Origin of the sequence: Micromonospora sp. NPDC047620, from assembly GCF_043205005.1 — a bacterium.
GTDB lineage: Bacteria > Actinomycetota > Actinomycetes > Mycobacteriales > Micromonosporaceae > Micromonospora.
Map to the genome: position 1 here is coordinate 63,810 of NZ_JBIDDG010000021.1, position 57,409 is coordinate 121,218.

Annotated in this window: 35 protein-coding genes; 16 read left to right on the forward strand and 19 right to left on the reverse strand. The window is 75.5% G+C overall.

The window, feature by feature from the left end; all coding sequences use genetic code 11:
* Positions 1–171: 171 nt before the first annotated feature.
* Positions 172–1,176: a zinc-binding dehydrogenase gene (locus tag ACGF5C_RS23890; protein WP_393305017.1), complete on the reverse strand. Its 1,005-nt coding sequence runs from the start codon at positions 1,174–1,176 to the stop codon at positions 172–174.
* Between the two features lie 130 nt (positions 1,177–1,306).
* Between ACGF5C_RS23890 and ACGF5C_RS23895 the strand changes: the two genes are divergently transcribed.
* Together ACGF5C_RS23895 and ACGF5C_RS23900 are read left to right on the forward strand one after the other, a co-directional pair.
* On the forward strand, positions 1,307–2,020 hold the full coding sequence (locus tag ACGF5C_RS23895; protein WP_393304947.1) for a spermidine synthase: 714 nt from the start codon (positions 1,307–1,309) through the stop codon (positions 2,018–2,020).
* Between the two features lie 108 nt (positions 2,021–2,128).
* Positions 2,129–2,305: a hypothetical protein gene (locus ACGF5C_RS23900; RefSeq protein ID WP_393304949.1), complete on the forward strand. Its 177-nt coding sequence runs from the start codon at positions 2,129–2,131 to the stop codon at positions 2,303–2,305.
* Here ACGF5C_RS23900 and ACGF5C_RS23905 read toward each other — a convergent pair.
* Together ACGF5C_RS23905 and ACGF5C_RS23910 are read right to left on the reverse strand one after the other, a co-directional pair.
* Positions 2,262–3,893: a glycosyltransferase 87 family protein gene (locus ACGF5C_RS23905; RefSeq protein WP_393304951.1), complete on the reverse strand. Its 1,632-nt coding sequence runs from the start codon at positions 3,891–3,893 to the stop codon at positions 2,262–2,264. The genes ACGF5C_RS23900 and ACGF5C_RS23905 overlap by 44 nt on opposite strands.
* Positions 3,894–4,060: 167 nt before the next feature.
* Positions 4,061–4,978, reverse strand: coding sequence for an acyl-CoA dehydrogenase (locus tag ACGF5C_RS23910; RefSeq protein ID WP_393304953.1), 918 nt, complete (start codon positions 4,976–4,978; stop codon positions 4,061–4,063).
* A gap of 101 nt (positions 4,979–5,079) precedes the next feature.
* Between ACGF5C_RS23910 and ACGF5C_RS23915 the strand changes: the two genes are divergently transcribed.
* Positions 5,080–6,189 (forward strand): RNA-guided endonuclease InsQ/TnpB family protein, encoded by a 1,110-nt coding sequence (locus tag ACGF5C_RS23915; protein ID WP_393304955.1) that lies wholly within the window; start codon positions 5,080–5,082, stop codon positions 6,187–6,189.
* A 103-nt stretch (positions 6,190–6,292) separates the two neighbouring features.
* On the opposite strand, the gene ACGF5C_RS23920 is transcribed toward ACGF5C_RS23915, so the two are convergent.
* On the reverse strand, positions 6,293–7,213 hold the full coding sequence (locus tag ACGF5C_RS23920) for an acyl-CoA dehydrogenase family protein (protein WP_393304957.1): 921 nt from the start codon (positions 7,211–7,213) through the stop codon (positions 6,293–6,295).
* Positions 7,214–7,459: 246 nt separating this feature from the next.
* On the opposite strand from ACGF5C_RS23920, the gene ACGF5C_RS23925 reads away from it, so the two are divergent.
* A complete protein-coding gene (locus ACGF5C_RS23925; protein ID WP_393304959.1) occupies positions 7,460–8,197 on the forward strand; it encodes a hypothetical protein in 738 nt (245 codons plus the stop codon).
* 44 nt (positions 8,198–8,241) lie between these two features.
* A complete protein-coding gene (locus ACGF5C_RS23930; RefSeq protein ID WP_393304961.1) occupies positions 8,242–9,072 on the forward strand; it encodes a hypothetical protein in 831 nt (276 codons plus the stop codon).
* Between the two features lie 147 nt (positions 9,073–9,219).
* Here ACGF5C_RS23930 and ACGF5C_RS23935 read toward each other — a convergent pair whose 3' ends face one another.
* The 8 genes from ACGF5C_RS23935 to ACGF5C_RS23970 all read right to left on the reverse strand — a co-directional run bounded on the left by ACGF5C_RS23935 (position 9,220) and on the right by ACGF5C_RS23970 (position 31,131).
* On the reverse strand, positions 9,220–21,057 hold the full coding sequence (locus tag ACGF5C_RS23935; RefSeq protein WP_393304963.1) for an amino acid adenylation domain-containing protein: 11,838 nt from the start codon (positions 21,055–21,057) through the stop codon (positions 9,220–9,222).
* Positions 21,050–21,394, reverse strand: coding sequence for a phosphopantetheine-binding protein (locus tag ACGF5C_RS23940; RefSeq protein WP_393304965.1), 345 nt, complete (start codon positions 21,392–21,394; stop codon positions 21,050–21,052). Before ACGF5C_RS23940 ends, ACGF5C_RS23935 begins: the two co-directional genes overlap by 8 nt.
* A complete protein-coding gene (locus ACGF5C_RS23945; RefSeq protein WP_393304967.1) occupies positions 21,391–22,365 on the reverse strand; it encodes a thioesterase domain-containing protein in 975 nt (324 codons plus the stop codon). The genes ACGF5C_RS23940 and ACGF5C_RS23945 overlap by 4 nt, the downstream gene beginning before the upstream one ends.
* Positions 22,301–25,420, reverse strand: a complete 3,120-nt coding sequence (locus tag ACGF5C_RS23950; protein WP_393304969.1) for an AMP-binding protein — start codon at positions 25,418–25,420, stop codon at positions 22,301–22,303. The genes ACGF5C_RS23945 and ACGF5C_RS23950 overlap by 65 nt, the downstream gene beginning before the upstream one ends.
* Positions 25,417–27,189, reverse strand: coding sequence for a non-ribosomal peptide synthetase (locus ACGF5C_RS23955; protein ID WP_393304971.1), 1,773 nt, complete (start codon positions 27,187–27,189; stop codon positions 25,417–25,419). The genes ACGF5C_RS23950 and ACGF5C_RS23955 overlap by 4 nt, the downstream gene beginning before the upstream one ends.
* Before the next feature lie 262 nt (positions 27,190–27,451).
* Entirely contained in the window at positions 27,452–28,624 is a 1,173-nt protein-coding gene (locus ACGF5C_RS23960; RefSeq protein WP_393304973.1) for an alanine--tRNA ligase-related protein, read from the reverse strand.
* A 261-nt stretch (positions 28,625–28,885) separates the two neighbouring features.
* Positions 28,886–30,028: a fatty acid desaturase family protein gene (locus ACGF5C_RS23965; protein WP_393304975.1), complete on the reverse strand. Its 1,143-nt coding sequence runs from the start codon at positions 30,026–30,028 to the stop codon at positions 28,886–28,888.
* A 14-nt stretch (positions 30,029–30,042) separates the two neighbouring features.
* The gene (locus ACGF5C_RS23970) at positions 30,043–31,131 is read right to left on the reverse strand and encodes a ferredoxin reductase (RefSeq protein ID WP_393304977.1); all 1,089 of its coding nucleotides are present in this window, start codon (positions 31,129–31,131) and stop codon (positions 30,043–30,045) included.
* 84 nt (positions 31,132–31,215) lie between these two features.
* Here ACGF5C_RS23970 and ACGF5C_RS23975 point away from each other — a divergent pair, with 84 nt between their 5' ends.
* The 7 genes from ACGF5C_RS23975 (at position 31,216) to ACGF5C_RS24005 (ending at position 41,475) form a co-directional block, all read left to right on the forward strand.
* Positions 31,216–32,454: a PucR family transcriptional regulator gene (locus ACGF5C_RS23975; protein ID WP_393304979.1), complete on the forward strand. Its 1,239-nt coding sequence runs from the start codon at positions 31,216–31,218 to the stop codon at positions 32,452–32,454.
* Between the two features lie 288 nt (positions 32,455–32,742).
* On the forward strand, positions 32,743–34,131 hold the full coding sequence (locus ACGF5C_RS23980) for a hypothetical protein (protein ID WP_393304981.1): 1,389 nt from the start codon (positions 32,743–32,745) through the stop codon (positions 34,129–34,131).
* A complete protein-coding gene (locus ACGF5C_RS23985; protein ID WP_393304983.1) occupies positions 34,128–35,219 on the forward strand; it encodes a transporter substrate-binding domain-containing protein in 1,092 nt (363 codons plus the stop codon). Before ACGF5C_RS23980 ends, ACGF5C_RS23985 begins: the two co-directional genes overlap by 4 nt.
* A 13-nt stretch (positions 35,220–35,232) precedes the next feature.
* Positions 35,233–36,102: a hypothetical protein gene (locus ACGF5C_RS23990; RefSeq protein WP_393304985.1), complete on the forward strand. Its 870-nt coding sequence runs from the start codon at positions 35,233–35,235 to the stop codon at positions 36,100–36,102.
* Positions 36,099–38,261, forward strand: coding sequence for a tetratricopeptide repeat protein (locus ACGF5C_RS23995; RefSeq protein WP_393304987.1), 2,163 nt, complete (start codon positions 36,099–36,101; stop codon positions 38,259–38,261). Before ACGF5C_RS23990 ends, ACGF5C_RS23995 begins: the two co-directional genes overlap by 4 nt.
* Before the next feature lie 35 nt (positions 38,262–38,296).
* The gene (locus tag ACGF5C_RS24000) at positions 38,297–39,748 is read left to right on the forward strand and encodes a VWA domain-containing protein (protein WP_393304989.1); all 1,452 of its coding nucleotides are present in this window, start codon (positions 38,297–38,299) and stop codon (positions 39,746–39,748) included.
* A 5-nt stretch (positions 39,749–39,753) separates the two neighbouring features.
* The gene (locus ACGF5C_RS24005; RefSeq protein ID WP_393304991.1) at positions 39,754–41,475 is read left to right on the forward strand and encodes a hypothetical protein; all 1,722 of its coding nucleotides are present in this window, start codon (positions 39,754–39,756) and stop codon (positions 41,473–41,475) included.
* A gap of 127 nt (positions 41,476–41,602) precedes the next feature.
* On the opposite strand, the gene ACGF5C_RS24010 is transcribed toward ACGF5C_RS24005, so the two are convergent.
* The 5 genes from ACGF5C_RS24010 to ACGF5C_RS24030 form a co-directional block, all read right to left on the reverse strand.
* Positions 41,603–41,977, reverse strand: coding sequence for a VOC family protein (locus tag ACGF5C_RS24010; protein WP_393304993.1), 375 nt, complete (start codon positions 41,975–41,977; stop codon positions 41,603–41,605).
* A gap of 20 nt (positions 41,978–41,997) precedes the next feature.
* Positions 41,998–42,243, reverse strand: coding sequence for a DUF5988 family protein (locus ACGF5C_RS24015; protein WP_393304995.1), 246 nt, complete (start codon positions 42,241–42,243; stop codon positions 41,998–42,000).
* A 260-nt stretch (positions 42,244–42,503) separates the two neighbouring features.
* Positions 42,504–43,241, reverse strand: coding sequence for an ABC transporter permease (locus ACGF5C_RS24020; RefSeq protein WP_393304997.1), 738 nt, complete (start codon positions 43,239–43,241; stop codon positions 42,504–42,506).
* Positions 43,238–44,176, reverse strand: a complete 939-nt coding sequence (locus ACGF5C_RS24025; protein ID WP_393304999.1) for an ATP-binding cassette domain-containing protein — start codon at positions 44,174–44,176, stop codon at positions 43,238–43,240. Before ACGF5C_RS24025 ends, ACGF5C_RS24020 begins: the two co-directional genes overlap by 4 nt.
* Before the next feature lie 247 nt (positions 44,177–44,423).
* Positions 44,424–45,128 carry an HAD-IA family hydrolase gene (locus ACGF5C_RS24030; protein ID WP_393305001.1) on the reverse strand — a complete coding sequence of 235 codons (705 nt, stop codon included), beginning with the start codon at positions 45,126–45,128 and terminating at the stop codon, positions 44,424–44,426.
* A 231-nt stretch (positions 45,129–45,359) separates the two neighbouring features.
* Here ACGF5C_RS24030 and ACGF5C_RS24035 point away from each other — a divergent pair, with 231 nt between their 5' ends.
* Positions 45,360–46,769, forward strand: a complete 1,410-nt coding sequence (locus tag ACGF5C_RS24035; RefSeq protein WP_393305003.1) for an acyl-CoA synthetase — start codon at positions 45,360–45,362, stop codon at positions 46,767–46,769.
* Positions 46,770–46,802: 33 nt separating this feature from the next.
* Here the strand turns inward: ACGF5C_RS24035 and ACGF5C_RS24040 are convergent, their stop codons facing one another.
* Positions 46,803–47,462, reverse strand: a complete 660-nt coding sequence (locus ACGF5C_RS24040; protein ID WP_393305005.1) for a 4'-phosphopantetheinyl transferase — start codon at positions 47,460–47,462, stop codon at positions 46,803–46,805.
* A 168-nt stretch (positions 47,463–47,630) separates the two neighbouring features.
* Between ACGF5C_RS24040 and ACGF5C_RS24045 the strand changes: the two genes are divergently transcribed.
* A complete protein-coding gene (locus ACGF5C_RS24045) occupies positions 47,631–48,092 on the forward strand; it encodes a cold-shock protein (protein ID WP_393305007.1) in 462 nt (153 codons plus the stop codon).
* 126 nt (positions 48,093–48,218) lie between these two features.
* Here ACGF5C_RS24045 and ACGF5C_RS24050 read toward each other — a convergent pair whose 3' ends face one another.
* Positions 48,219–49,601 carry an AMP-binding protein gene (locus ACGF5C_RS24050; protein WP_393305009.1) on the reverse strand — a complete coding sequence of 461 codons (1,383 nt, stop codon included), beginning with the start codon at positions 49,599–49,601 and terminating at the stop codon, positions 48,219–48,221.
* Positions 49,602–51,005: 1,404 nt separating this feature from the next.
* Between ACGF5C_RS24050 and ACGF5C_RS24055 the strand changes: the two genes are divergently transcribed.
* Together ACGF5C_RS24055 and ACGF5C_RS24060 are read left to right on the forward strand one after the other, a co-directional pair.
* A complete protein-coding gene (locus tag ACGF5C_RS24055) occupies positions 51,006–53,891 on the forward strand; it encodes an AAA family ATPase (protein ID WP_393305011.1) in 2,886 nt (961 codons plus the stop codon).
* A gap of 550 nt (positions 53,892–54,441) precedes the next feature.
* Complete coding sequence (locus ACGF5C_RS24060; RefSeq protein WP_393305013.1) at positions 54,442–57,258, forward strand: AAA family ATPase; 2,817 nt, start codon at positions 54,442–54,444, stop codon at positions 57,256–57,258.
* Positions 57,259–57,409: the final 151 nt, after the last annotated feature.

A 57,409-nucleotide genomic window follows, 5' to 3' on the forward strand; every position in this document is an offset into this window, starting at 1 on the left:
CCCGGCGGACCCGACCGGCCCGGCGGACCCGACCGGCCCGGCGGACCCGACCGGCCCGGCGGACCCGACCGGCCCGGCGGACCCGACCGGCCCGGTCTGGGGGTGGCGCGCCCGTGACACCACCTGGGCCGGCGGGCGGAGTCGCGGGGCGACCCGGCGGGCCGGCGCCGCTCAGGGACGCAGGATCAGCCGGACGGGGTTTCCCTCCTTGGTGTGCACCCGCCGCACCGCCTCCTCCGCCTCGGCCAGCGGCAGCACGTCACTGATCGACGCGCTCAGGTCGAGCCGCTTCTGCCGGGCCAGGGACACCAGTTGCTCGACGTGCTCGGACTCCGAGCCGTAGTGGCCGAGCAGCGCCTGCTGGAAGTAGTTGAACGGGCTGTCCGAGGCGATCGTGACCGGCTTGTTGGCGATCCCGGCGAGCACCAGCCGACCCCGGCGGCCGAGCACGGTCAGCGCCTGCTCGCGGACCGGGGTCACCCCGGCGAAGTCGAACGCGACGTCGAGCCCCCGCCCGCCGGTCAACTCCAGCACGGCGTCGCGGAACCCGGGGTCAGCCGGGTCGAGCGCCGCGTCGGCGCCCAGCGCCGTCGCCCGGTCCCGCGCCGCCGCCAGCGGCTCCACCGCGATCACCGGGGCCGCGCCCACCAGGCGCAGCAGTTGGACGGCGTGCGCGCCCAGGCCGCCCACGCCCCACACCGCGACCGCCTCCCCGGGCCGGGTGCGCCCGGTGTCCCTCACCGCCGCCCAGGGGGTGGAGACCGCGTCCGGGATGATGCAGGCCTGCTCGAACGGCAGGTCGTCCGGGATCGGCACCACCGTGTCCTCGCGGGCCACGGCGTACTCGGCCCAGCCGCCGTCGTAGTCCACGCCCCGGGTGAACACGGTGCCGCGCCGGTCCCGCTCCCCCGCCTGGAGCAGCACCCGCTGGCCCGGCTCCCACCCCTCGACGTCGTCACCGAACGCGTCGACCACCCCGGCGACCTCGTGGCCCAGCGTCACCACGTCTCCGGGCAGGTAGAGCGGCGTGAGGGTGCCGTCGATCAGGTGCACGTCCGACAGGCAGACACCCGCCGCCTCGACCCTGATCCGCACCTGCCCGCGCTCCGGCTCCGGCACCGGCACCGACTCCATCCGCAGCACCCGGTCCGCCACGTGCAGCCGTCCGGCCAGCATGTCCGCCACAGTGTGCGCTCCCTGTCCGGCCCCCGGTCGGCGGCCCTCGACGAGCGCGCATACCCGGCCGGACGGAAGGAATGCGCGCCGGTGGCCGGCCCTCGGGGCGCCGCCCGGTAGCATCCGGCCCGTGGGCGTGCGATTCGAGGAACTGGCCTGGCGGGACACCCCGATCGGTCTCATCAGCCTGCGTCGGCGCCGCGACCCGTCGCTCGACGTCGAGGTGTACGAGGTCAAGCTCGACGACGAGTTCCTGATGTCCAGCCTCTTCCCCGTCGCGGAGATCGAGCTGGCCCGGCTGGGGCTGGCCCCGCTGGCCGGGCGCGACCTCGACGTGGTCGTCGGCGGCCTCGGCCTCGGCTACACCGCCCGCACGGCGCTCTCCGACGAGCGGGTCGGCTCGCTGCTGGTGGTGGAGGCGATCGAGGACGTCATCGACTGGCACCGCCGCGAGTTGCTGCCGTTCGCCGCCGGGCTGGCCGCCGACCCGCGTACCCGTTTCGCGCGGGCCGACTTCTTCGCCGCCGTCGCCGACGGCACCGGCTTCGACCCGCAGGCGCCGGGACGGCGGTTCCACGCCGTGCTCCTCGACGTCGACCACTCGCCGCGCAACGTGCTGCACCCCACCCACGCCGCCTTCTACACCCCGGACGGCCTGCGCCGGCTCGCCGCCCACCTGCACCCGGACGGGGTGTTCGCCCTCTGGTCGGACGACCCGCCCGACGCCGCGTTCGAGGAGGCGCTGGCCGCGGTGTTCCGTACCGCGCGGGCACACGTCGTCCCGTTCGCCAACCCGCTGACCGGCGGGGAGTCGACCAACACCGTATACGTCGCCCAGCTCTGACAGGCCACCTGACTAGGCGTTTTCGGGCGGTTCGCGCCGCATGGTGCGGGCCGAACCGGGAAGGCGGGCGGGGGCCGCGCGGCGCGGCCGGAGTCACGGGAGGTGGACATGCGGGCCATGCTCTGGGTCGTCGCCGTCATCGCCGGCGCGCTCGTCCTGCTCGGGCTGCTCCTCGAGGCGGTGCGCTGGCTGGTGGTCATCGGCGCGGTGGCGCTGCTCGCGGTCGTCGTGCTGGCGGTGGTCAAGGGGCGACAGGCGATGCACCACTCCGCCGGGCGCCGGTGACGTCGAGCGCAGCGGCCAACTCCTCGTCGTAGGTCGCGATCGGTCGCCCGTCGGCGGCGTAGGCGACAAGCCGGCCGTGGGCCATGGTCGCCGACCGGAACGAGAACGTCCGGGGCCCCGGATGGGCCGCCAGCAGCGGGATGACCCGGGGCGCGCCGCCGGGGGCGGAGTGGTATTCCAGCCGGGCCACCGCCGGCGACACCACCCCGTTGACCCGGACCTTGGTCTTTTCGCGCCGGGTGCCGAAGGTCACCGGGGCGTCGGTGCCGTACGCGGCGCACTGCACCGGGCCCCGGCAGACGAAGAAGTAGCGCGGATTGTCCACGTCGGACAGCGTGTACGCCTTGAACGTCGGGTCGGCGCCAGCCGGCAGCGGCTGCACGGCGAAGAACGCCACGGCCAGCGCGGCGGTGGTGCCCACCCGCAGCCAGCCACGGGCCGCCCGGGGCCGCCGGCCCGCGCCCGCCACGGCCAGTGCCGCCCCGCCGAACCCGGCCAGGCAGAGCACCCCGACGCCGAGCGCCCGGGCGTTCTCGAAGAGGAACTGGATCCCGGGGGTCGTCGAGACCGGGGCCAGCACCACCCCCAGCGAGACCACCATCGCCACCAGCAGCGCGCCGCCGGCCACCCGCCGGGCGATCCCCTCGGCGCCGATCAGCAGCATCGCCGCCAGCACCGGCCAGATCTGGTGGTGGGTCCAGGACACCGGGGACGCGGCGACGGTGGCGCACCCGACGAGCACGGCGGCGTGCCCGGGCCGCCCGTGCGCGGCGAGGTGCCGCGCCCGCAGCAGGGCCACCCCGCAGAGAACGGCCACCAGGGCCGCCCAGAGGAGCGGCAGGGACGCCTCGTCGAGCCCGATCCGCAGCAGCATGCCGTGCACCGACTGGTTGCCGAGCGAGGCGAGGTTGCCGATCCGCGCCGTGTCGCGCATCGCCTCGGTCCAGTACGTCCAGCTCGCCGCCGGCAGGACCGCCGCCCCCAGCGCGGCGCAGCCCAGGAAGGTGACCACGGCCCGCCCGGCGTCCCGGTAGCGTCCGGTGGCGAGGAAGTAGACGACGAACAGCAGCGGGGTCAGTTTGATCGCGGCGGCCACCCCGACGAGCACGCCCCGGAGTCGGGCCGGGACGACGCCCATGCCGTCCAGCAGCGCGAGCAGCACGATGAAGATGCTGACCTGGCCGAAGCGGAGGTTGCTCTGCACCGGCGCGGAGAGCATCAGGGCGCAGGCGACGGCCGGCACGACGAGGGCCCGCCGGGGCCCGGGGCCGGCGAGCAGGCGGCCCACCGGCACCGCGATGGCGACCACCGCGAGGCAGGTCAGCGCCAGCCAGACGCCCTGCGCGACCCCCTCGGGGACGGCGGCGACCGGCCAGAGCACGAGGGCCGCGAACGGCGGATAGGTGAAGGGCCCGCCGTTCTCGGCGGCGAAGTCGTAGAGCGGTCGGCCGGCGTGCAGGTGCAGCAGCGCGCCCCGGTAGATGTGCAGGTCGGAGAGGCGGTCCGGGCGGAGCGTCACGAGCGCGGACGACACCGCGGCGACGACGACGAAGACCGACCAGAGCGCCGCCACCCGCCCATCCCGCATCGTCGGAGCCTACGGCCGGCGCCCGTCCGCCGGGGACCCCGACGGACACCGACGCGACGGTGGGTCACGAGGCCCGCGACCGGCGGTTCGCCGACGGCTGAGACGGGCACGCCCCGGTCCGGCGGGCCACCCCGCACCGCCACGCGCGGGCCGGTTGCGGCGGGCGGTCAGAACCAGTCGTCGCGCATCTCCAGCGTGGTGCGGTCGAGGCTGTCCAACAGGTCGAACTGCGGCCCGGTGCGGGGCAGTTCGTAGCGGAAGAAGTACCGGGCGGCCTGCCGCTTGCCGGCGTGCAGGTCGGCGTCGGGCCCGTCGCCCGGGCCGCCGGCCGCCTCGACGACGAGCATCTGCTCCAGCCACATCCAGGCGATCACCACGTGGCCGACCGCCTCCAGGTAGACGGTCGCGTTGGCCAGCGCCGCCGCCGGGTCGCCGGTGCTCCATAGCCGCCGGGTGACCAGGGTGATCCGGTCCAGGGCCGCGCCGAGCGGGCCGGCCAGCTCGGCGGCCTCGCCCTCGGCCTTCCACGCCCGGGTGACCGTGGCGCGGACCGTCTCGACCAGCAGCGCGAGCCCGTCCCCGCCGCGCATGGTCACCTTGCGGCCCAGCAGGTCCAGCGCCTGGATGCCGTGGGTGCCCTCGTGGATCGGGTTGAGCCGGTTGTCGCGCCAGTGCTGCTCGACGTCGTAGTCGCGAGTGTAGCCGTAGCCCCCGTGCACCTGGATGGCCAGGTCGTTGGCGGCCAGGCACCAGTGCGACGGCCAGCTCTTCGCGATCGGGGTGAGCACGTCCAGCAGCAGGCGCGCGCGTTCCCGGTCCGCCGCCTCCGGCGCGGTCTTCTCCTCGTCGAGCAGCCGTCCGCAGTAGAGGACGAGCGCCAGCGCGCCCTCCACGTAGCTCTTCTGCGCCAGCAGCATCCGCCGCACGTCGGGGTGGGCGACGATCGGCACCTGCGGCGCGGTGGGGTCCTTGTCGGCGGCCGGGCGGCCCTGCGGCCGCTGGCGGGCGTACGCGAGCGACTTCAGGTAGCCGGTGTAGCCGAGGGCGGTGGCGCCCGCGCCCACCCCGATCCGGGCCTCGTTCATCAGAGTTGCGGCGTGGAAACCCGGCCGTTCAGGGCCGGGAGGAAACGCCGCTGCCTCCCCTCAATGATCGTGTAACACAATGGACCGTTAGAATGTGAAATGTGGGTGGGGTGGTGAAGCGGGCGTACAAGTACCGCTTCTATCCCACCGGTGAGCAGGCCGAACAACTCCACCGCACCTTCGGGTGCGTGCGTCTGGTCTACAACAAAGCCCTCGAGATGCGGGCCCACGTACACGCTACGGAACGCCGCTCGATCAGCTACGCCGCATCGTCGGCGGCCCTGACCGAATGGAAACGCACGGAGGAGTTGGCGTTCCTCAACGAGGTGTCCAGCGTTCCGCTGCAACAAGCGTTGCGGCATCTGCACGCCGCCTACGCGGCGTTCTTCGCCAAACGCGCCCGATACCCCCGTTTCAAGTCCAAGAGGAAGTCGCGGGCCAGCGCCGAGTACACCCGGTCGGCGTTCCGCTGGCGGGACGGGCAACTGACTCTGGCGAAGATGGACGCCCCGCTGGACATCGTGTGGTCGCGTCCGCTGCCCGACGGCGCCGTACCGTCCACCGTCACCGTGTCCCGGGACGCGGCCGGCCGCTGGTTCGTGTCTCTGCTCGTCGAGGACCTGACCGTCGAGGCGCTCCCGCTTCTCGACACGGCGGTCGGCGTCGACGCGGGCCTGACCAGCCTGGTGACCTTGTCCACCGGGGAGAAGGTCACCAACCCCCGTCACGAGCGGGCCGACCGGCGCAGGCTCGCCAAGGCACAGCGGGACCTGGCCCGCAAGGAGAAAGGCTCCCAGAACCGGGTCAAAGCTCGATTCAAGGTCGCCAAGGTTCACGCCCGGATCGCCGACCGGCGACGGGACCACCTGCACAAACTGTCGACTCGACTCGTCCGCGAGAACCAAACGGTCGTGATCGAAGACCTGACTGTGCGCAACCTGCTGCGCAACCACCGGCTGGCCCGCGCCATCTCCGACGCGGCCTGGTCGCAGTTGCGGGCCATGTTGGAGTACAAGGCCGCTTGGTACGGGCGCACCCTGGTGACGGTGGACCGCTGGTTCCCGTCGTCCAAGCTGTGCTCGGACTGCGGGCGGCTCACCGAATCCCTGCCGTTGAACATCCGTACGTGGCAATGCCCGTGCGGTGCGACGCATGACCGGGACATCAACGCAGCGAGAAACCTTCTGGCCGCCGGGCTGGCGGACAGGTAAAACGCCTGTGGAGCTGGTGTAAGACCTCAACGGAGTCCCTCCGGGCGGGCAGTCGGCCATGAAGCAGGAAACCCCCACGGGCGACCGGGGGAATCCCGGCCCTTCAGGGCCGGGAGGATGTCAACATGTGGAACATCTGCGGCAGGCGCTGGTGCGGCTCGCCGACCAGGTAGCCGACCGCGCCGGGACGCCCGCCCGGCCGATGCACGCCCTCGCCGAAGTTCAGCAGCGTGTTGGTGGTGCCCCGGTAGCCCATCTTGTGGTTGAGGCCGACCAGCACCACGTCGTTGCGCGCCTCGAGGGCGCCGTCGGCGTCGAGCAGCACCTTCGGCACGATGAACAGCGAGATGCCCTTCACCCCGGGCGGCCCGCCCGGGATCCGGGCGAGCACCAGGTGCACGATGTTCTCCGACAGCTCGTGGTCGCCGCCGGAGATCCACATCTTGGTGCCGTGCAGCCGGTACGTCCCGTCGTCCTGCGGCTCCGGGCGGGTGGTGATGTCGGCCAGCGAGCTGCCGGCCTGCGGCTCGGACAGGCACATGGTGCCGAAGAAGCGGCCCTGCACCATCGGCCGGACCCAGGTGTCGATCTGCTCCGCGCTGCCGTACGCCAGCAGCAGGTTGGCGTTGCCGAGGGTCAGGAACGGGTAGGCCGAGGTGCCGATGTTGGCGGCCTGGAACCAGGCGAAGCAGGCGACCTGCACGACGTGCGGCACCTGCATCCCACCCGATCGAGGCGTCCATGCCGGCGGCCAGCAGGCCGGTCTCGGCGAAGACGTCGAGGGCCTGCTTGACCTGCGGGATGATGTGCACCCGCCGGCCGTCGAAGGTGGCTCGCTGAGGTCGGCGGCCCGGTTGTGCGGGGCGAACCGCTCGGTGGCCACCCGCTCGGCGAGGTCCAAAACGGCGTCGAAGGTCTCCCGGGAGTGCTCCGCGTAGCGGGGCCGCTCGGTCAACCGGGTCGCCTCCAGCCAGTCGTGCAGCAGGAACCGCAGGTCGCGACGGGAGAGCAGAGTGGACGACACGGGTCTCCTTCCGTCGGCGGTCGCGCCGTCGGCCGCGGCTCGACCCGGCGGTGCCCTCGCCCAGGTCATCCTGACCGGTCCGGCCGGCCGGCGCACCACCCGGCGCTGTGCGCGTCGTACCGGCCCGACACCTCTCGCGGGTCCGGGCCGGGCGCCGCCAGATCGAGGCGGGCGTTGACGGCGGCGCCGCGGCTGGGCCTACTAGGGTGGGGCGGGTCAGACCGCGAGCCACCGGAGGACGCCTCGTTGCCCGACGCGCCAGACGCCCAGCCCTATCTCCCCAGCTATGACCCGATGATCGTGCCCTGGCACCTGACCTGGGCGGAGGTGGTCCCGTCCCGGCAGCCGTTCGATCCGGTCTCCGCCCCCGCCGTCGTCCGGTCGCTGCCGCCGGCCGCCGCTGTCCCCACCCGGCCACCCGGCCGGTCGGGCCGATCCGAGGTGCACGAATGGGGGCAGCGGCAGGGCACCCGGTGGGCCGACGAGATGAGCTTCGCGATCGTCGGTCAATACGGGCACTGGGCATCGGGCTGGCGGTGGGGTGTCGGCGAGGCGGACTTCGGCGGCGGCCCCGTCCACGCCTGGTGCTGCCCCGCCGACAGCATGGGTGACCCCGAGCAGACGCTCGGCGTGGTCACCGAGGCGCTGGTCGAGTGGCGGGGGTGGCTGGAGGAGCTGGCCGAGCGCTTCGACCGGTTCCTGCCGCTGATCGCCGCCGACGGCGCCGACCCGGCCGCCTGGGAACGGGCGGTGACGCACCTGGTCACCGTGGTAGTCGACCGGACCTGCGCCGACGGCGGCTGGGAGTGGCACTGCCGGCAGGTGCTCGGCTGGTTCCTCGGCTTGGCGGGCCTGCCGTCCGAGCGGCACAAGCCGCTGCTCGACCAGTCGATCGACGGTCGCTTCGACGACTTCCGCACCCCCTCGAACCTGCTGATCCAGGACGTCGCCGAACGATTCGGCCGCGCGGTAACCGGCCGGTGAGCGAGCCCACCGCCGCGCCTGGAAAATTTTCCGGAGGGGTGATCATGGGCGCGGACGCCGAGATCTTCGTGTTCGACTACGGACGCTACCGCAGCGACGTCGTGCCGGCGCTGCTGGAGCTGCTGCGCACCGGTGAGGTCGTGCCGTGGCTCGACGACGTGTTCCGGGCCGCGACACCGATGGACGGGCAGGGCTACGACGTGCTGTGGCCGCGGTTGGCCTCACAACTGCGGGAGCGACCCACGGATCTCGCGCGGTACTGCACATGGCTCGGCCCCGACCTGCGATACGTCGGGGAAGACCGGGTGAACCGCGCCACCCGCGAGCAGCTCACCTGTCCGTCGCTCACCTGCCCCGAGCGCGTGCGGTGTCCATTCCGCCAGGACGGTGACCGGCACGCCGTCGAGGAACTGAACACGCTGCACGAGGCGCTGGTCGCGGTGTGCTGCCTGGGGCCGTCCCAGTTCGTCGGCCGCACCGTAACCCCGGACTACTACCTGCCGGTGCTGGAACGTCAGGGCGTGCCCGCCGACGACCCACTGCGGGCGCTGCTCGCCGCACTCGCCAGGCGCGGTGCGGCGCTGGGCTACCAGTACGGCGTCACCGAGGGCATCCACGGCTGGCTGACGGTCGCGGAGACCGCCGAACTGGCAGCGCGTCTCGGCCACCTGGACCTGCCCCGGTACGAGCCCACGTTCGCCGCCATGGCGAACCTGTCGAAACGTGCCGGGCCGACGAGACGCGAGTGGCAGGACGTGAGCCTGTCGTTCGTGCGCACCGTGGCCACGATCGCTGCCGGCGCCGGGCGGTCAGTGCTGTGGGGCAACGACGTGATCCCGGATCTCTGGCGCCAGACACACGGCATCCAGGCTTGACATCCTCCCCGACCTGAAGGCCGGGGTATCCACGGAAGGAGCCTGATGACCTCAAGGTGATCCACACCGGACACCGGCGTCCGCGCCGTAGCGGGTGACGCGACGGCATCCGTGCAGCCGATACCAGTCTCGTCCCGGGCGGCTCCGTCAGCGGGCGCCGGTCAGCTCGGCCAGCCGCCGGTCGGCGAGTTCCTGGATGCGGTCCTTGTCGCTGACGATCACCGTGCCCGGGTCGGCGTCCGGCAGCTCGTCCTCCAGCCGCCGGATCGGCCGGTACGCCCACCCGGCGGCGGCGAGCGCCAGGGTGCACAGCCCGGCGACGACGGTGGTGAGCGCGATCCCCCGGCCGGGCCCGTGCCCGAGCACCGCGCCGAGTGCCGCAGCGACGTCGCCGGAGGCCATCAGCGGCTCGAAGACCCCCTCGGCGAGCGGGGCGGCGGTGAGGAACCCGGCGGGCACCATCAGCCAGGAGAGCATCAGCGTGGTGGAGAGCACCCGGCCCTGCAACTCCAGCCCCACCTTGGCCTGCACGATGGCCAGCCAGTGCGTGTTGACCAGCGCCGAGGCGAGCCCCAGCCCGAACAGGCCCACCGCCGGGAAGACCGGGTCCGGACGCAGCCCGACCATCAGCATCGCGACGCCGAGCAGCACCACGCCGGTCAGGATGCCGGTGGTCCGCCGCGCCGTGCCGCCCCACACGCCCATCAGGATGCTGCCGAGCAGCAACCCGGCGCCGCTGGCGGCGAGCACCACGCCGAGCACGGAGGGGTCGCCGAAGGAGAGGGTCAGCGGGGTGGCCAGCACCTCGACGACGGCGAAGAAGTAGTTGAGCAGCGCGGTCAGCACGATCATCGCGAGCAGGCCGTGCCGGCGGGCGATGAACCGCCAGCCCCCGAGGACCTCCTGCCCGAACGACTCCTCCCGCCGCTTGAACAGGGTGTCGGGGAAGCGTACGGCGAGGGTGATGCCGACCGCGACGGCGAAGCTGACCAGGTCGATCAGGACGATGCCGCGCAGGCCGATCGCGACCACGAGCGCGCCGCCGACCAGCGGGGCGAGCACGGTGCTGGTCGCGGTGCCCAGCGAGATGAGGCCGTTGGCCCGGCCGTAGTACCGCTTGGGCACGAGCTGGGTCACCGCCGCGAGGTACGCCGGTTGCTGGAACGCGGTGGCCAGCGCGCTGGCCGTGAGCGCCGCGAAGACGTGCCAGAGCTGCGCCCGGCCGGTCCAGAGCAGCACCGCCAGGACCACCGTGCCGCAGGCGGCGAATGAGTCGGCGCAGACCATGATCAGCCGGCGGTCCCAGCGGTCGGCCAGTGCGCCGGCGATCGGTGAGAGGACCACCGCCGGCAGCAGCGCCAGCACCGACGCCAGCGCGAACCAGGAGATCGAGCCGGTGCGTTGGTAGACCCACAGCGACAGGGCGAACCCCGTCAGCCCCGTGCCGACCAGCGACACGAGCTGCCCGAACGCGACCAGGAAGAACGTGGTCAGCCCGGAGCGGGCCGGCGGGACCGGCGGGGGAACGGCCGGCGCGGGGATGGCCGACGCGGGAACGACCTGGGTCGGGACGGCCTGGGTCGGGACGGCCTGGGTCGGGACGGCCTGGGTCGGGACGGCCTGGGTCGGGACGGCCTGGGTCGGGACGGCCTGCACGGTAGTGACCTGCGCGGGGACAGCCGGCGCGGGGACCGCCGCGTCCGGCGGGTCGGCCAGGATGATGTCCGCCAGCTCCGTGGCCTGGTGCTTCTGGAAGTAGTGCCCCGCGCCCTCGATGGTGCGCAGGCGGACCGAGTCGGAGAAGTAGCCCCACTCCAGGTAGCGCTCCTCGTACAGCTCGGTGGCGCGGTCGCCGGTGCCCACCACGCAGACGATCGGGGCGGCCAGCCGCCGGGGCAGCCCCTGGGCGTAGACGTCGGTGTAGTAGTCCTCGCCGACCCGGGTGTCGGCCAGGAAGACCCCCATCAGGAAGTCCTTCTCCCGTTCGTCGAGCACGTCGGTGAAGAAGCCCATGGCCCGCAGGAAGTCCAGCGCGTGCCGCTTCGAGGTCCAGCGCTCCATCGGGAAGGCGCGGCGGAACCAGCGGGCGAACCGGCCCGGCAGCCGGGGTGCCGGGAAGTGCCCGCCGACGACCACCCGGCGCACGTCGACTCCGGCCGCCTCCAGCCGCCGGCCCAGCTCGACGGCGGTGGCGCCGCCCATGCAGTGGCCGTAGACCAGGACCGGCCCGGAGATGCCGGCGGTCACCTCGGCCACGCACCGCTCGACCAGCTCGGCCATGCCCAGGGCCGGCTCGTCGGGGCGGTTGAGGTCGTGCCCGGGGCGTTGCAGGGCGTAGAGCGCGACGTGCGCGGGCATCGCGGCGGCCAGGGACTGGTAGGTCACCGCGCCGGCCCCGGCGAACGGTACGCAGAGCACCGTCACCGCCGGCGCGGCCGCCCGGGGCGGGGTCAGCTCGTGCAGCAGCCGGTCGGGCTCGCCCGCTGCGGCATCGGCGTGCCCGGTCAGGCCGCGGATCGTCGGGTGGCGGAACAGGTCCAGCACGCTGATCGGCGGCTCGATGCCGCTGAGCGCCCGGATCGCCGTGAAGGAGTCCCCGCCGAGGTCGAAGAAGTCGTCGTCGATGCCGACCCGGTCGTAGCCGAGCACCTGCGCCCAGCGCTCGGCGAGGGCGGCCTGCAGCGGGGTGGTCGGCGCCGCGCCGACGTCGCCGCGCGGCCCGCCGCGCTCGGGCGCCGGCAGGGCCCGGCGGTCGACCTTGCCGTTGTCGGTCAACGGCAGGGCGTCGAGCGGCACGTACGTCGTCGGGACCATGTAGTCGGGCAGCCAGTCGCGCAGGAACGCCCGCCACCGGCCGGCCCCCTCGTCCGGCGGCTCGGGGCGCGGCGCGACGTACGCGACCAGCGCCGGCTCGCCGTCGATGTCGCGCACCACGACGGCCGCCTCCCGCACCGCCGGGTGCCGTTGCAGCGCCGCCTCGATCTCGCCCAACTCGATGCGGTGGCCGCGCACCTTCACCTGGGAGTCGTTGCGGCCGAGGCACTCGATCGTGCCGTCGGGACGCCACCGGGCGAGGTCCCCGGTGCGGTAGAGCCGGGCGCCCGGCCGGTCGGCGTACGGGTCGGGGCGGAACCGGTCGGCGGTCAGGCCCGGCTGGTCGAGGTAGTCGCGGGCCACCCCGGCGCCGCCGAGCCAGAGCTCACCGACCACCCCGACGGGCACCGGCCGCAGCGCCTCGTCGAGCACGTACGCCCGCAGGTTGGCGATCGGCCGGCCGATGGTGACCTCGGGCGCGTCCGGCGCGATCCGGGCCGTGGTGGCCCAGATGGTGGCCTCCGTCGGCCCGTACATGTTCCACAGCTCGCCGACCCGGGCGGCCAGGTCGCGGGCCAGCGGCGGGGGCAGCGCCTCGCCGCCGCAGAGCGCCTTCAGCCCCGGCGTCCCGGTCCAGCCGGAGGCGAGCAGCAGCCGCCAGGTGGCCGGGGTGGCCTGCACGACGGTGGCCCGCTCGGCGCGCAGCAGCGCGGCCAGCCCGGCGGCGTCGTAGCCGACGTCCCGGCCGGCGACCACCACCCGGGCGCCGACCACCAGCGGCAGGAACAGCTCCAGCACGGAGATGTCGAAGGCGAAGGTGGTCAGCGCGACCAGGGTGTCGTCGGCGGTCAGGCCCGGCGCGTGCCGCGTCGCGGTGAGCAGGTTGACCACCGAGGCGTGGCTGACCCGCACGCCCTTGGGCCGGCCGGTGGAGCCGGAGGTGTAGAGCACGTACGCCAGGTGCCCGGGCGTGGTGACCGGGTCGGGGTCGGCGGCGCACTCGACGGCCAGGGACGGGTCGTCGACGCGCAGCACCGGGCCGGCGAAGTCCGCGAACCGGTCGGCCAGCCCCGGCTCGGTGACCAGCGCCGCCGCGCGGCTGTGGTCCAGCACCCAGTGCTGCCGGTCCAGCGGGTACGACGGGTCCAGCGGGACGTACGCGCCACCGGACTTGAGCACGCCGAGCAGCGCCACCAGCAGGTCGGCGGAGCGTTCCATCGACACGGCGACCGTCACGTCCGGCCCGACGCCGACCCGGCGCAGCCGCCGGGCCAGCCGGTTGGCGCGCACGTTCAGCTCGGCGTAGCTGAGGGTGCGGCCCGTGAAGGTGACCGCGGGGCGGTCCGGGGTACGGGCCACCTGCTCCTCGACCAGCCGGGCCAGCCCGACCGCCGGGACCGGCGCGGCCGTGGCGTTCCACTCCCCCAGCTGCCGGTGCCGCTCGGCGGAGGTCAGGATCTCCACGTCGGCGAGCCGGCCGTCCGGGTCCGCCACGAACGCGGTCAGCAGCGTCTCCAGGTGGGCCAGCATCCGCTCGGCGGTGCCCGGGTCGAACAGCGCGGTGTTGTACTCCAGGCAGCAGAGCAGCCCGTCCGGCCGGTCGTACGCGTACAGGGCGAGGTCGACCTGGGCGGTGCCGGGTTCGACGGTGAGCTGCTCCACCCGCAGGCCGGTCATCGCCAGCTCCTGCTCGGGCAGGTTGAGCAGGTTCACCATCACCTGGAACAGGGCGTTGCGGCTGAGGTCCCGGGGCACGTCGAGGGCGTCGACCACCCGCTCGAAGGGCGTCTCCTGGTGGTCGTACGCGGCCAGGGCGGTGTGGCGGGTCTCGTCGAGCAGCCGGGCGACGCTCCAGTCGCCGTCCAGCGTGGTGCGCAGCACGATGCTGTTGAGGAAGAAGCCGACCATCGGCTCCAGCTCGGCGCGGACCCGGCCGGCCACCGGGGATCCGACGCAGATGTCGCGCTGCCCGGTGTAGCGGAACAGCAGCGCCTGCACGGCGGCGAGCACCGTCATGTAGAGGGTGGCGCCGTGCCGCTGGCCGAGGTCGCGGACCCGCTCGGTCAGCGCGGGCGGCAGGGTCAGCCGGGCCACCGCCCCGTCGAAGGTCTGCACCGGCGGCCGGGGCCGGTCGGTGGGCAGTTCCAGGGCGCCCGTCGCGCCGGCCAGCCGCTCGGTCCAGTACGCCAGGTCGGCGGAGTCCGCGGCGGCCCGATCCCGCTGCCAGCGGGCGTAGTCGGCGTACTGGACCGGCAGGTCGGGCAGGGGCGAGGGCAGGTCGGCGGCGAAGGCGTCGTAGAGGGCACCCAGGTCGGCCCGGATCACCCCGAGCGACCAGCCGTCGGAGACGATGTGGTGCATCGCGAGGCAGAGCACGTGCCGCCCCGGCGCGGAGCGGAACAGGACGGGCCGGAACAGCGGCCCCCGTTCCAGGTCGTACGGGCGGCGGGCCTCGGCGACCAGCGCCACGCGCTCCCGCTCGGCGAGGTCCGCGTCGTCGGCGCCCTCGGCGGCCAGGTCGACCACCGGCAGGTCGACCGGCGCGGCGGGCAGCACCACCTGCACCGGGTCGCCGCCGTCGGGGCCCGGGCGGACCACCGTGCGCAGCACCTCGTGCCGGCGCACCAGTTCGGTCAGCGCGGCGGCGAGCACGTCGATGCGCAGGTCGCCGTGCAGCCGCAGGGCGGTGAGCACCGCGTACGCGACCTGGTCGTGCACCTGCTCCAGGAACCACAGCCGGCGCTGCCCGGAGGAGACCGGGGCGGGCCCGGGGTCGGTGGCGCGCGGGATCGGCGGCACCGCCGGCTCCGGCGCGGCCGGCAGGGCGGCGGCGACCCCGGCGACGGTGGGCCGGGCGAACACCGCCTCGATCGGCAGCGCCACCCCGAGCCGGGCGCGCACCCGGGCGACGACCTGGGTGGCGAGCAGCGAGTGGCCGCCGAGGGCGAAGAAGTCGTCGTGCGCGCCGACCGGCGCGACGCCGAGCAGCTCGGACCAGATCTGCGCCACCGCCCGCTCCGCCTCGGTACGGGGGGCGAGGTAGGCGGTGGTCAGCGCCGGCCGGTTGCCCCGCTCCGGCGAGTCCACGCCGGACGGGACGCCGCCGTCCCCAGGGGACGCGGACGCCGCGCCGGACGGCGGCGCGGGCTCCGCCCCGGGCGGCACGGCGGGTTCCGCGCCGGACGGCGGCACGGCAGTGCGCGGGGCGGGGACGCCGCGGTCGACCCAGTGCCGCTGCCGCTCGAACGGGTAGGTGGGCAGTTCCACCCGGCGGTGCGGCCCGGGGTGGAAGGCGGACCAGTCGACGCGTACGCCGGCGAGCCAAAGCCGGCCCACGGCGTCGAGCGCGACGCGGTGGTCGTCGGCGTCGGCGCGGACGTGGCGCATGACCTGCACCACCCGCTCGGGCCGCGCGCCGCCCTGGCGCAGCAGCCCGCCGAGGGTGTGCCCGGGGCCGACCTCGGCGACGACGAGGCCCCGGCCGGCCAGCAGCGCCGCGCAGTCGGCGAAGCGGACCGTGCCGCGCAGGTGCCGCACCCAGTACTCCGGGTCGGTGACCAGCCCGGGCGTCGCCGGGGTGCCGGTGACGTTCGACAGGAACGTCGTCGTCGGCTCGGCGTAGCCGACCTGCCGCGCCTCGGCGCGGAAGTCGTCGAGCACCGGGTCGAGCAGCGCGGAGTGGAAGGCCCGGTCGGCGTGCAGCGGGCGGGTCTCGACCCCGTCGCGGTCGAGCCGCCCGCGCAGGGCGGCCACGGCGGCGGGCGGGCCGGACACGACGCACAGGCCGGGCGCGTTGACGGCGGCGAGCGCCAGGTCGTCGCCGAGCAGCGCGCCGACCTCGGACTCGGGCAGGGAGACGGCGAGCATCGCGCCCGGCCCGGTGGTCTGGGCGAGCCGGCTGCGGGCGCACACCAGCCGCAGCGCGTCCGCGAGGGAGAACACCCCGGCGAGGCAGGCGGCGACGTACTCGCCGAGGCTGTGCCCGGCCACCGCGTCGGGGCGCAGGCCCCGGTCGACCAGCAGCCGGGCCAGCGCGTACTCGGTGACGAAGAGCGCCGGCTGGTTGATCCGGGGCTCGGCGAGCAGGCGCTCGGCCTCGGCCCGGCCGGCGGGCGCGGGGTCGAGCACCGCCCGCAGGTCCAGCCCGAGCGGCTCGCGCAGCAGTTCCGCGCAGTGGTCCACGACCGCCCGGTAGCCGGGCTCGGCCCGGTACAGGCCGGCGCCCATGCCGACGTGCTGCGCGCCGTGGCCCGGGAAGACGAGGGCCAGGCCGGCGTCGCCGTCGGTCGCGGCGGTGCGCAGCCGCGCCGGGTCGCCGAGCGCGTCGAGGGCGTCGGCCCGGTCGGCGCAGACCACGGCCCGCCGGTGCGCCATCTGCCGCCGCCGGCCCAGGCCCGCGGCCACGTCCGCCAGCCGCAGCGCGGGGTACGCGTCGAGGTGCGCGCGCAGCGCGTCGGTGGCCCGGTCCAGCGCGGCGGGCGTACGCGCGGAGAGCACCAGCAGGTGCGGGCCGGCCGGCGGCTCGGCGGCCTCGGGCGCGACGGCGGCCGGCGGGGCCTCCTCCAGCACGACGTGGGCGTTGGTGCCGCCCATCCCGAAGGAACTCACCCCGGCCCGGCGCGGCCCGGAGTCGCCCGGCCACGGCCGGGCCCGGGTCGGCAGGTGGAACGGGCTGGCGGCGAAGTCGATGGCGGGGTTGGGCCGGCGCAGGTTGACCACCGGCGGCAGGGTGCGGTGCCGCAGCGCCAGCACTGTCTTGATCAGGCCGGCCACCCCGGCCGCGGCGTCGGTGTGCCCGATGGCGGCCTTGACCGAGCCGAGCGCGCAGAACCCGGTGTCGGCGGTGCCACGACGGAACGCCTCGGTGAGCGCGGCGACCTCGATCGGGTCGCCGAGGCTGGTGCCGGTGCCGTGCGCCTCGACGTAGCCGACCGTGCGGGGGTCCACCCCGGCCACCGCGAGGGCCCGGGCGACCACCTCGGCCTGGCCGGCGACGCCGGGGGCCGAGTAGCCGGCGCGGCGGGCGCCGTCGTTGTTCACCGCCGAGCCGCGGATCACCGCGTGCACCAGGTCGCCGTCGGCGAGCGCGTCGGCGAGCCGGCGCAGCACGACGATGCCGACCCCGCTGGAGGCGATGGTGCCCCGGGCGTCGGCGTCGAACGGGCGGCAGTGCCCGTCCGGGGAGAAGATCCCCCCGTCGTGGTGCAGGTAGCCCTGCCGCTGCGCCGGGAAGACGCTCACCCCGCCGGCCAGCGCCAGGTCGCACTCCCCGGCGAGCAGGCTCTGCCGGGCCATGTGCACCGCGACCAGGGAGGTGGAGCAGGCGGTGCCGACGCTGACGCTCGGCCCGGTCAGGTTCAGCTTGTACGACGCCCGGGTGGCCAGGAAGTCCTTGTCGTTGCTCAGCGCGAGCTGGTACTCCCCCAGCGCCCGGATCTCCTCCGGCGCGTCCCGCAGGTGCTCCGACAGGTAGCCGGCCCGGCCGGAACCGGCGAAGAGGCCGATCTGTCCCGGGTACGCCTCGGGGTCGTGGCCGGCGCGTTCGAGGGCCTCCCAGGCGCACTCCAGCAGCAGCCGGTGCTGCGGGTCGAGCACCTGTGCCTCGCGCGGCGTGAAGCCGAAGAACTCGGCGTCGAAGCGGTCCACGTCGGGCAGCTCGGTGCCCCGCCGCACGTACGCGGGGTCGCCCAGCAGTGCCGGGTCGGCCCCGTCGGCGAGCAGTTCCTCGGTACGGAACTCCCGGACGGCCTCCACGCCGTCGCGGACCAGCCGCCAGAACTCCTCGGGGGTGCGGGCGCCGGGGAACCGGAGGGCCATCCCGACCACCGCGATCGCGTCCCCCGGCGCCCCGGTGCGGGTCGCGTTGCCGGGTGCGCGCGGCGCCGGGACCGCCGGCGCGGCGACGCCGGCGAGGAACCCGGCCAGCGCGGCGACGGTGGTGTGGCGGAACAGGTCGGTCACGGTGAGCACCGGACCGAGCCGCTCGACCAGCAGCCGGTGCACGGCCAGCAGCCGCAGCGAGTGCCCGCCCAGGTCGAAGAAGTTGTCCCGGGCGCCGACCCGGTCGACGCCGAGCACCTCCCGCCACACCTCGGCGACGAGCCGCTCGGCCGCGGCGACGTCGCCGACCGGCCGCGCCATCGGCGCGTCCCCCGGGCCCGCCGGCTCGGGCCTGCCGCCCGGGGGTGGCGGGAGGGCGGCCGGGTCGAGCTTGCCGTTGCCGGTCAGCGGCAGCGCGTCGACGCCGACGAACGCGGCCGGCACCAGGTGTCCGGGCAGCTCCGCCCGCAGCCCGGCGCGCAGCGCGGCCGGATCCGGGTCGCCGGTGAGGTAGGCGACCAGCCGGGGGTCGTCGGGGTCGTCGCGGCGCAGCACGACGGCGACGTCGCTGTCCGGCCGGAGCCGGCGCAGCGCCGCCTCCACCTCGCCGGGCTCGACGCGGTGGCCGAGCAGCTTGACCTGCCCGTCGGCGCGGCCCAGGAACTCCAGGACGCCGTCGGGGCGCCACCGGGCCAGGTCGCCGGTGCGGTAGAGCCGCCGCCCGCCCTCGGCGACGAACGGGTCGGGCAGGAACCGGTCGGCGGTCAGCCCGGGCCGGTTCAGGTAGCCGCGGGCCACGCCCGCGCCGCCGACGTACAACTCGCCGGTGACGCCGACGGGAACGGGGTCGAGCCGGTCGTCCAGCACGTACAGGGTGGTGTTGGCGATCGGCCGACCGATCGGCACGGAGCCGGTCCGCGCGGTGTCGGGGCCGACCTCGTGCACCGCGCAGCCGACGACGGTCTCGGTCGGGCCGTACTCGTTGACGAGCCGGGTGCCGGCGGCGTGGTCCCGCCACAGCGCCACCTGGTCGGCGCGCAGGTTCTCCCCGCCGATGACGAACGCCCGGGTCCGGCCCGCCGCCCCGGTCGCCCCGACCTGCCGGTTGACGATCTCCAACTGGGCGGGAGTGGTCTTGACCAGCCCGTACGGCGTGCGCCGCGCGCGCAGCGCCTCGCCGAGCCCCGCCGGCCCGAGGTCGTCGGGGAGCAGCCGGACGGTCGCGCCGGCGGCCAGCGGCACCAGCAGGCTGGTCACCGTCAGGTCGAAGCCGATCGAGGAGTGCACCGGCACCTCGTCGCCCGGGCCCAGCCGGTACGCGGCGCCCGCCCAGCGCAGGTAGTTCACCACGCCCCGATGGGTCACCATCACGCCCTTCGGGCGGCCCGTCGAGCCGGAGGTGTGGATGACGTAGGCGAGGTCGTCCGGGCCCGTCCGCGCGGACGCCGGGGCCGTCCCGGGCGGCGGTGCCGCGTCGAGGCCGACCTCGACCAGCCGGGCCTCCCCTGCGGGGAGCCGGTGCCGCAGCGGCGCGGAGGTCAGCACCACCGGCGCGCCGCTGTCGGCCAGGAGGTGTCCGAGCCGGGCCGGCGGGTGGGTCGGGTCCAGCGGCACGTACGCGGCCCCGGCCTTGAGCACCGCGAGCAGCGCCACCGGCAGCGCGGCGGACCGCTCCAGCAGGACGCCGACGAGGTCGCCCACGCCGATCCCCTCGGCGCGCAGCGTCGCGGCCAGCGCGTCGGCGCGGGCGTCGAGTTCCCCGTAGCTCAGGGTGCGCGCGTCGTCGGCGACCGCCGGGGCGTCGGGCAGTTCCCGGGCCCACCGGCCGACCAGCGCGTGGACGCGGTCGTCCGGCGGCGCGGCGGTGGTGGTGTCGTTCCAGTCCACCAGCATCCGTCGGCGTTCCTCGGGGGCGAGTAGCCGGGCGTCGCGGATCCGGACGTCGGGGTCGGCGACCAGGTCGGCCAGCAGGGTCCGGAAGTGTCCGGCGAGCCGCGCCACGGTCGCCGCGTCGAACAGGTCGGTGCGGTACTCGACCACGGCGTCTGGCCCGTCCGCGCCGGGGCGTACGGCCACGGTCAGGTCGAACTTCGCGGTGCGGTTCGGCACCTCGACGCAGGTCGCGTCGATCCCGGGCAGCCGCAGCGGCGCGGGCGCGTCGGCGTGCACGAACATCACCTGGAACAGCGGGCTGTGCCCGGCGTGCCGGGCCGGGCGCACCGCCTCGACCACGCTCCCGAAGGGCAACTCCTGCCGTTCCTGGGCGGCCAGCACCTCGGCCCGGACCCGGGCGACGCAGGTGGCGAAGGTCGGGTCGCCGGTCAGGTCGGTCCGGATCACCACGGTGTTGACGAACAGGCCGACCAGCGGCTCCGTCTCCGGGCGGCCCCGGTTGGCCACCGGGGTGCCGACGGGCACGTCGTACCGGCCGGTCCACCGGGCCAGCAGCACCTGGAACGCGGCGAGCAGCAGCAGGTACGGCGTGACGTTGAGCCGCAGGCACAGCGCCCGCAGCGCGTCGGGCGGGACGCCCAGCGGGAACACGGCGGTGGCGCCGGCCTGCGACGGCGCGGCGGGCCGGGGGCCGGGAGTGGGCAGCTCCAGCACCGGCGGCGCGCCCGCGAGCCGATCCCGCCACCAGCGCCGCTGCGCCTCCGCCTCCGGCCCGGCCAGCCACCGCCGCTGCCACTGCGCGTAGTCGCCGTACGTGACGGGCAGCGCCGGCAGCTCGGCGGACCGGCCGGCGAGCCGGGCGGCGTACGCCTCGGACAGCTCGTCGGCGACGATCCGCAGCGACCACTCGTCCACCGCCGCGTGGTGCGCGGTCAGCACCAGCACGTGGTCGGTGTCGGCGAGGCGCAGCAGGCGGGCCCGCAGCACCGGGCCGCCGCCCAGGTCGATCGGGGTGGCCGCCTCGGCGGAGAGGCGGGCGGCCAGCTCGTCCTCCCGCGCGGACGCGGCCAGCCCGGTCAGGTCCAGCACGGCCAGCAGGCCGGCCGGCGGCTCGGCGACCACCGGCACCACCCGGTCGCCCTCGGCGGTCAGCGTGGTGCGCAGCGGCTCGTGCCGGGCGACCACCGCGTCCAGCGCCGCGCTCAGGGCGGGCAGGTCCAGCGGGCCGCGCAGCCGCCACGCCACCGGCGCCAGGTACGCCAGGTCGCCCGGGTCGGTCTGCGCCAGGTACCACATCTGCCGCTGCCCGGCGGAGGCGACGCGGCCGGCGGCCCCGCCGCCGGGGATGATCGCGTCCGCGCCCGCCGGCACGGCCGCGCCCCCGTCGGCGGCAGCGGCGCGCCGGGCGCGCAGGGCGGCGAGCAGCGCGGCCTGGCGCGGGGAGAGCACGTCAGTCATCGAGACGCCCGAGCATCGTCTCGGCCTCGGCGTCCGAGCAGGCCAGCACGCTGAGGTAGAGCGCGGCGGCCTCGTCCACGGCGGAACCGTGCTCGGCGCGCAGCGCGGCGGTGAACTCGCCCAGCGTGGGATGCTCGAAGACGGCGGCCAGCGGCACCCGCACGTCGAGGGCGGCGCGCAGCCGGGCCGCCATCCGGGCGGCCACCAGGGAGTCGCCGCCGAGCACGAAGAAGTTGTCCTCCGCCGTCACGTGGTCGGCCCGCAGCGCCGCGCGCCAGGCGTCCGCCACGACCTCCGCGACCGGGCTGCCCCCGTCGCGTGTCCCGTCCGTCGTCATCGTGTCCCCCGTCGTCCGTCCGTCGTCATCGGGTCCCCCGCCGTCCCGTCATCGCGGCCCCCGGTCGCGTGGTCCGTTCCCGTCAGCTCGTCCCCCGGTGTCTGCGCCGGTGCCGGCGGTCTGCCCGTCAACGGCCACGCCCGCAGCAGGCCGAGCGCCTCCGCGTCGTCGCGCGCCTCGACCACCGGACACGGCACCGGGGCCGGGCCGGTGCCGGCGGCGTCCAGCAGGAACCAGAGCCAGGCGAGGTAGCGGCCCGCGATCTCGTCGGCCGCGGTATCCGCCTCGGCCGGGTCGAACCCGCTGGCGGTGGCGAAGGCGCGGGCGAGCCGGGTCAGCTCGTGCCGCAGCCGGTCCACGGTCGCGTCAGGGTCGGCGAGCAGCGGGGCGGGTCCGGCCGGCGCGGGCTCGCCGGTGAGCTTGCGGTGCAGCACCGCGTACTCGCGGCGGACCGTCTCCTCGTCGGGCACCGTCGCCGCGACCAGGACCAGGTGGACCGGTGGCCCGCCGGCGTCGGCGAGGGCGCGGGCCAGGTGGTGGGCGAAGACCGCCGCGCTGCAGTAGCCGACGACCGTCACCGGACCGGCGTCGGCGGGCCGCAGCCGGAGGAACTCCGCCGCGCAGGCGTCCGCCAGGTCGCGGTGGCCGGGCAGCCCCGGGTGCAGCTCCAGGCTGGTCACCGGGTCCAGCCGCCAGATCTCGTGCCGGCGGCCCCGCGCGGGCCCGCCCGGCTGGCGCCCCGCCCCGGCTCCTGCCGCCCCGTCCACACCGGCCTCGGCCTCGGCTCCGGCTCCGGCCTCGGCTTCGGCTCCGGCCTCGGCTTCGGCTCCGGCCTCGGCTCCGGCTTCGGCTTCGACTTCGGCGAGGGTGGCGGCGGGGCCGGGCCCGGCGGAGTCGCCGGCGAACTCAACCGTCAGCAGGCACCCGGACCGTCCCTCGCTGACCTGGCGCAACGCGATCGTCCGTGCCATCGGGGTCTCCTTGTGCGTACGCGTCGAGCTGGTCGGTGACGGCGGTGGCGAGCGCCGCCGCGGCGTCGGGGGTGAGCGCCCGCCCGTCGGCCTCGACGAGGACGGACAGCGCCCCGCCCGGGTACTGACGCAGGGTCAGGCAGACCGGGAAGCGGTTGGCGGAGCGGCGCAGCTCCCGCCGCCGCCAGGTGACCCGCCCGGTGACCAGCTCGGGCTCCTCCACCGAGTCGAGGTAGCAGGTCGGGTAGGCACCGGGCGGGGCGCCGGTGCCCCGCAGCACCTCGGCCGCCACCTCCCGGAACGGGGCCTGCTCGGCCACCGCCCGACGCAGCTCCGCCCGGACCCGGCCGAGGGTGTCGGGCCAGGGCGTCCGCAGGTCCGTGCAGGGCAGCAGCACGGTGTTGACCGCGTACCCGGCGACGTCGAACTCGTCGGCGGCCCGGCGGGTGGTGGTGGCGCAGCCGACGACCACCGCGTCGCGGTCGAGCAGCGTGCCGAGCGCCCGCGCGTACGCGGCGGCGGCCAGCTCGGTCACGGTGCCGTCGCCCGCCCGGGTCAGCGCCCGGGCCGTGGCGCGCACCGGACGGGTCACCACGGTCCGGCCGGTGCCGCCGGGTACCGGGGCCGGCCCGGCGATCCCGCGCACCCGGGCCGCGGTGGCGCGGACGGCCTCCCGGGCGGCGGCGTCGGCGACCCGGGCCGACCGGCGCAGGTTCAGGTCGCACAGCGTGGCGGCAGGCGGCGGGGGCGACCAGGCCGGGTCGTCGTGGCAGCGGGCCAGGTCGGCCAGGAACAGCCGCAGGGACCACGCGTCGACCACCAGGTGGTGCCAGACCAGCAGCAGGTCGGTGCGGTCGCCGGAACCGAGCACGGCGCAGCGCAGCAGCGGCTCGGTCGTCGTGTCGAACGGGCGGCGGGCGCGGGCCCGCACCTCCGCGTCGAGCGCCGGGCCGTCGGTGAGGTCGACCAGTTCCACGGTCGGCGGGTGCCGGTCGAGCACCAGCTCGGGCAGGCCGTCGACGAGCCGCAGCCCGGCGCCGAACGCGGGGTGGGCGGCGACCGCCCGGCGCAGCGCGGCGGCCAGCCGACCCCGGTCCACGCTGGCCGTGGTGCTGAACCAGACCGGCTCCACGTAGAGGTCGGTGCCCGGGTCCAGTTCGTCGTGCAGCCACAGCCCGAGCTGCTCGGGGGTGAGCGGCGCGCGCCGCGCCCCCACCTCGGACGGGATCGCGGCCCTCGGCGCGGCACCGGGCGGCCGACCGGTCGACGCCTCCCGGAGCCGGGCGGCGAGGGCCGCCGCGTCGGGGGCGCGCAGGACGTCGGCGGAGGTCACCCGCACGCCGGTACGCTCGGTCAGCCGGGCGGCCACCCGGGCCGCGGCGAGCGAGGTGCCGCCGAGCGGCAGGAAGGCGTCGCCGGGCCGGATCTCCCCGGCCGGCAGCACCCGCCGCCAGGCGTCGAGCACCACGCCGACCGGGTCGGCCGGGTCGGGCACGTCGGCAGATTCCCCCGGGTCGGTCGGGGACGCCGCGGCGACCACGTCAACCGGTTCCCCGGGGTCGGTCGGGAAACCGGCGGCGGGCAGGGGCAGCGCGGCGAGCCGGTCGTGGTCGTACTTGCCGTGCGGGGTGAGCGGCAGCCGGGGCAGCAGGGCCACCACCGCCGGCACGGCGTACCCGGGGAGCCGGTCGCGGGCGTGGTCCCGGACCGCCCGCTCGGTCAGCCCGGCCCCCGGCTCCGCCGCCACGTACGCCACCAGCACGTCCCCGAGCCCGTCCCACCGCCGGGCCGCCACCACCACGTCACGGACGCCGGGCAGCCGGCGCAGCACCGCCTCCACCTCGGCCGGCTCGATCCGGAAGCCGCGAAGCTTGACCTGCCGGTCGACGCGGCCGAGGAAGAGCAGGTTGCCGTCGGGCAGGGTGCGCGCCAGGTCGCCGGTCCGGTAACTGCGCGTGCCGTCGGCCGCCGCGCCGAACGCCGGTTCCCCGCCCGGGTCCCGCAGGTAGCCGCGGGCCACCGCCGCGCCGGCGACGACCACCTCGCCGGTCCCCGTCGGACGGCACGACCCGTCGGGTTGGCGCAGCAGCAGCCGGGTGCCCCGCACGGCGGTGCCGATCGGGGTCCGCTCGCCGGGCACGGCGCCGTCGCGGGGCACCACGTACAGGGCGCAGCAGACGGTCGCCTCGGCCGGGCCGTAGCCGTTGACGACGGTCAGGGCCGGCCGGCTGCGGGCGATGTCCTGCAACAGCGGGCGCGGGATCGGCTCGACGCCGACCAGCAGCCGCCGCAGCCCGGCCAGCGCCCCCGGCTCGGCGCGCAGCAGCGCCCGCAGCTCGGGCAGGAACGCCGGCGGCACGTACGCGCTGCCCGCCCCCGCCGCGTCCAGGAACCCGGCGAGCGCGGCACCGTCGTGCCGGGCCCCGTCCGGCACGACCCGCACCGTCCCGCCCCGTACGAGGGGGGCGAAGCACTCCCAGACCGCGACGTCGAAGGAGGGGCGGGTCCACCACGTGCCGGTGTGCCCGTCCGGCGCCGGCGCGCGGTCGTCGAGGTCGGCGAGGAGGTTGAGCAGGTTGCCGTGCTCCACCTGCACGGCCTTCGGCGCGCCCGTCGAGCCGGAGGTGTGCACCACGTACGCCACGTCGGACGGCTCGCCGGTGTCGGTGAGGGGCGCGGCCGGCCCGGCCCCGGCGGCGGCCGGCGCGAGGACGGGCCGCCCGGGCGGGGCGGACCCGGCCACCACGAGCGCCGGTTCGGCGGCGTCGAGCAGCGCGGCGACGCGGGCCGGCGGTTGGCGCGGGTCCAGCGGCACGTACGCCGCCCGCACCGCGAACGCGCCGACGGCGGCGGCGACGGCGTGCACACCGGGCTCCAGCAGCACCCCGACCCGGTCGCCGGGGCCGACACCGCGCGCGGCGTAGCCGGCGGCGTAGCGGCCGGCCAGGTCGCGCAGGCCGGCCCAGGTGACGACGGCGTCCTCGGCGTGCACGGCGACCGCGTCCGGCCGCCGGTCGGCGGCGGCGAGCAGGCGGCTGAGCAGGGTGCCGGTCACCGGGCCGCCCCGACCCCGTCCGGCGCGACCGGCCCGGCGGCGCGCAGCGCCTCGACGGCGGCGAGGTAGTCGGCGAAGCGCCGGTGCTCGTAGAGCAGCGTGGCGCGCACGTCGACCCGCAGGCCCCGCCGGACCAGGGCGGTCAGCCGCACCGCGAGCAGCGAGTCCCCGCCGACGGTGAAGAAGTCGTCGTCGGGGCGGGGCGGGGTGCCCAGCACGGCCCGCCACGCCTCGGCGACCGCCGTCCCGGCCTCGGTCGGCCGGTTCCCCGGCACGTCCCGGCCGTTCCCGCGCTCGCCGGCCAGCCGCCGGGCGGTGCCGGCGCGCAGCGCGGCCCGGTCGAGCTTGCCGTTGGTGGTCAGCGGCAGGGCGTCGCACCGCTGCACGAGGTGCGGCACCATCGCGGCGGGCAGCCGGGAACGCAGCCAGTCCCGCACGGCGTCGGCGTCGACCGCGCCGACCACCCAGGCCACCAGCAGCGTCTGCCCGTCCCGGTCCAGCGTGCCGGCTGCGGCCTGGCCGACCCCGGGCATCGCGAGCAGGGCGAACTCCACCTCCCGCAGCTCGATCCGGTGGCCGCGGACCTTGACCTGGCCGTCGCTGCGGCCGACGAAGTGCAGCTCGCCGTCGCGGTCGCGCCGGCAGACGTCCCCGGTGCGGTAGTGCCGCTCCCCGTCGGCGACGCCGAAGGCGGCGGCGGTCTCGGCGGGCGCGGACCGGTAGCCACGGGCCAGCACCGGCCCGGCGACGACCAGCTCACCCTGCTCGTCGCCGTCCTCGGGGCAGGTCGGGGCCAGGGCCAGCCGGGCGCCGGCGACCGGCCGTCCGATCGGCGGCGGACCGGTCCGGTCGGTGTGCCGGCGCAGGTCCGACGTGGCGGTGACCAGGATGGTCGCCTCGGTGGGGCCGTAGAGGTTGTGCACGGCGGCGCCGAAGTCGGCCGGTGGCCAGGTGCGCAGCCGGTCGCCGCCCGTGGCCAGGCTGCGCAGCCGGCCGGTGTCGGCGCCGGCGCGCAGCAGGTGCTCGGCGAGCGGGGTGGTGAGGAAGCAGTGGTCGACCTCGCGCACCGTCGCCGCCACCCGCTCCGGGTCGCGGGCCACCGACTCGTCGGCGAGCAGCACCGTGGCGCCGCGCATCAGCGGCGCCCAGAGGTCGAGCAGGGCGGCGTCGAAGGCCAGCCCGGCGAAGGCGGCGGTCCGCACGCCGGGGCCGAGGCGGAAGGTGGTCGCGTACCAGTCGAGGACCGTCCACAGGCTGCGGTGGGCGACCTCGACCTGCTTGGGCCGGCCGGTGGAGCCGGAGGTGGAGATGAGGTACGCCAGGTCGTCGGCGTCGGGCAGCCGCAGGTGTTCCTCCCGGCCCGCGCGGACCGGGGTGACCCCGGCGGGCAGCCGGTCGCCGTACTCCTCGGCGGTGACGGCGATCCGGCAGCCGGCGTCGGTGAGGATCCGGGCGACCCGGGCCGCCGGCAGCGCCGGGTCCAGCGGGAGGAACGCGGCGCCGCAGAACCAGGCGGCGAGCTGCCCGACGACGGCGTCGGCGGTGCGCGGCCGCAGCACCGCGACCACCCGCCCGTCGTCGCCGCCCGCGTCCAGCGTCGGGGCCAGCGCCCCGGCCAGCTTCGTGGCGGCGGTGACGAGGTCGCGGTAGCGCAGCGTGCGGTGGCTGTCGACAACCGCCGTTCGGTCGGGGTGCGTCCGGGCGGCGCGCAGCACCTGGGCGGGGACGGTGGTGGGGCGCTGCTGACCGGCACGTGCGGTGGCGGTCACGGCTCCCCGCAGGGTCGGGTCACGACAGCGCCTCCAGGTCGCGCGGCGGAAGGGTGCGTAACAGCACGTCAACGCTTGTTACGCGAGTCATCCTGGCACCACGGCACGTGTCACGACCATCATCGACGGTGACGGGCCGAAACGGCGTTCGCCTCCATTTTCATGCACGTAGGTCTATTGACGCGTGGCTGCCGACTTCGCTAAACGGAGCCGGCGGGAAACCCACGGTGACCCGGCGGCCGACCGGCGTGGGCGGGCCGGCTCACCCCACCTCGCTCAGCAGGCCGTCGACGAGGTCGCGCGGCAGCCCGTGGGTGTCGTGCAGGTCGCGGTAGTCCTCGTCGGTCAGCGGCCCGCGGGACCGGCGACGCCGGACCACCGGGCGTCCGCGCCGCAGCAGCTCCCGGAACCGCCGCTCCTCGCCGGAGAGCACCTCGCGCACCTCGTCGGCGGTGACGCTCTGCCGGAACCCGTCGAGGGTGTGCCGCACCGGCCCGGTGGGCAGGTCGGACAGGCTGCGGGACGGCTCGTCGCGCCACAGGGTGGTGAGTACGCGGCGCAGCAGCCGGCGCAGCACGTAGCCGCGACCCGTGTTCGACGGCCGGACGCCGTCACCGACCACCACCACGCTCGACCGCAGGTGGTCGCCGACCAGGCGCAGCGGCTCGTTCCGCAGGTCCCACACGTCGCGGACGCCGCGGACCCACGGCACGAGCCCCTCGGTCTCGAAGACGGAGCGGTGGCCCCGCAGCACCATTTCCAGGCGTTCGAGGCCCATGCCGGTGTCCACGTTGGGCTGCCGCAGCGGCGTCAGGCTCCCATCCGGGTGCCGGCGGTAGCGCATCCGCACGTGGTTCCAGACCTCCATCCACCGGTCGTCGGTGCCGGGGGTGCCCCGGGGCGGCCCGTCCCCCGTCCAGACGAAGATCTCCGTGTCGGGTCCGCACGGCCCGGTGGTGCCGTTGGACCACCAGTTCTCTTCCCCGGTCAGCTCCACGGGCAGGCCCAGCTCACCCCAGGTGTGCAACGAGGACTCGTCCGGGCCGACCTGGTCGTCGCCGCCGAAGACCGTCACGTGCAGCCGGTCGTGGTCGATGCCGAAGCCGTCGCGCAGCAGCTCGTAGCCCCAGCGCAGGCTCTGCGGGAGGCCGTAGTCGCCGAGCGACCAGGAACCCAGCATCCGGAACACGGTCAGGTGGGTGGAGTCGCCGACCTCGTCCAGGTCGGTGGTGCGCAGGCAACGCTGCACGCTCACCAGGCGCCGGCCCAGCGGGTGGGGTCGGCCCTCCAGGTAGGGGGTCAGGGGGTGCATGCCGGAGGTGGTGAACAGCACCGGGTCGCCGGGCGGCGGGACGAGCGAGCCGTCGGGCACGAGTTCGTGGCCGCGCTGGCGGAAGAAGTCGACGAAGGTGCGGCTGATCGGGTCGTACGTCATGGCGGACGGCCTTTCCGGGTGGGGCGGCCGGAAAGGGTCCACCGCCGGGAACCGGCGGGCCGGGACGACGGAGAAGAACGCCGGCGGACCGTTTCCGGTCGCCGGCGGGAGGTGGTGAGGTCAGGCGGCGGCGACCGACGAGCGCGAAGCTCGCGCGGCCGCGGCGGCGAAGGAACGCCTGATCTCCATGCCTCCGACTGTACGCGGACGCCGCCGCCGCCGCCCAGCGCGTTTCGCGGCGGGCGGCGGCGTCGGGGAGGGTCAGGAACCCACGGAGGCGAGGGCCGGGGCGGGACGGTCGTCGACCGGGTCCGGGGTCTTGCGGTTGGGCAGGGACAGCCGGAAGACCTTCTTCCACGCGGAGAACACCTGCCGGGGCAGCGAGCCGGTGGTGTACTTCAGCCCGTACCGGTCGAACAGGGCCCGCACCTCGGGGGCGATCTCCTGGTAGCGGTTGCTGGGCAGGTCGGGGAAGAGGTGGTGCTCGATCTGGTACGACAGGTTGCCGGTCATGATGTGCAGCAGGCGGCTGCCGCTGATGTTGGCCGAGCCCAGCATCTGCCGCAGGTACCACTCGCCGCGCGTCTCGCCCACGATCGAGCGCCGGGAGAAGGTCTCCACGCCCTCCGGGAAGTGCCCGCACATGATCACCGAGTGGCTCCACAGGTTGCGCAGGAGGTTGGCGGTGAACGTGGCGGCCAGCGTGTGCAGGAACGACGGCCCGGACAGCAGCGGGTGCAGGACGTAGTCCTTGAGGACCTGCCGGCGGATCTTCCGGCCCACCGCGCGGGCCCGGGCCCGGAACCCCGGGTCCTTGTGCCGGCCCTTGCGCAGGTTGCGCCCCAACTCCAGGTCGTACGCGGCGATGCCGTACTCGAAGAAGCAGGCGTTGATGAAGTTCCACAGCGGCTGGCCCAGGTACATCGGCTGCCACCGCTGGTCCTCGTCGACGCGCATGATGCCGTAGCCGAGGTCGTTGTCCTTGCCGATCACGTTCGTGTACCGGTGGTGCAGCTCGTTGTGCGAGTGCTTCCACTGGTCGGCCGGCGAGACGTGGTCCCACTCCCAGGTGGTGGAGTGGATCTTCGGGTCCCGCATCCAGTCCCACTGGCCGTGCAGGACGTTGTGGCCGATCTCCATGTTCTCCAGGATCTTGGCCACGGTCAGGCCGGCGGTGCCCACGATCCAGGCCGGCGGGAAGAGCGAGAACAGCAGCACCACCCGGCTGCCCAGCTCCAGCTTGCGCTGCGTCGAGATGACCCGGCGGATGTACGCGGCGTCCCGCTCGCCCCGGTCGGCGATCACCCGGTCGCGGATCGCGTCGAGTTCCTTGCCGATGGTCTCGATGTCCTCGGCGGTCAGGTGGGCGATCGGGTTGACGGGCTTGTTCTGGATCACGGTCACGTCGGGTACTCCGGTCAGTGGTCGATGTCGCAGGGGCCGGCCGCGGCCGACACGCAGGTCTGGATGAGGACGCCGTCGCCGGGCACCGCCGTGGTCAGGTCCCCGTTGCGCAGGTCGCGGACCGCGCCCTGGCGCAGCGGCAGGACGCAGCCGAAGCAGATGCCCATCCGGCAGCCCGAGGGCATCAGCACCCCGGCGTTCTCGCCGGCGTCGAGCAGTGGGGTGGCGCCGTCGGCCGCCACGGTCACCCCGGAGCGGGCGAAGGTGACGGTGCCGCCCTCCCCGGGCGAGATGACGGTGGGCCGGAACCGCTCGGTGTGCAGCCGCTCGCCGCATCCCCGGGCCGTCCAGTGCTCCGCCAGCGCGTCGAGCAGGCCGACGGGGCCGCAGGCCCAGGTCTCCCGGTCGAGGTGGTCGGGCACGAGGCCGGCGAGGTCGGCCACGGTGAGCAGCCCGTCGGCGTCGGTGTGCCGCTCCACCAGCCGGATCGCGCCCTGCGCGGCGAGGTCCCGCAGGTCGGCGCCGAAGATCATGTCGGCCGGGGTCGGCGCGGAGTGCACCACGACGACGTCGGCACCGGCCAGCACGCCCGAGCGCAGCATCCCCATCACCGGGGTGACCCCGCTGCCGGCGGTCACGAAGAGCACCCGGGCGGGCGGCCGGCCGGGCAGCACGAAGTCGCCCTGGGCCTGGTCGAGCTGGACCAGCGTCCCGGGCCGCGCCCGTCGGACGAGGTGGTTGCTGACCACGCCGTCCGGGATCGCCTTGACGGTGATCGAGAGGGGCCCGCGGGCGGTCGGGGCCGAGGTGACCGAGTACGCCCGCCACAGGCGCACGCCGTCGACGTCGACGCCGAGGCGGACGTACTGGCCGGGGATGTGCCCCCGCCAGTCGCGGCCCGGCCGGATCACCAGTGTCGCCGCGTCGGCGGTCTCGGGGCGCACGGCGACGATCCGGCCGCGCAGGTCCGCCCCGGAGCGCAGCGGGGCCACCAGGTCGAGGTAGTCGTCGGGCAGCAGCGGGGTGGTGACCGACGCGGCCAGCCGCAGGATGCGGCCCCGCAGGGACGCCTTCGCGGGTGGGCGCGGGACCGTGGTCGTCATGATTCGATGGTCGCGGCAGCCTGGCATAAAATCTTGGCCTGCGAAGGTGAACCGATCCAGCCTTTTTGTGCGAAGGGAACAAACGTGTCGGAACGCTCCGAGGCCACCCGGCGCGCGGCCGGTCTCGAACTGGACGCGCGGGTCGCGGGCGCGCTGCGCGACCGGCTGCCGCTGCTCGCCGAGCGGACGATCACCGCGATCACCGCCGAGGTCCCGAGCTACTCCGGCACCCTCACCGGTCAGATGCGCGAGAAGATCGAGACCGCGGTGCAGCTCGCGCTCGGCACGTTCCTCCAGCTCATCGAGCGGTCCCAGGGCGCCGACCCGAGCACGCCCCTGGCCGGCGCCCTGGAGGCCGCGTACGCCCTCGGCAGCGGCGAGGCGCGCTCCGGCCGGAGCATGGACGCGCTGCTGGCCGCGTACCGGGTGGGCGCCCGCGTCTCGTGGCGGGAGATGTCGACCACCACGGTGCAGGGCGGGTCGTCCGCGGCCACCGTCGCCGAGTTCGCCGAGCTGATGTTCGCGTACATCGACGAGCTTTCCGCCGCCAGCGTGGCCGGGCACGCCGACGAGCTGGCCAGCGTGGGCCGGGCCCGGCGCCGCAACCTGGAACGGCTCACCCAGCGGCTGCTCGCCGGCGAGCCCGAGGAGGTGCTGCTGCGCAGCGCCGACCAGGCCGACTGGCCGCCGCCGCAGACCCTCACCGTCGTGCTGCTGCCGCGGGCCAACCTCCGGGCGGCGCTCGCGCTGCTGCACCCGCACACCCTGGAGAGCGGCGAGGAACCGCCGGCGGCCGCGGCGGGCGAGGACCTCGCGGTGCTGCTGGTGCCCGACACACACGGCGACCGGCGGCGCCAGCTCGCCCGGGTGCTGCGCGGGCGGCGCGCGGTGCTCGGCCCCGCCCGCCCGTGGACCCGGGTGGCCTCCTCCTACCAGCGCGCGACCCGGGCCCTGTCGCTCGGCCTGCGCCCCGCCGACGACGGCGCGGCGCTGGACACCGAGGAGCACCTCGCCGAGCTGGTACTGAGCACGGATTCGGAGGGGCTCGCCGACCTGCGCGCCCGGGTCCTGGCGCCGCTGGCGTCGCTGCCGACCGCCACCGCCGACCGCCTCGCCGAGACGCTGCGCTCCTGGCTGCTGCACCACGGCCGGCGCGACGACGTCGCCGCCGACCTCTTCGTACACCCGCAGACCGTGCGCTACCGGATGGGCAAGCTCCGTGAGCTGTACGGCGACCGGCTGGCCGATCCGGGGACCGTCCTCGACCTCACCCTCGCCCTGGCCTTCCCGCCACGCGACGGGGCCGGCGACACAGCGTCCTGATCGGACCGTCGGCCCTCGTGGACGCGGCTCCGCCCCCGCTCGGGATCGGCGACGGGACGCGCGCCGAGCGCCGTTCAACCCCATGGGAACGATCAGGTCAGATACCGGACATAACCGTATCGCCGGCCGACTTCGTCTGGCACCCTGATCCCTCCTCGCCCACGATCACCACGTTGGCGGCAAGGCCGGTGGTCGCCGCGCGGCGGGGCGGAACGGGGCTGCTTCCGACACCGCGACGCCCGCACCAGGAGGGCCGTCGGGCGGGGCCCGGCGAGCGAGAGGACGTGCATGGCGCCGCACACGGGGGACGGACACGGTGCCGACCGGTCGGCCCCGGCCACCCGACGGAGACGTCGCGCGGGCCGGCTCCGCGACGCCCTGCGGACGACCCCGGCACTGATCGTGGTCGGCGGCGCCGTGCTGGTCGCCGCGCTCGCCGCGACCGCCGCCGTCGCCGTGCAGTCCCGGGCGTCCGCCACCACGCTGGGCGAGCGGTCCGCCGAGACCGCCGTGCGCACCAGCACGACCGCCCGCGAGATCTACCAGGGCCTCGCCGACGCCGACGTCGCCGCCAGCGCCGTCTTCCTGCTCCCGCCCACCGAGGACCGGCGCGCCTCGCTCGTCGGCGCGTACGACACGGCGGTGCACGAGGTGGAGCGCACGCTGACCGACTCGATGGGCAACGCCGTCGACGACCCCGACCGGCTGACCAGGCTGGCGACGATCGCCGCACGGCTGAAGGTCTACCGGGACGTGGTGTGCGCCGCGCTGCGGGTGGCCGGCCCCCTCCCCGCGCTTCCCGGCGGGGAGCAGCGCCGCCCCTGCACGCCGGCGGAGACGACGGCGGAGACCGGGGCGGACGACGCGGCGGCCCGCGCCGTGCTCGCCTCGGCCTACGCCCGCGAGGCGTCGCACTACATGTCCACCGAGCTGCTCGCCGCGGCGCAGGGCCTGTGGAACTACGACACCCGGCGGCTGCTCGAGGCCCGCGCCGACGCGCGGCCGTGGCTCGCCGCGTCCGTGCTGGTGCCGCTGGGCACCCTCGCCGCCCTGGTGGTGGTGCAGGTGTGGCTGCGCCGGCGGACCCGGCGCCGGCTGAACGCCGGCCTGCTGCTGGCCTCGCTGGGCACCACGGCCGTGCTGGCCATGCTGGTCTCGTCGTGGTGGCACTGGCCGGACGCCGACCGGAGGTTCCCCGAGCTGGAACGGGCGATCGACGCGCAGAGCGCCACGCAGCAGCGGCTCGGCACCCTGCTGGCCGGCCGCGCCGACGTCTACCTCGGGCTCGGGGCGAGCGTCGACCCGGCGGGGCACAAGGCCGACTTCGACCGGCGGGACCTCTGCGCCGATCCCGCCGGGCAGGAAACCCCGAGGGACCGGATCGACTGCACCGCCCTGACGGAGGCGGTCTGGCCGGCCCGGCAGAGCCGGACGCCCAACGCGTTCCGCAACGCGGTCGACACCGTGCTCAGCGAGGGTTCGGCGGGCCGGGCGTTCGTCACCGCGGAGGGCCACCTCCTCGCCGACCTGACCGCCCGCAACGAGGAGGTCTCCCGGATGGTGACCGACCTGCCCAAGGCGCCACGCCATCTCGGCGGCACGGCCGCCTGGGTCACGCTGCTCGCCGCCGCCGGAGTGGTCGCCGGGCTGCGCCAGCGCTACCTGGAGTACCAGTGACCGCGACCCGGAGGGCTCCGACGACGACGCGACGCGGTGGCAGCGGGGCGCTGGTCGCCGCGCTCCTGACCGCCCTCGCCGGGTGCACCGCGCCCGCGGCGCCGCCCCCCGCGCCCCCGGCGCGGCCGCAGGGGGTGGCGACGGTCCCGACGACCGACGGGGCGGACGCGATCTGCCCGGTGCGCCGCAGCCTTCCCGCGAACCCGACCCCGCCGTCCCGGATCCTCGACCGGGGCGAGCTGGTGGTGGGCGTCGACCCGTCCGACGCCACGATGAGCCACTGGGACGCCCGCACCCAGCGGTTCGAGGGCTTCAACATCGAGCTGATGCTGGCGGTCGCCCGGGCCGTCTGGCCGACGGAGGACCCGCGCGAGCGGCTCACCTTCAAGGTGGTGCCGCCCGGCCAGGGCGCCTTCACCATGGTGGAGAACGGCGACATCGACGTCGTGGCCACCTCCCTGACGGCGACGTGCCAACGGGCCCGGCGGGTCGTCTTCTCCAACGACTACCTCGACTCCGGCCAGAGCGTGCTGGTCCGCGAACGCGCCGAGGGGGTGCCGGAGTACGCCGGCATGGAGCAGCTCGGGGGCAAGCGGGTCTGCGCCGGCGCGAACACGACCTCGCTCGCGATGATCTCCAGCTACCGCACCCTGACGGGCGAGCGGCTCGTGCCGGTGCAGGCCGTCCACTCGGTCGACTGCCTCGTCATGCTGCGCCAGGGCCAGGTCGAGGGCGTCAGCACCGACGAGAACATCCTGCTGGGCTTCGCCCAGATGGCCCCGGACACGATGCTGGTGACCGAGCCGCCGCGCCGCGACCGGCAGTTCTGCGCGTACCACCGGGACTCCGACTGCACCTGGTTCACCGACGAGCCGCACGCCTTCGCGTTCCACCTCGACCACGGCCGGGAGCTGGCCGCGTACGTGAACCACGTGCTGGCGTCGCCGCGCACCGCGACGGTGTGGCGGCAGGCCCACGACCGGTGGCTCGCCGGGCACCGGGACAGGGGCATGCCGTCGCCCGAGCCGCCGACCACGGTGTGGCCGCCCCCCGACCCGCCGCCGGTCACGCCGCGGCCGACCGACTGACGGGCGGCGCCTGATGTCCCACCGGGAACGCCTCGACGCCACCCTGGCGGCGCACGCCTGGGTGTGCGAGAGCCTGCTCGAGGTGCAGCAGCTCGTCACCGACGCCTTCCGGCAGCCGACCGGCCCCGCCGCGGCGTCCGCGCGTGAGGCCCGGGACCTGCTGCACCGGCTCGGCTGCCTGTCGCTGGCCCTGGACCGCCTGGTCGACGACCTCGACGGCGTAGACCGGTCCACACCCGCCGGTGCGGACGCGCTGGCCCGGCTGCTGGCCGGCCCCTGCCGGGTCCGGTTCACCGCGGCGACCGGCGAGCCGGTCCGCCTGGAGGAGATGACCGTCGAGCAGGTCGTGGTGGCGGCCCGCGAGCACGTGGCCCGGATCCGCCAGATCGTGGACGCGCACGGCCGCGATCGGCTGGCGGTCCGGGCACAGCGGCTGCGTTCCTCCGTGGACCGGCTCCGGCGGCTCGCCGCGGACGCCGCCGCCGAGGGCCTGGGCGACGGGGCCGACCCCGTGGCCGGGCTCGCGGTCGACGGGCTGCTGGAGCAGGTCGCCGTCGCCGAGGCGGCGGGCCGGGGGCGGTGGCTGCGCGGCGACGCCGGGCCGGACGGGGACGACGGGACGCTGTCCGAAGCCGTCGACCGGGCGGTCGAGCTGACCGACGCCGCGCGGCGCCGGCTGCGCCGCCGGTGCCACCTGGAGCTCACGGGGCGGCTGGAGGCGTACCGGCAGAAGGCCGCCGACGTGGGCCGGGCCGAGCATCCCGACGTCGAGGAGAGCTACCGGGACGCCCGGGCCGCGCTGCGCCCCGACGTTTTCGACGTAACCGGCGCCAGCCGGGCGGTCCGGGCCTACCAGCAGGCCGTGAACGGGGGTATGCGATGACGGCGGTCAGCCGCGGCTGCGCGGAGCGCAACTGCCCCGGCAGCGTGGACTCCGACGGGTTCTGCCGGCTGTGGGGGCACGAGTGCGCCGGGGCCGCCGCCGCCCCCGGCACGGGGCCGAGCCCCGGCCCCGACCTCGACCGGCGCCCGGCGCGGACGGCGTCCCGGCCGTGGGAGCAGCCGGCGGTGCTGCCCACCGCCCGGCCCCACGACCCACTGTCGGCGCTGGTGTCGCAGCCGGTCGTCCCCGAGCACTCCCGCTACTGCGCGAAGACGACCTGCCGGCGCCGGCTGCCCCGGGTCGCCGGATACTGCCCGGACTGCGGCACCCGGTACTCCTTCACCCCGCCGCTGGCCAACGGCGACCTGCGGGCCGGGCACTACCGGATCGAGGGCTGCCTGGGCAACGGCGGGGTCGGCTGGGTGTTCCTCGCCCGGGACGAGGACATGGACGGCGCGTGGCGGGTGCTGAAGGGGCAGCGCAACCCGGAGGACCGGGAGGCCGTCGCGGCGTTCGTCGCCGAACGGCAGGCGCTGATCGCGCTGAACCACCCGCACATCGTCACGATCACCCACGCGCTGCGTCCCGAGTCCGACCGGGACGCCGGCTACCTGGTGATGGAGTACGTCAACGGGGGCACCCTCGAGGAGGCGCGCAGCACGGCCGGGCCGGACGGCGGTTCCTGCGCCGTCGACGTGGCGCAGGCGCTCGGGTACGGCGTGCAGATCCTCGACGCCTTCGAGTACCTGCACGACCAGGGCTGGCTGTACTGCGACCTGAAGCCCGAGAACGTGATGCGGGTCGGCGGGCAGGGCGCCAACGACCCGATCAAGCTCGTCGACTTCGGCGCCGCCCGCCGGATCGACAACGCGGTGAGCCCGGCCTGGGGCACCGCGGGCTTCACCGCCCCGGAGGTGGAACGTCTGGGGCCGGCCGGCCCGAGCGTGCGGTCGGACCTCTACACCGTCGGCCGGACCCTCGCGGCGCTGACCCTGGTGCCCCGGTCCGTCGACGTGACCCGGATCCCGCCCGGACAGGACCTGCTGCGGTTGCCCGTGCCGGCGCGGCTCGACCCGTTCCTGCGGTTGCTGGCCCGCGCCACCGCCGCCGAGCCGGACGACCGGTTCGCCTCCGCCGCCGAGATGCGCGAGCAGGTCCGGGGGGTCCGGCGGCAGGTCGCGTCGGCGGGCGACGGCGTGCCCCGGCCGACCCGGTCCACCCTGTTCAGTCCCTCCGCGTGCGCATTCGGCCTGCACACCGACGGGGACGCGCTCGACGTCGTGGAGATCACGCTCGGTCTGCCCGCGCCCCTGGTCGACGGCGCCGACCCGGCCGCCGGTTTCCTCGCCTCGCTCGGCCCGGCCGACCCGGCGGAGCTCATCGAGCTGCTGAAGACCGCCCCGGAGCGGACGGCGCAGGTCACCTACCGCGCCGTCCGGGCACACCTCGCCGCCGGCCGGGCGGACGAGGCGGGGCCGCTGCTCGCCGAGTTCCCCGAGGAACTGCGGGACTGGTCGCTGTGGTGGCACCGCGGCCTGGTGGCCCTGGTGGGCCGCGACTTCGGCACCGCCCGCCGTCGGTTCGCTCAGGTCTACGGGTGGCTGCCGGGCGAGGTCTCCACCCGGCTGGCGTACGCGGTGGCCTGCGAGCTCGACGGCGACCCGCGCACGGCCGCCGACCACTACCGGGGGGTGTGGGACACCGACCCGGGCGTGGTGGGCGCGGCCTTCGGGCTGGCCCGCTGCCTGCTGACGACGGCCGACGCGCGCAGCGCCGCCGACGCCCTGCTGAAGGTGCCGGAGTCGTCCCGGGCCTCGACGGTGGCGGTGACCTGCGCGGTGCGGATCCTGCTCGACGCGCCGGACGACGGGCACCGGCTCGACGCCGCGCTCGACGCCGCAGGAATGGTCGACAAGCTGCCCCCGTTCGACGAACGCGAGCAGGTCGAGGCGCACATCCTGCGGATCGCGCTGGACTGCGACCTGGCCGCCGGGCGCCACGCCGGGCGGCGACTGTTCGGCCACCCGCTGGAGGAGGACGCCCTGCGCGGCGCGTTCGAGCGCCGGTGCCGGTCCCGCGCCCGACGCACCGCCGACCGGCGCGAGCGCATCGCGCTCGTCGACCTTGCCAACGCGTACCGGCCGGTGACGTGGTGGTGAGCCCGGCCGCCGGCCCCGACGGAAAGAGGTCACCCGTGCCCCCCGCCAACGGTCTGCCGCTGCGCCTGAGCGTGCACCACACCGAGTACGTGCCCGCCGACGGGGCGGTCGTCGACGTCGTCGCCACCGTCGGGGGCGTGGAGCCGGAGGACGGGGACGTCCGCCACGACGGCCTGGCCGAGGTGATCCTGCTCGACTCCTCCGGCTCGATGGCGGCGCCGCAGGCCAAGATGCGGGCCGCCCGGCAGGCGACCGCCGCCGCCATCGACGCCCTGCCGGACGGGGTCGCGTTCGCGGTGGTGGCCGGCACCGCCAACGCCACGATGGTCTACCCGGGCGACCGGCGGCTGGCGGTCGCCGACGAGAGCACCCGCGCCGCCGCCCGCAACGCGCTGCGGCACGTGGCACCGCACGGCGGCACCGCCATCGGCACGTGGCTGCTGCTGGCCCGCCAGCTGCTCGCCACGCGGCCCGACGCGATCGGGCACGTCATCCTGCTCACCGACGGCCGCAACGAGTCCCAGCGCCCGGCCGACCTGCGGGCGGCGGTGGACGACTGCGTGGGGTGCTTCACCGTCGACTGCCGTGCCATCGGCTCCGCCGACGGCGTGCACGACTGGGACGCGGCGGAGCTGCTGGGCATCGCGGAGGCGTTGGGGGCCAACCCCGTCGTGCCGGTGGAGGACCTCGCCGGGCTCGCCGACGAGTTCCGGGCGGTGCTGACGCGCGCGATGTCCCGCCGGGTCGCCGGCGTGCGGCTCCGGGTGCGCACCACCGGGCTGGCCCGGGTCCGCTTCGTCAAGCAGGTACACCCGGCGATCGCCGACCTCACGGGGCGCGGCGAGCCGGCCGGTGAGCTGACCACCGACTACCCGGTCGGCGCGTGGAGCCCGCACGACCAGCGGGACTACCACGTCGCCCTGGAGGTCGACGCGATGGCGCCGGGGGCGCGACGGCGGGTCGGCTGGGTGAGCGTCCACGCCGACGCGGACGGCGAGCCGGTCGAGGCGCCGATCACCGTGGAGTGGACCGAGGACGCCCTGCGGTACTCGGAGATCAACGAGAGCGTCGCCCACTACACCCGGCAGCAGGACTACGCGGCGGCGGTCCAGCGCGGGCTGACGGCCGCCCGGGCGGGCCGGGCCGCCGAGGCCGAGGAGCACCTGGGCCGCGCGGTGGCTCTCGCCCACGCCGCGGGCCGCGACGACGACGTGGTCCTGCTCGCCCGGGTGGTGGACGTCCTGGACGCCGCCGGCGGCCGGGTCCGCCTCAAGCCCGACGTGGACGCCCGGCTGACCCAGTCCTCCCTGGTCGTGTCCCACCACACCTCCCGGTGGGGGCCGCAGGAGCCGCCGGCGCAGCGGGCCGCGCCAGCAGGCCCGCCCGCGCCGTGGCGGCACTGCGGCGAGGCGCAGACCGGCGCCTACTGCGAGGGGTGCGGGGCCCACCACCTGGCGGCGGACCGGCCCGGCGCCGGCCGGCCCTGACGCCGATGGACCTGGAGATCCCCAACCAGGTCGCCGGCGTCGTCAGCGGCACGCTGGCGCTCGCCGGCGCGGTCCTCGCCGTCCGCCGCTACACCCGGGACCGGGACCGGCGCGGCTGGTGGTCCGCGCTGAGCCCGGTCTGGAAGCGGGAGGCGGACGCCGGCATCGTGCACCCGCACCGGTTCGGCGGGTACGTGAAGCCGCTGTCCGAGGTGTACGTGCCGCGCCGGGTGGTGCCCCGGCTCGCCCCGGCCGGCGACGGCGTCGACGTGGCGGACCTGCTCACCGGTGCCGGCAACGTGCTGCTGATCGGCGAGCCGGGCAGCGGCAAGACGGCGCTCGTCCGCTACGAGAGCGCCCGGTCGGCGCAGCGCTGGCTCGCCGGACGCGGCCGGCGGCGACGGTCCCCGCCCGGTCCCGTGCTGGTGAGCCTGCCGGCCACCGCCCTGGTGCACCAGCCGCTGCCCGTCGCGCTCGCCGAGGCGTACCCGCGGGACGGCGCCCCGCTCGACGTGGAGCAGCCGCCCGCTCCCGGGCGGCGGTGGCTGGTCTGCGTCGACGGGGTCGACGCCGTCGCCGACCCGGACGAGCGGGCCGTCGTGCTCAACCGCCTCGCCACCCTGGCCCGCTCCCCCGGCCCGGCCGCCGCGCCGAAGCCGTGGCGCCTCCTGGTGACCACGCGGCACCTGGCCGAGGACGAGCTGGCCGTGCTGAGCGACGGCTACGCGGCGTACCACCTGGCGCACTTCACCGACGCCGACGTCGCGCTGCTGGCCGCCCGGTGGTTCCCGGACGACGCCACGGCGCGCCGGTTCCTGGACTGGGCCCACGCCCAGCGCATCACCGGCCCGGTGCACAACCCGCTGACCGCCACCATCGCCGTGCTGGTGTGGGAGGGCGGGCAGGCGGAAGCGGCCCCGCAGCCCGGCCCGGCGGCCCTGCTCGACGAGTTCGTCCGCGCCCTGCTGCGCGGCGGCCGGGACAGCCTGGACGCCGCCTGCGAGGCGCTGCTGCGCTGCCCGCCCGAGGGCGAGTCGATCGCGGCCTGGCTGGTGGCGCGGCACACCGAACTCGTCGAGGTGGCGGCGACCGCCGCGGTCACCGGGGGCGATCCGGTGGCGGCGGTCGTGGACTGGTCGGCGGCGCACGCGCCGGCTCCCCCGGCCCGGGCGCTGCCCGACTGGCCCACCCACGTACGGCAGATCCTGCTCGCCACGAACCTCTTCCGGGCCGACCGGCACACCCTGGCCTCGGTCTGGCCCAGCCTGGTGGACTACCTGGCGGCGGGGCCGCTCGCCCGGGACTGGCGGCCCGACGAGTGGGTGACGCTGATGAACACCCGCTCGACGCGGTTCGTCGCGTTGCAGGCGATCAGCCGGGCCGCCGTCGCGCCGGCCTTCCTGCGGGACCGCCTGGCGGAGCCGGACGGCGCGATCGCCGCCGGTCACCTGCTCGCCGGCCGCGCCGGGACGGGCGGCGCCGGCGCACTCCCGTTCCGGGCGGACGTGCTCGCGGCGCTGCTGACGCACTGGGCCGGCGGCGCGGACCGCCCCGCCGGCCGGGACGCCGCGCGGGAGTGCTTCTCGCTGCTCATGACGCTGGCCGCGGACCGGGCCGACCGGGACCTGCTGCACGACGTCGCCACGGATCCACGACGGCCGGGCGACGTCCGCCGGGCCGCGGCGCTCTTCTTCGCCGTACGCAAGCGCAACGCCCGCCCCCGATGAGCGCTGGCTCCCGACCCCGGCTGCCCGGGACGCGCACGGCGACATCCCGCGGCAGCCGTACCACCGCAGAGGCCCGCGCTCGGACGAGCGCGGGCCTCTGTCACGTCGCCCGACGGGCGTTGTTCGCCTATGCCGGCCGTCGCGGACCGACGACGGTCCAGCAGAGGCCGGCGGGATCGCGCAGGGTCGGCTGGTGCGCCGGACCCGCCGGCGGTTCGACGCGGGCACCGGCGGCCAGCGCCCGCCGCAGCACCGCGTCGGGGTCGGTCCGCTCGATGGTCAGCACGCCGTCCCGGCCCTCGGCCGGCGACCCCGCCTCGTTCCACTCGCTGACGGTCAGCCGGTGCCCGTCGACGGCCAGTTCCGCCTGCAGGACGCGGCCGTCGAGCAGGCACTCCCGCTGGAGCTGGACGGCGTCGAGGACATCCGTGTAGAAGGCGACGGCCTCGGCCGTGTCGCTGACCGAGAGGAGGGGCCCCGGCGCGTCGTTCGCTGGCCTCATCAGACTCGTGCCCCCTTCCGCTACTCGGCGATCCGGGTCCGACCGGTCCAGCGGAACACCACGGGCACGTCGGCCGTATCCGGGGCGTTGCCCCGCTCGAAGTGCTCGTACCCTCCGTAGTGCCGGACCTTGATCTTCTCCTCAGCCCGCGCCACCCGGTGACTGCGCAGGTCGGCCGGCAGATCGGCCGGGCCGCCCTCCAGGACGGCATCGATGACGCCGGCGACGTCCCGGGCGACCGGATCAGCTTGCGAAAAGTCCTTCATGGCACGACCTCCGTCGCATTCCGCACACCTCGGACGGGCCCGCCGCTGGCCGGCGGACGCGTCCACACAGGTCTGACGACACCCGTTGCCGGGGTGAACGGACGCTCCGGGTCGAACGTCGTTGTTCCGGTGGCCGGCCGCCCGTTCCGCAGCGAACGTAATCCAGGTCACATCCGCCCGAACACCCTTAGCGGACCCCTAGGACCCGCCCTGGGCAGCGACGATGCTTCCGCACGCCCGGGCGCCGACCACCGGTCGGCTCACTCCCAGCGGAAGAAGCGGGTCGCCAACACGGAGCCGAGCACGGCCGTCACGGCCAGGGCGAGCAGCTGCCCCCACTGCGGGCTGGCACCCGCCCACGCCGCGCCGATGGTGTCCACCGTGGCGCCCAGCGGCGAGTAGTCGGCGATGAGGGCCAGGGCGGCCGGCATCCGGTCCCGGGGCAGCCAGGCGCCGGCCAGGAAGAGCAGCGGGAAGAACAGCGCGGGGCCGATCGACTGCGCCGCCCGGGCGGACGGCGCCAGCGCCGCGATCAGCAGCCCGACGGCGAAGAGGCAGGCCACCCCGAGCAGGAACGCCAGCACGAAACCGGGGAGATTGGCCGGCGCCGGCTGGTCCAGCAGGAACCGTACGGCGATCGAGGTGATCACCGCACCGAGGACGCCCGCCACCAGGTTGACCACGACCTGGGCCACCAGCAGGAGGGCGGGCTGCACCGGGGTGGTCGCCAGGCGGCGCAGGACCCGGCGTTCGCGGTAGATGCCGAGCGCCATCGGCAGGGTGAAGAGCGCGAGCATGCCGATCGTCAGTGACAGCGACAGGGACGGCAGGAAGGTCTGCTCGGCGTGCTGCCCGGTGCCGGCGGCCGGGCCGCCGCGTTGCGGCAACCCGAAGACGAGCATCAGGCCGATCGGCAGGGCGAAGACGAAGAACAGCGACACCGGCTCCCGGAGGAACAGCTTCGTCTCGACGGCGATCAGCTTGGTCAGGGCGCTCACGATGACCTCCCGTCGGTCGGGTGCGTGGCGGTCCGGCCGGCACGGCCGGTGAGGGACACGAACGCGTCGTCGAGGCTGGGCTGCTCGACCCGGAGCGCGGTGTAGCGGATGCCGGCCCCGTTGAGCGCGGACATGACCGACTGGAGCACGTCCGCCGTGCCGGTCACCGTCACCTCCGCGCCGTCGCGGGACACCCCGGTCACGTCGGGCAACCCGAGCAGCAGCGCGTCCTCGACCGGCTCGTCGGGCCGGAAGTGCACCCGGTGCTCGGTACCCACCCGGTTGAGCAGACCGGACGGGCTGTCGATCGCCACCACCCGCCCCTGGTCGATGATCGCGAGCCGGTCGCAGAGGCGTTCCGCCTCCTCCATGAAGTGGGTGACCAGCACGACGGTGACGCCCCGGTCGCGGATCCGCTCGACCAGGTCCCAGGTGTCCCGGCGGCCCTGCGGGTCGAGCCCCGTGGTCAGCTCGTCGAGGATGGCGACCTCGGGCCGCCCGACCAGGGACAACGCCACCGACAGCCGCTGCTTCTGCCCGCCGGAGAGCTTCTGGAAGTAGGTGTTGCGCTGCTCGGCCAGGCCGAGGCCGGTCAGCAGCTCGTCGATGTCGGCCTGGTTCCGGTAGAAGGACCGGTACAGGTCCAGCGCCTCCCACACCCGCACCTTGTCGGGCAGTTGGCTCTCCTGGAGCTGGGCGCCGACGCGCTGGCACACCTCGGCGCGGTCGCGGATCGGGTCGAGCCCGAGCACCCGGATGGTGCCGCCGTCGGGCCGACGCAGCCCCTGCACGCACTCGACGGTGGTGGTCTTGCCCGCCCCGTTGGGGCCCAGCACGCCGAAGATCTCGCCCTGCTCGACGGTGAAGGAGACGTCCGCGACGGCGACCTTCTCCCCGTACCGTTTCTGCAGATGATCGACTTCGATGACCGGCATGGGCGTGGTCCTCCTTCACGTGCGGGCGGCCGTCGGAGCGGGCGGGACCCCCGGCTGGTCGTGGCGTCGGCTGCGGTGACGTGCCAGCGCCGGCCCGCCCGCGAGGCCGGCCGACGCCCGACATCATCCGTCCAACGGAGGTACGAATCAATCGATCAGTTGACGAATCGGGGGTTTCGAACGGGATACGACCCGGAGACAGGGGTGTCGACCGGCAGCCGGGCGCGGCGACAGGGGTGTTGGCCGGTTACCGCGCGTGTCCGTCGACGCGGTGGGGTGGGCCGGGCGCCGGGCAGAGGGGCAGCAGCTCGTCCAGCCGGGTCAGCACGACGTCGGGGCCGGCGGCGCGCAGGGCCTCCTCGTCGGACTCGCCCCACAGCGCGGCCACCGCGACCACCCCGGCCGCCCGCGCGCTGAGCAGGTCGCTCGGTGCGTCACCGACCATGAGCGCCTCCGCCGGCCGGGCCCCGAGCAGCCGCAGCGCCTGCCGCACGATGTCCGGTGCGGGCTTGGGCCGGGGCACCTCGTCCGAGCCCACCACGTGGTCGACGAGCGGCAACAGGTCGAGTCGGCCGAGCAGGTCCCGGGCCCGTACGCCGCTGCGGCCGGTCGCCACGGCCAGGCCGATCCCCCGCCGCCGCAGCGTGCCGAGCAGCTCCGGCACCCCGTCGACGGGGGTGACCCGGTGCGCGAGGCGGTTGCTCTCCCGGACGAACGGCTCGGCCAGCGCCGCCGGCAGGCCCATCAGCTCCAGCACCTCCGGCAGGTACCGGCCCGGGTGGCGGCAGTACTCCTCGACCGGGGCGACGCCGTCGCCGACCACCTCGCCGTACGCGAGGGCGAACGCCTCCCTGGCCACGGCGAGGCTGTCGACCAGCACCCCGTCGAGGTCGAGCACCACGGCCCGGACGCTCGCGGGCACCGGCACCCGTTCCGTCGTCTCCCCGGCCACCGACGCCACCTTCCGCCCGTCCGACCTCGCCGGCCGGTAGGGGTGGCAGGCCGGGGGACGCCCCGACTACGGTCGGGATCGTCGTCCCGGGCCTGCCGGCCGGGCGTACGCACCCGCCCGGAACCACCGGCGCACCGCCGACCCTACCGGCGTCCCGGGCCCCCGGTCCGGGACCGGTCACGGCCCGGCCGCTCCGACGCCGGGCCCGAGCCGCTGGAGAAGGGTCGCACCATGCCGCTGCTGAGCTGGCTCTCGGAAGGCACCGACGAGCGTCCGGACGCGATCCGCGTCGACGACCGGGCGGTGTCCGGGGTGGAGCTGCGCCGCCTGGCCGCGGCGGTCGCGGACGAGCTGCGTGGCGTCGACCGGGTGGCGATCGAGGCGACCGCGACCCTGGAGACGGTGGTCGGAGTGGTCGGCGCGCTGACCGCCGGGGCGGCGGTCGTGCCGGTGCCGCCGGACGCCGGGCCGATGGAACGCGACCACATCCTGCGCGACTCGGGGTCGACGGCGCTGCTCGTCCCGGCCGACGCGGAGCGACCGGCCGACAGCACAGGCCGGGCCGTTGTCCCGATCGACCTGACCCGGCGCTCGGACACCACGCACCCGGAGCCGGACCCGGCCCGCACCGCGCTGATCCTCTACACCAGCGGCACCACCGGCGCGCCGAAGGGCGCGGTGATCTCCCGCCGCGCGGTCGCCGCGTGCCTGGACGGCCTGGCCGACGCCTGGGCCTGGACGCCGGACGACCTGCTGGTACACGGCCTGCCGCTGTTCCACGTGCACGGGCTGGTACTCGGTGTGCTCGGGCCGCTGCGGCTGGGCAGCCGGCTGCACCACGTCGGCCGGCCGCGTCCGGAGCGGTACGCGGCCGCCGAGGGCTCGATGTACTTCGGCGTACCCACGGTGTGGTCCCGGGTCGCCGCCGATCCCGACGCGGCGCGGGCCCTGCGCCCGGCGCGGCTGCTCGTCTCGGGCAGCGCGGCGCTGCCGGCGGCGGTCTTCGCGGACCTCGCCGCGCTCACCGGCCACCGGGTCGTCGAGCGGTACGGAATGACCGAGACCCTGATCACGGTGAGCGCCCGGGCGGACGGCCCGCGCCGGCCGGGCACCGTCGGGCTGCCGCTGCCCGGAGTACGGACGCGGCTGGTCGACGAGCAGGGCGCGACGCTGCCGGCCGACGGGGCGGCGATGGGCGAACTCCAGGTCAGCGGCCCCACCCTCTTCGACGGGTACCTCAACCGTCCGGACGCCGACGCGGCGAGCAGCACCCCGGACGGCTGGTTCCGCACAGGCGACGTCGCCACCGTCGACCCCGACGGCTGGCACCGGATCGTCGGCCGGGCGTCCACCGACCTGATCAAGAGCGGCGGCTACCGGATCGGCGCGGGCGAGGTGGAGGACGCCCTGCTGGCGCACCCGGGCGTCCGGGAGGCCGCCGTGGTGGGGATCCCGCACCCGGACCTCGGCCAGCAGGTCACCGCGTACGTGGTGGGCGACGGCGTGGACGGGCCGGAGCTGGTGGACTTCGTGGCCCGGCACCTGTCCGCGCACAAGCGGCCGCGCGAGGTGCGCCTGGTCGACGCGCTGCCCCGCAACGCCCTCGGGAAGGTGCAGAAGAACCGGCTGCTGGCGGACTGACCGGTCGGCTGCGGCGACCCCGGTGCGGGCGGGTCAGGCGACCGCCGGGATGCTGATCGCGGTGACCACCAGGCCCCGGCCGACCAGGAACCGGCCGGCGAACGCGGCCACCGGCACCCCGCCGAGCACCGGGCCGGGCACCAGCAGGCGGGCGGTGAACGTCCCGGCCGGATCGAACACGATGTCCGCCTCGGCGAAGTCCAGCCACCGGCCGGTGAGCGGGAACCACGCCTTGTAGACCGACTCCTTCGCGCTGAACAGCAGGCGGTCCCAGCAGACCGACGGGTCGGCGGCGGTGAGTGCCGCGGTGCGGGCCCGCTCGGCCGGCAGGGCGATCGCGTCGAGCACCCCGTCGGGCAGCGGCGCGTGCGGCTCGGCGTCCACCCCGAGGGTGGCGAAGGCCGCGGTACGGCCGAGGACGGCCGCCCGGTAGCCCTCGCAGTGCGTCATGCTGCCGACCACGCCGTCCGGCCAGACCGGGGCACCCCGTACGCCGGACAGGATCGGCACCGGGGCGAAGCCCAGCTCGCCGAGCGCCCGGCGGGCGCAGTGCCGTACGGTGGTGAACTCCCGGCGGCGCTTCTCCACCGACGCGGCGACCAGCGCCTCCTCCTCGGGGAACAGGGTCAGGCCGGCGGGGTCGGCGAACGACTCGGCCACCGCCACGGTGGAGGGCAGGATCTGCTCGATCACGGTCGCCGATGCTAGGCCCTGCGGCGGCCGGCACCGTCCCGACGCCGGCCGTAGGGTGCACCATAGGGGTCGGGTACGGGTGCCGGGCCGCGCGGGCGGCTGCCAGTCTGGGGGGTGCCCCGACCCACGGGTGGGACAGCGGATCGGTCGGATGGATGCGGGAAAGCGATGTTGACTGGCAAGGTGGTGCGGTTCGACGAGGTGCGGGGCTACGGGTTCATCGCCCCGGACGACGGCAGCGACGACGTGTTCGTGCACGCGAACATGCTGGACGGTGACAAGTGGGCGTTGACGCCCGGTGTCCCGGTGGAGTATGACGCGGTGGAGACCGACCGCGGCCCCAAGGCCGTGCTGGTGCGGGTGGTCGGCGCGGCAGCCGCAGCGGAGCGGGCCGGAACGGCCCGAGCCGGCGTGACCGTTGCCGGCGGGCGGGGTCGGGAGAGCGGGCAGGTCGCGGGCGGCGCGGACGACGAGGACGGCCTGTGCGACGTGCTCTCCGAGCGGGCGTTCTCCGCGGAGACCACGGAGGCGCTGGTGACCTCCGTGCCGGACCTGACCGGGGCGCAGATCGTGGCGGTGCGTGCCCGGATGCTGGCCCTGGCCCGACGGCACGGCTGGGTGGAGGGCTGACCGCCGCCCGCCTCGTCGCGGAACCACCGGCACGGCGCGGATCAGCCGCACAGGGAGCGTCTGCACAAGGTGCCGGCGCGGACCGGCCTGCCGCAGCCCGGTCGGGCATGGTGCCGACCGGCCGGGTCAGCCGGCGGCGACCAGCAGGGACTTCCTGATCCGGCCGAGCGCGGTGCGGGGCAGCTCGTCGACGAAGTGCACGCGCCGGGGGCGTTGGGCGGCCGAGAGGTGCCGCCCGACGTGGTCGATCAGCACCTGCGCGGTCAGGTCCTCGGCGGCGACGACGTAGGCCGTGACCTGTTCGCCGAGCGTGGGGTGCGGCGTGCCGACGACGGCGGCGTCCCGGACGCCGGGGTGGTTCATCAACGCCTCCTCGACCTGGCCGGCGTGCACCCGCCGGCCGCGGCTGTGCACCACGTCGAGCCCTCGGCGTCCGATGATCCGGTGTGACCCGTCGGCGGCCACGGTTGCCAGGTCACCGGTGGCATGCCAGGGACCGGCCGCGCTCCGCCCGCCGCCGTCGACGTAGCCGCTGAACAGCGTCGGTCCGCAGACGCTCAGCTCGCCCACCGCTTCGCCGTCGGCCGGCACGGGCCGGTCCTCGCGGTCCAGCACCCGGGTCTCCACGCCCGGCAGGGGGGTGCCGACGGCTCCGCCGACCGGTGGGTCGCCGGCCCGACCGGTCATCGCGATGAGCGTCTCGGTCGTGCCGTACGCCTGGACCGGTGCGTGCGAGGTGAGCAGCCGGAGCCGCTCGGCCACGGCGGTGGCCAGCGGAGCGTCCGCGGAGATCAGGATCCGCGCCGCGGCCAGCGACCGGGCCAGCGGGCCGTTCCGCGCGATCCTCGCCCACTGCGCGGGCAGCGCCAGGTACATGGTGCCGGTCGGCCCCGCGCAGGCGTTCCGGTCGAGGTGGACGAAGCGGCTGCCGGCCCGCAGCGCGCCGAGCAGACCGACGACCAGGCCGTACGCCCGGAACAGCGGCGCGCCCTGGACCACGACGTCCTCCCCGCTCCAGCGCCAGGCGGCGGCCAGCAGATCGAGGTCGGCGGCGATGGCGCGACGCGAGATGCGCACCCCGCGCGGCGGCCCAGCGGCTCCTCCGGTGTAGAGGATGACCGCGTCAGCGCCCGGCTCGGGCTCGGGATGGTGCGTCGAGGACCGCTGGCGCAGGTCGACGGGAACCGTGGGCAGCCGGTCGCCGCCGGGCGGGCGCGCTCCGAGGACCACCGTCGCCCCGGACTGCCGCAGGATGCGGTTCCGCTCATGCTGCTCGGCGTCGGGCGGCAGTGGCACGAGCGGAACGCCCGCGTGGACGGCGCCGAGCATGCCCACGACCGTCTCCAGGGTCGGTGTGGCGTCGACCGCGACCACGCCGGCGCCCCTGATCCGGTCGGCGACCGCGGTGACGCAGCCGAGCAGGGCCTCGCTGGAGAGCGTGCCGCCGGCCACCCTGACCGCATCGGCCCGGTCCGCGCCCGATCCCTCCAGCGCCGGCAGCAGTGCCATCCCCGTTATCCCCTGCCAAGGACGTACACGAGTCGCGGCAGCAACTGGGACATCACGACGGCCACAGGACCCTTCACGTCATGGGGTTCGAGCAGCCCCATATCCGGCCATCCCGCCATCGGCGCGGGGTGTCCCGAAATTAGGCTGCGCAATGGTCCGGCACAACCCCTAGCCGCCCGGCCAGGTCCCCTGCCGACGACGGCGGGCCAGGTCGGACGCGATGTGGCCCCGCCTTTGGCGACGGCCGGTAGGTCCGTTCTGGTTCCCGCGCGAAACTGTGGAGAGAATACCGTCCGGCAGGAGCGGTGAAAAATGGAGTCCCATCGACGGCTGAAATTATCGGACGACCATCGGACGAAACGACGGAAAATCAATTCCACAAGCCAATGTCCTTCGATTTTCAACAGGCCCGGCACCGACGGTGGCACCCGCTCCCGACAGCCAGTGGGCGCATAATTCATTTTTAACAACATAATCGCTTAATGTTCCCAAAGGTCCGAATCGGGCATGCCCGGGGCGATGCCGCGACGCAAGCCCCTTCCCATCCGGCCGACGTGACCACCGGAGGGTCACGCCATCGAGGCGGGGGACGTATTACCCCGCAGCAAACAGAGGATCCCTCACAATTTCCCCGAGCCACCAGGCATCCGGCACCTCCCGGAAACAGGCATCCGGCACCTCCCGGAAACCGGACCGGGACGAGCGGGCCGACCACCGACCGGCGACGCGAACCAAGCACCCCGCGCGCGGGGCGTCGCCCGCGGCCGGCCGGGCGGGGCAAACGCTCGCCCAACCCGGCCGTCACCACCGGGCCGACCGGGCTGAACTGCCCGCATCCGACCGACGCCAGCCTCCGTCCGCCCCTGCGACGACTGACCGGACAGGCCCCGAGTGGCATGACGACACGCCCAGCCGGGGCCGGGCAGGGACGAACCCTCGCTCGGCGCCCCGCGACCGGCTCGCGCACGCCTAGCACGGGAAGGCGCGACAACCAATGGCCGACATCGGCATAAAAAGCGACCCCGACGACCGGCGCAACACCTGGTCACGTTACGGGATCAGGCGGCGACTTTCTGTCGTGAATCCCGCGCCCGACGCGTGATGTCGGCGGCAAGGACGCCCGAACCGATGTTTGCCTATCCTTTACAAACCTCGGCTTGCCGCCCAATTGCCGAACTGCCATACTCCCACCATCACGGCGGTCGATAGGGGGAGACCGGCCAAGAGGGGCTGGGGAATTATCGCCGGCACTGGTGGGCTGCAACTCGGAGCCGCCAGTCGGTCAAGTCGGTCGATGGTTGCCCGTCACTCCTCGACGGCGGTCTATATAACCAAAACTGGGATGGGTCGAGAATTGCCGGTCTCCGATTTCGTCGAGCTCCAGGGCCGCGCAGGGCAGGTGGCGTGTCCGGTGACCGCGGGCCGCCCGCTCCTCCGGAGGCCGCGTCGATGGAGCTGACCGAGCGGTCGTGCCAGCTCGACCTGCTGGAACGCCGGCTCGCGGACCTGATCGCCACCGGCGGCACCCCCACCGGCCGGACGGTGACCGTGCTGACCGGCCCGGTTGGCTCCGGCAAGACCGCGCTGTTGCAGACCTTCGCCCGGAGGGCCGGCGAGGCCGGGGCGCGCGTCCTCGGCGCGAGCGCGTCCCGCGCCGAACGCACCGTCCCGCTGGAGGTCGTCCGCCAACTCGTCCGGGCCGCATCGTTGGATCCAGACGACCGGGCCCCCGTCGGGCGGTTACTGGACGCGGGCTCCCTCGCCTGGGCCGACGGCGCCGACGACGAGGACACGGCCCGCAGCACCGCCGCGATCGGCGGGGCCCTGCTCGAGCTGACCGCCCGGGGCCCGCTCGTCGTCGCGGTCGACGACGTCCACCACGCCGACGTGGCGTCGCTGCGGTGCCTCGACTACGTGGCCCGGCGGATCGCCGGCCTGCCCGTGCTGGTCCTACTGACCGAGGCGCCGCGCACCAGGCCGTGGCGCCCCGAGGTCTACGCCGAGCTGCTGCAACCCGCGCGGCTGCACCGCATCCGGCTCCCGCTGCTCACCGTCGAGGGGACGTTCCAGGTGCTCGCCCACCGCCTCGACGTCCCGGTCGCCCGGACCATCGCCGAGGAGAGTCACCGGATCAGCGGCGGCAGCCCACTGCTGGTGCACGCGCTCGCCGACGACCAGGCCGCCGCGCCCCGGTCCGCGGACCACCCCGTCGCCGGCGAATCGTTCCGGGAAGCCGTACTGAGCTGCCTGTACCGCTGCGACCATCCGGTGCTCGAGGCCGCCCGGGTGCTCGCCGTGACCGGCGATTCCCTGCACGGCAACCTGCTGCCCCAGCTCGTCGGCGCCCGGTCGCGGTCCGCGCTGGGCGCCGTCGACGGATCGACCAGCGCCGGGCTGGTCACCGAGGCGGGGCTGCGGCATCCGGCGGTGGGTCAGGCGGTGCTCGACGGGATGACCGCCGAGGAACGCGCCCGGCTGCACCTGGAGGCGGCCTGCCTGCTGCACGACGAGGGCGCGCCGCCGGCGCGGATCGCGCCGCACCTGACCAAGGTCGACGAGCTGACCGAGCCCTGGATGGCGCAGAGCCTGCTCGACGCCGGCGAGCAGGCGTTGGTCGACGGCGAGGTGGAGACCGCCCTGCGGTATCTGCGCCGGGCGAACCGGAGCGCCGTCGGCGACTGCCTGCGGGCGCGGATCCGCTCCGCGTTGGCCCGCGCCGAGTGGCAGCTCGACCCGCAGGCGGCGGTCCCCCACCTGATCGGCGTCGCCACCGCCGTCCGCGCCGGGCACCTGGGCAGCCAGCAGGCGGCGGGGCCGATCCAGTACCTGCTCTGGCACGGTGAGGTCGACAAGGCCGTCGAACTCGTCCAGCACCTCAGCGACCGGGCCGACAGCGCGGATCCCCGGTCCGCGGCCGAACTGCTCGTCACCACCGGCTGGATGTCCACTCTCTATCCCGGGGTCACGGTCGGCCGGCCCAAGCCCACCGCCGCCGCCCGGGACCCGTTCACCCTGGCCAAGGTCAAGCGTGGGCTCGAGGGAGCCTCCCTGCTGTCCGCCGTGCTCGAACGCGGTGACGCCACGGTGGTCGAGGCCGCCGAGCGGGCTCTGTCCACCGGCGGGCTGGACGACGAGCCGAGCATGTGGACCAGCGTCTGCGCCATCATCGCCATGGTCTACGCCGACCGGCTGGACCTGGCCGGTGACTGGTGCGACCGGTTGGGGCGCAGGCCGGCCGCCCGACGCCATCCCTCGCCATCGGCGGCCCTCGCGGTCCTCCGGGCGTCCGTCAGCGGCCGACTCGGCGACCTGCCCCGCGCGGAGCGGCTCGCGGACGAGGCGCTGAGCCAGCTCTCGCCGAAGGGTTGGGGGGTGGCGATCGGGATACCGCTCGCCGTCCGCCTGCGAGCCCTCACCTTCATGCACGAGCTCGACGCGGCGGCCGCCTGCCTCCAGGTGCCGGTCCCGCCGGCGATGTTCAAGACCCCGATCGGGCTGCACTACCTGCACGCCCGCGGGACGCACGCGCTCGCCGCCGGAAGCCCCGAGGGCGCGCTGGCCGACTTCCAGCTCTGCGGGCAGTTGATGACCTCGTGGCGGCTGGACCACTCGGGTCTGGTCCCGTGGCGGACGGAGTCCGCCCGGGCGCTGCTCCGGATGGGCCGCCGTCAGCAGGCCGGGAAGCTGGTCCGGGAGGAGTTGGCCCGGCTGCGGCCCGTCCACGTGCGCTACCGGGCCGCCGCACTGCGGGTGCTGGCCGCCGCGGAGGACGGGCCGGACCGGATCACCCACCTGCGCAGCGCCGTCCGGCTGCTGCGGCAGTGCGGCGACCGGGTGGAGCTGGCGCACAACCTGACCGACCTCGGCCACGCCTACCAGCAGGCCGGCGACCGGCGGGAGGCCCGCGCCACGGCCCGGGCGGCCCGGGACCTCGCCGAGGAGTGCGGCATCCCGCTGCTGCGGGCCAGCACGGCCACCGCCGGCTCCGGTTCGGCCGAGGGCCCCGCCGGCACGGTGGTGGTGGTCGACGGGCTCAACGACGCGGAGTCCCAGGTGGCCACCCTGGCCGCCCAGGGCCACACCAACCGCGAGATCGCCGAGAAGCTCTTCCTGACGGTCAGCGCCATCGAACAGCGGCTGACCCGGATCTACCGGAAGCTGAACGTCAACTCGCGCAACGAACTGGCTGCCCGGCTGCGGCTGCACCGGCCCGGCGCGACCCCGCTGCACCCGCCGTCGCCCGGCCACGGCGAACCGAGGGGCCGTTCCCCCAGACCACGGTTCCGCTGACCGTCACCCGCCGTCCACCGGCGCCGTCCGCCCGCGCCGTCCCGGCCTGACCACCTCCCGCCGACACGGTCCGGCTGGTGGGCGGCCGCCGCCCACCAGCCGAGGGCGGCTGTTCGTCGGGTCACACTCCGTCCGCCGGGCATGCGCGCGGGAACGCGGTATGGCAACGTCGAGGCGTACCGCGGAAACCCGTCGTTCACGGTGTCGTCATCTCCGGCCGACCGGCCACACTCGACACCCCTTGCGGCGCATCGCGCAACCCCTATTGACGGACCAGATCCGCAGGTTTGCGCGCGAAACGATGGGGTCTCGCGCCCGTTGTCGCACAACCCCCCCGATGCCAGACTCGCCTGGGCACACGGACCGTCCGGTGATCGGCATGGTTCGGCAGTGACTTTCCAGGTCCACCCGGCACGGCGGCCCGGTGCGCTCCACCCCTACCCCCGATGGGCGCGGTGGAGGGGCGGCTGTCCGGCAAGGGGGCGGTGTCGGGCAGCGCCGGGGTTCCGGCGCCGCACCGCGTACGAGAAGGGCTGACACGCTGGTGTTGGTGCAGCAGGAGGAGCAGACGACCCGCCTCCGGCGGGCATTCCGCGCGTGCGAGGAGCAGCAGCGAGGTCACGTCGCGCTGGTCACCGGCGCGGTGGGGAGCGGCAAGACCAGTCTGCTGGAGGCGTTCGGCGAGTGGGCGGCCGCCAACGGCGGGCAGGTGATGAGCGCTGCGGGCTCGCGGGCGGAGCGCGGGCTCCACCTGGGAGTGATCGGGCAGCTGTTCCACAGTGCACGGATCGCGCCCGACGCGGCGGCCCGGGTCGAGAAGCTGGTGGGCGACGCCACCTTCGCCACGTCCCTGCCCGAGCCCGGCGGTGAGGCCGCCGAGGGCGACCGGGCCTGGGCTCCCCTGCTGCACGGCCTCTTCGCCACCCTGCTCGACCTGACCGGCGCCGGGCCCCTGGTCCTCGTCGTCGACGACGTGCACCACGCGGACCCGGCCTCGTTGCACTGCCTTCTCTACGTGACCCGCCGGCTGCGCCACGCCCGGATCATGGTCGTGCTCGCCGAGGCGTCGACGCTGCGCCCGCCGCACCCGCTGTTCCGGGCCGAGTTGCTCAGCCAGCCGCACTTCGCCCGGATCACCCTGCCGCCGCTGACCGTGGACGCCGTCGCCCGGCTCGTCGGGGGTGACCCCGAGGCCGCCGACGTCCGGGAGACGGCGGAACGCTGCCTGGGCATGACCGGCGGCAACCCGCTGCTCACCCGGGCGCTGCTCGAGGAGCGGGCCAACGGCGGGACGGGCGACGGCGCCGGCCCGGCCGTCGGCGACGCGTTCGACCAGGCCGTGCTCGGCTGCCTCTACCGGCACGAGCCCGGGGTACGCCGGGTGGCGCAGGCACTGGCGGTGCTCGACCGGCCCGCCCCGACCGAGCTGCTCGGTCACCTCCTCGACGTGGCACCCGAGTCCGCGGTCCCGGCGGTGCGGGTGCTGCGCACCTCCGGCCTGATGGAGGCCGACCAGTTGCGCCACCCGCGCATCCTGCACTCGATCCTCGGCGACATGTCGCCCGACGAGCGGCGCGGCCTGCACCAGCGGGCCGCCGAGGTGCTGCACGACCACGGCGCCGAGCCGAGCGTGGTCGCCGAGCATCTGGTGGCCGCCGGCTGGGCGGACGCGCCGTGGGTGGTGCCGGTGCTGCAGGACGCCGCCGGACACGCCCTGGCCTCGGGCCGCCCCGACGTGGCCGCCGCCTGCCTGCGCCTGGTCTCCCGCGTGTGCGTGGACGAGCGGCAGCGGGCCGCCACCACCGAGATGCTGGTAAGCGCCCGCTGGCAGGTCAACCCGCTGGCCGTGAACGGGCAGCTCGGCGAGTTGGTGGAGACGGCGCGGGCCGCCGGGCGGTCCAGCGACGTCGGCCTGTCCGCCGTGCCCTACCTGCTCTGGCAGGGTCGCGTGGAGGAGGCCACCGAGGCCGTCAGCGGCTTCTCCACCGAGGATGAGCACGGCCCGGGCGGCGTGGCCGCGCGGCTGCGGATGATGCAGCTGCTGGTCGCCCTGTCCCACCCCGACCACCTGGCCACGGTGCGGGAGACCCCGAGCGCGTGGGCCCGGGCGGCGAACGCGCCGACCACGATCAGCCCGCTGCTGCAGGCGGTGACGGTGCTGCACGGCGCGCTGACGCCGACCGCCGAGAACGACACCGTGGCGACCGCCGAGCAGCTCCTCCAGCGCCACCACACGGACGACGGCTCGCTGGGCATGCTGACCGCTCCCCTGCTGGCGCTGCTGTGGGCGGGCCGGTCCGACCGGGCCGCGGCCTGGGGGGACGTCCTGCTCGGCCGGCCGGCCGCCCGACACGCCCCGGTGTGGCGGGCCGTCATCCGGGCGGTCCGGGCCGAGGCGGCGCTGCGCGTCGGTGACCTGCCCGGCGCCGAGCACCACGCCCGCACGGCGCTGGAGGACATCCCCGCCCCGGCGTGGGGCGTGGCGGTCGCGGGCCCGCTGGCCACACTGGTCGCCTGCGCGACCGAGGCGGCCCGGTTGTCCGAGGCCGACCGGTGGCTCGCCCACCCGGTTCCGCCCGGCATGTTCCGCACCCCGCTGGCCCTGCACTACCTGGCCGCCCGTGCCCGGCACCACCTGGCCGTACGGCGGCCCCACGCCGCGATCACCGACCTGCGGCGGTGCGGCGAGCTGATGCGCACCTGGGGCATCGACGCGGCCGGGCTGGTGCCGTGGCGGTTGGAGCTGGCCAGGGTGCAGCTCAGCGTCGGCAACAAGGCGCAGGCCACGCAGCTCCTCCAGGAGCAGCTGCGGGTCCCGCACGGGGTCGACGACAGGACGCGGGGTCGGACGCTGCGGCTGCTCGCCACCACCGCCGCCCCCGACCACCGGCGGAAGCTGCTCTCCGAGGCGGTGAACCTGTTGCAGGCGTGCGGCGACCGGCTGGAGTTGGTGCGGGCGCTCGGCGACACCGGCCAGACGTTGCAGCGGGCCGGTGACTCGGCGCGGGCCCGGCTGCTGGTCCGCCGGGCGTACCAACTGGCCCAGGACTGCGGGGCGTCGGTGCTGGCCCAGCGGCTCATCCGGCGGGAGCCGGGCGAGGTGCTGCCGGCGTACCCGGCCGGCGCCGAGACGCAGGAGCCGGACGACGGGCTGAGCGAGGCCGAGCGCCGGGTGGCCGCGCTGGCCGCCCAGGGCCACACCAACCGCCAGATCTCCAGCAAGCTGTTCATCACGGTGAGCACGGTCGAGCAGCATCTGACGAGGGTGTACCGCAAGCTCGACGTGAAGCGACGCACGGACCTGCCGGCCCGGCTCGTGGCACACGCCGATCCGCTGCCCGAGGACGCGCGGGTCGAGGCGTCCTGACGGTGCGGGCGGTACGGGCCACGACGTGCCGCCCACCGCCGTGGGGCCCCCCCCCCCCCCCCCCGCGGGGCCCCGCCCCCCCCCCCCCCCAACCAAGAAATTAAGCATTGTGGCACGAAAAACGGGGTTGGGCGGGCCCCGTTTACACGGG

Coding starts and splice junctions, on each gene's coding strand:
- ACGF5C_RS23890 (WP_393305017.1), bottom strand. CDS start 1,176: ATGCTGGCCGGACGGCTGCACGTGGCGGACCGGGTGCTGCGGATGGAG.
- ACGF5C_RS23900 (WP_393304949.1), top strand. CDS start 2,129: ATGCGGGCCATGCTCTGGGTCGTCGCCGTCATCGCCGGCGCGCTCGTC.
- ACGF5C_RS23905 (WP_393304951.1), bottom strand. CDS start 3,893: ATGCGGGATGGGCGGGTGGCGGCGCTCTGGTCGGTCTTCGTCGTCGTC.
- ACGF5C_RS23910 (WP_393304953.1), bottom strand. CDS start 4,978: ATGAACGAGGCCCGGATCGGGGTGGGCGCGGGCGCCACCGCCCTCGGC.
- ACGF5C_RS23930 (WP_393304961.1), top strand. CDS start 8,242: ATGGGCGCGGACGCCGAGATCTTCGTGTTCGACTACGGACGCTACCGC.
- ACGF5C_RS23935 (WP_393304963.1), bottom strand. CDS start 21,057: ATGACTGACGTGCTCTCCCCGCGCCAGGCCGCGCTGCTCGCCGCCCTG.
- ACGF5C_RS23940 (WP_393304965.1), bottom strand. CDS start 21,394: ATGACGACGGACGGGACACGCGACGGGGGCAGCCCGGTCGCGGAGGTC.
- ACGF5C_RS23945 (WP_393304967.1), bottom strand. CDS start 22,365: ATGGCACGGACGATCGCGTTGCGCCAGGTCAGCGAGGGACGGTCCGGG.
- ACGF5C_RS23960 (WP_393304973.1), bottom strand. CDS start 28,624: ATGACGTACGACCCGATCAGCCGCACCTTCGTCGACTTCTTCCGCCAG.
- ACGF5C_RS23970 (WP_393304977.1), bottom strand. CDS start 31,131: ATGACGACCACGGTCCCGCGCCCACCCGCGAAGGCGTCCCTGCGGGGC.
- ACGF5C_RS23980 (WP_393304981.1), top strand. CDS start 32,743: ATGGCGCCGCACACGGGGGACGGACACGGTGCCGACCGGTCGGCCCCG.
- ACGF5C_RS23990 (WP_393304985.1), top strand. CDS start 35,233: ATGTCCCACCGGGAACGCCTCGACGCCACCCTGGCGGCGCACGCCTGG.
- ACGF5C_RS23995 (WP_393304987.1), top strand. CDS start 36,099: ATGACGGCGGTCAGCCGCGGCTGCGCGGAGCGCAACTGCCCCGGCAGC.
- ACGF5C_RS24005 (WP_393304991.1), top strand. CDS start 39,754: ATGGACCTGGAGATCCCCAACCAGGTCGCCGGCGTCGTCAGCGGCACG.
- ACGF5C_RS24010 (WP_393304993.1), bottom strand. CDS start 41,977: ATGAGGCCAGCGAACGACGCGCCGGGGCCCCTCCTCTCGGTCAGCGAC.
- ACGF5C_RS24015 (WP_393304995.1), bottom strand. CDS start 42,243: ATGAAGGACTTTTCGCAAGCTGATCCGGTCGCCCGGGACGTCGCCGGC.
- ACGF5C_RS24025 (WP_393304999.1), bottom strand. CDS start 44,176: ATGCCGGTCATCGAAGTCGATCATCTGCAGAAACGGTACGGGGAGAAG.
- ACGF5C_RS24035 (WP_393305003.1), top strand. CDS start 45,360: ATGCCGCTGCTGAGCTGGCTCTCGGAAGGCACCGACGAGCGTCCGGAC.
- ACGF5C_RS24045 (WP_393305007.1), top strand. CDS start 47,631: ATGTTGACTGGCAAGGTGGTGCGGTTCGACGAGGTGCGGGGCTACGGG.
- ACGF5C_RS24050 (WP_393305009.1), bottom strand. CDS start 49,601: ATGGCACTGCTGCCGGCGCTGGAGGGATCGGGCGCGGACCGGGCCGAT.